Annotated in this window: 47 protein-coding genes (2 of these 47 cut by a window edge); 14 read left to right on the top strand and 33 right to left on the bottom strand. The window is 65.7% G+C overall.

The features are described from left to right. From V2S85_RS07890 to V2S85_RS07900, 3 genes are all read right to left on the bottom strand, one after another. Nucleotides 1-1733: the 5' portion of a DUF4153 domain-containing protein gene (locus V2S85_RS07890; protein ID WP_330702314.1), read on the bottom strand. Its footprint begins 1 nt before the window's first position; the window shows 1733 of its 1734 coding nt (coding positions 1-1733); the start codon lies at nt 1731-1733; its stop codon straddles the left edge of the window (only 2 of its three bases are visible, at nt 1-2). Nucleotides 1734-1832: 99 nt separating this feature from the next. Continuing rightward, the gene (locus V2S85_RS07895) at nt 1833-2651 is read right to left on the bottom strand and encodes a hypothetical protein (RefSeq protein WP_330702315.1); all 819 of its coding nucleotides are present in this window, start codon (nt 2649-2651) and stop codon (nt 1833-1835) included. Between the two features lie 11 nt (nt 2652-2662). Beyond that, the gene (locus V2S85_RS07900) at nt 2663-3268 is read right to left on the bottom strand and encodes a hypothetical protein (protein WP_330702316.1); all 606 of its coding nucleotides are present in this window, start codon (nt 3266-3268) and stop codon (nt 2663-2665) included. 152 nt (nt 3269-3420) lie between these two features. Between V2S85_RS07900 and V2S85_RS07905 the strand changes: the two genes are divergently transcribed. From V2S85_RS07905 to V2S85_RS07930, 6 genes are all read left to right on the top strand, one after another. After that, complete coding sequence (locus V2S85_RS07905) at nt 3421-3990, top strand: TetR/AcrR family transcriptional regulator (protein WP_330702317.1); 570 nt, start codon at nt 3421-3423, stop codon at nt 3988-3990. Nucleotides 3991-4105: 115 nt separating this feature from the next. Then, complete coding sequence (locus V2S85_RS07910; RefSeq protein WP_330702318.1) at nt 4106-4609, top strand: DUF6999 family protein; 504 nt, start codon at nt 4106-4108, stop codon at nt 4607-4609. Between the two features lie 94 nt (nt 4610-4703). Then, nucleotides 4704-5603: a hypothetical protein gene (locus tag V2S85_RS07915; protein WP_330702319.1), complete on the top strand. Its 900-nt coding sequence runs from the start codon at nt 4704-4706 to the stop codon at nt 5601-5603. Between the two features lie 248 nt (nt 5604-5851). After that, complete coding sequence (locus tag V2S85_RS07920) at nt 5852-8710, top strand: TonB-dependent receptor domain-containing protein (protein ID WP_330702320.1); 2859 nt, start codon at nt 5852-5854, stop codon at nt 8708-8710. Further along, complete coding sequence (locus V2S85_RS07925; RefSeq protein ID WP_330702321.1) at nt 8710-10095, top strand: hypothetical protein; 1386 nt, start codon at nt 8710-8712, stop codon at nt 10093-10095. The genes V2S85_RS07920 and V2S85_RS07925 overlap by 1 nt, the downstream gene beginning before the upstream one ends. Nucleotides 10096-10108: 13 nt before the next feature. Continuing rightward, nucleotides 10109-12325, top strand: coding sequence for a carboxylesterase family protein (locus tag V2S85_RS07930; protein ID WP_330702322.1), 2217 nt, complete (start codon nt 10109-10111; stop codon nt 12323-12325). A 233-nt stretch (nt 12326-12558) separates the two neighbouring features. Here the strand turns inward: V2S85_RS07930 and V2S85_RS07935 are convergent, their stop codons facing one another. The 12 genes from V2S85_RS07935 to cpaB all read right to left on the bottom strand — a co-directional run bounded on the left by V2S85_RS07935 (nt 12559) and on the right by cpaB (nt 23992). Continuing rightward, a complete protein-coding gene (locus tag V2S85_RS07935; protein ID WP_330702323.1) occupies nt 12559-13494 on the bottom strand; it encodes a response regulator in 936 nt (311 codons plus the stop codon). A gap of 135 nt (nt 13495-13629) precedes the next feature. Beyond that, on the bottom strand, nt 13630-14091 hold the full coding sequence (locus tag V2S85_RS07940) for a hypothetical protein (RefSeq protein WP_330702324.1): 462 nt from the start codon (nt 14089-14091) through the stop codon (nt 13630-13632). 1 nt (nt 14092) lies between these two features. Continuing rightward, nucleotides 14093-14533 (bottom strand): TadE/TadG family type IV pilus assembly protein, encoded by a 441-nt coding sequence (locus V2S85_RS07945; RefSeq protein ID WP_419198173.1) that lies wholly within the window; start codon nt 14531-14533, stop codon nt 14093-14095. Nucleotides 14534-14546: 13 nt separating this feature from the next. Next, entirely contained in the window at nt 14547-14738 is a 192-nt protein-coding gene (locus V2S85_RS07950; protein ID WP_330702326.1) for a Flp family type IVb pilin, read from the bottom strand. A gap of 201 nt (nt 14739-14939) precedes the next feature. Beyond that, complete coding sequence (locus V2S85_RS07955; RefSeq protein WP_330702327.1) at nt 14940-16769, bottom strand: pilus assembly protein TadG-related protein; 1830 nt, start codon at nt 16767-16769, stop codon at nt 14940-14942. Then, a complete protein-coding gene (locus tag V2S85_RS07960) occupies nt 16766-17491 on the bottom strand; it encodes a tetratricopeptide repeat protein (protein ID WP_330702328.1) in 726 nt (241 codons plus the stop codon). The genes V2S85_RS07955 and V2S85_RS07960 overlap by 4 nt, the downstream gene beginning before the upstream one ends. Further along, the gene (locus V2S85_RS07965) at nt 17488-18390 is read right to left on the bottom strand and encodes a type II secretion system F family protein (protein WP_330702329.1); all 903 of its coding nucleotides are present in this window, start codon (nt 18388-18390) and stop codon (nt 17488-17490) included. Before V2S85_RS07965 ends, V2S85_RS07960 begins: the two co-directional genes overlap by 4 nt. Next, nucleotides 18390-19292, bottom strand: coding sequence for a type II secretion system F family protein (locus tag V2S85_RS07970; RefSeq protein ID WP_330702330.1), 903 nt, complete (start codon nt 19290-19292; stop codon nt 18390-18392). The genes V2S85_RS07965 and V2S85_RS07970 overlap by 1 nt, the downstream gene beginning before the upstream one ends. Then, nucleotides 19286-20653 carry a CpaF family protein gene (locus V2S85_RS07975; RefSeq protein ID WP_330702331.1) on the bottom strand — a complete coding sequence of 456 codons (1368 nt, stop codon included), beginning with the start codon at nt 20651-20653 and terminating at the stop codon, nt 19286-19288. Before V2S85_RS07975 ends, V2S85_RS07970 begins: the two co-directional genes overlap by 7 nt. Next, nucleotides 20650-21816 (bottom strand): histidine kinase, encoded by a 1167-nt coding sequence (locus V2S85_RS07980; protein WP_330702332.1) that lies wholly within the window; start codon nt 21814-21816, stop codon nt 20650-20652. The genes V2S85_RS07975 and V2S85_RS07980 overlap by 4 nt, the downstream gene beginning before the upstream one ends. Nucleotides 21817-21818: 2 nt before the next feature. After that, complete coding sequence (locus V2S85_RS07985; RefSeq protein WP_330702333.1) at nt 21819-23060, bottom strand: type II and III secretion system protein family protein; 1242 nt, start codon at nt 23058-23060, stop codon at nt 21819-21821. After that, nucleotides 23057-23992: a Flp pilus assembly protein CpaB gene (gene cpaB / locus V2S85_RS07990; protein WP_330702334.1), complete on the bottom strand. Its 936-nt coding sequence runs from the start codon at nt 23990-23992 to the stop codon at nt 23057-23059. The genes V2S85_RS07985 and cpaB overlap by 4 nt, the downstream gene beginning before the upstream one ends. Nucleotides 23993-24323: 331 nt before the next feature. On the opposite strand from cpaB, the gene V2S85_RS07995 reads away from it, so the two are divergent. Further along, nucleotides 24324-24500: a hypothetical protein gene (locus V2S85_RS07995; RefSeq protein WP_330702335.1), complete on the top strand. Its 177-nt coding sequence runs from the start codon at nt 24324-24326 to the stop codon at nt 24498-24500. A gap of 163 nt (nt 24501-24663) precedes the next feature. After that, entirely contained in the window at nt 24664-25773 is a 1110-nt protein-coding gene (locus V2S85_RS08000; protein WP_330702336.1) for a hypothetical protein, read from the top strand. A 27-nt stretch (nt 25774-25800) separates the two neighbouring features. Here V2S85_RS08000 and V2S85_RS08005 read toward each other — a convergent pair whose 3' ends face one another. From V2S85_RS08005 to V2S85_RS08055, 11 genes are all read right to left on the bottom strand, one after another. Continuing rightward, the gene (locus V2S85_RS08005; protein ID WP_330702337.1) at nt 25801-26664 is read right to left on the bottom strand and encodes a sensor histidine kinase; all 864 of its coding nucleotides are present in this window, start codon (nt 26662-26664) and stop codon (nt 25801-25803) included. Further along, nucleotides 26661-27077, bottom strand: a complete 417-nt coding sequence (locus tag V2S85_RS08010; RefSeq protein WP_330702338.1) for a response regulator — start codon at nt 27075-27077, stop codon at nt 26661-26663. The genes V2S85_RS08005 and V2S85_RS08010 overlap by 4 nt, the downstream gene beginning before the upstream one ends. 122 nt (nt 27078-27199) lie before the next feature. After that, entirely contained in the window at nt 27200-27412 is a 213-nt protein-coding gene (locus tag V2S85_RS08015) for a hypothetical protein (protein WP_330702339.1), read from the bottom strand. Nucleotides 27413-27566: 154 nt separating this feature from the next. After that, nucleotides 27567-28973, bottom strand: coding sequence for a hypothetical protein (locus V2S85_RS08020; RefSeq protein WP_330702340.1), 1407 nt, complete (start codon nt 28971-28973; stop codon nt 27567-27569). A gap of 1000 nt (nt 28974-29973) precedes the next feature. Next, complete coding sequence (locus V2S85_RS08025) at nt 29974-30993, bottom strand: ParB/RepB/Spo0J family partition protein (RefSeq protein WP_330702341.1); 1020 nt, start codon at nt 30991-30993, stop codon at nt 29974-29976. A gap of 137 nt (nt 30994-31130) precedes the next feature. Next, a complete protein-coding gene (locus V2S85_RS08030; RefSeq protein ID WP_330702342.1) occupies nt 31131-32354 on the bottom strand; it encodes an autotransporter outer membrane beta-barrel domain-containing protein in 1224 nt (407 codons plus the stop codon). A 282-nt stretch (nt 32355-32636) separates the two neighbouring features. Continuing rightward, the gene (locus tag V2S85_RS08035; protein WP_330702343.1) at nt 32637-33197 is read right to left on the bottom strand and encodes a 2OG-Fe(II) oxygenase; all 561 of its coding nucleotides are present in this window, start codon (nt 33195-33197) and stop codon (nt 32637-32639) included. 62 nt (nt 33198-33259) lie between these two features. Continuing rightward, nucleotides 33260-34978, bottom strand: coding sequence for a ShlB/FhaC/HecB family hemolysin secretion/activation protein (locus V2S85_RS08040; RefSeq protein ID WP_330702344.1), 1719 nt, complete (start codon nt 34976-34978; stop codon nt 33260-33262). Between the two features lie 359 nt (nt 34979-35337). After that, complete coding sequence (gene fghA / locus V2S85_RS08045; RefSeq protein WP_330702345.1) at nt 35338-36177, bottom strand: S-formylglutathione hydrolase; 840 nt, start codon at nt 36175-36177, stop codon at nt 35338-35340. Nucleotides 36178-36181: 4 nt separating this feature from the next. After that, a complete protein-coding gene (locus V2S85_RS08050) occupies nt 36182-36556 on the bottom strand; it encodes a VOC family protein (protein WP_330702346.1) in 375 nt (124 codons plus the stop codon). A 32-nt stretch (nt 36557-36588) separates the two neighbouring features. Next, a complete protein-coding gene (locus V2S85_RS08055) occupies nt 36589-37701 on the bottom strand; it encodes an S-(hydroxymethyl)glutathione dehydrogenase/class III alcohol dehydrogenase (RefSeq protein ID WP_330702347.1) in 1113 nt (370 codons plus the stop codon). A 112-nt stretch (nt 37702-37813) separates the two neighbouring features. On the opposite strand from V2S85_RS08055, the gene V2S85_RS08060 reads away from it, so the two are divergent. Further along, nucleotides 37814-38701, top strand: coding sequence for a LysR family transcriptional regulator (locus tag V2S85_RS08060; protein ID WP_330702348.1), 888 nt, complete (start codon nt 37814-37816; stop codon nt 38699-38701). A gap of 6 nt (nt 38702-38707) precedes the next feature. On the opposite strand, the gene V2S85_RS08065 is transcribed toward V2S85_RS08060, so the two are convergent. The 4 genes from V2S85_RS08065 to V2S85_RS08080 form a co-directional block, all read right to left on the bottom strand. Next, entirely contained in the window at nt 38708-41077 is a 2370-nt protein-coding gene (locus V2S85_RS08065; RefSeq protein WP_330702349.1) for a TonB-dependent receptor, read from the bottom strand. 416 nt (nt 41078-41493) lie between these two features. Continuing rightward, nucleotides 41494-42933 carry an efflux transporter outer membrane subunit gene (locus V2S85_RS08070; protein WP_330702350.1) on the bottom strand — a complete coding sequence of 480 codons (1440 nt, stop codon included), beginning with the start codon at nt 42931-42933 and terminating at the stop codon, nt 41494-41496. Beyond that, nucleotides 42926-44098: an efflux RND transporter periplasmic adaptor subunit gene (locus V2S85_RS08075; protein ID WP_330702351.1), complete on the bottom strand. Its 1173-nt coding sequence runs from the start codon at nt 44096-44098 to the stop codon at nt 42926-42928. The genes V2S85_RS08070 and V2S85_RS08075 overlap by 8 nt, the downstream gene beginning before the upstream one ends. After that, complete coding sequence (locus V2S85_RS08080) at nt 44091-47291, bottom strand: efflux RND transporter permease subunit (RefSeq protein WP_330702352.1); 3201 nt, start codon at nt 47289-47291, stop codon at nt 44091-44093. Before V2S85_RS08080 ends, V2S85_RS08075 begins: the two co-directional genes overlap by 8 nt. A gap of 271 nt (nt 47292-47562) precedes the next feature. Between V2S85_RS08080 and V2S85_RS08085 the strand changes: the two genes are divergently transcribed. After that, nucleotides 47563-48471, top strand: coding sequence for a LysR family transcriptional regulator (locus V2S85_RS08085; protein WP_330702353.1), 909 nt, complete (start codon nt 47563-47565; stop codon nt 48469-48471). A gap of 57 nt (nt 48472-48528) precedes the next feature. Here the strand turns inward: V2S85_RS08085 and V2S85_RS08090 are convergent, their stop codons facing one another. Beyond that, nucleotides 48529-49824 (bottom strand): replication protein RepA, encoded by a 1296-nt coding sequence (locus V2S85_RS08090; RefSeq protein ID WP_330702354.1) that lies wholly within the window; start codon nt 49822-49824, stop codon nt 48529-48531. A 558-nt stretch (nt 49825-50382) separates the two neighbouring features. Here V2S85_RS08090 and V2S85_RS08095 point away from each other — a divergent pair. Further along, nucleotides 50383-51597, top strand: a complete 1215-nt coding sequence (locus V2S85_RS08095) for an AAA family ATPase (RefSeq protein ID WP_330702355.1) — start codon at nt 50383-50385, stop codon at nt 51595-51597. 172 nt (nt 51598-51769) lie between these two features. Continuing rightward, a complete protein-coding gene (locus V2S85_RS08100; protein WP_330702356.1) occupies nt 51770-52747 on the top strand; it encodes a ParB/RepB/Spo0J family partition protein in 978 nt (325 codons plus the stop codon). Nucleotides 52748-53061: 314 nt separating this feature from the next. Here V2S85_RS08100 and V2S85_RS08105 read toward each other — a convergent pair whose 3' ends face one another. Beyond that, entirely contained in the window at nt 53062-54201 is a 1140-nt protein-coding gene (locus V2S85_RS08105; RefSeq protein ID WP_330702357.1) for a hypothetical protein, read from the bottom strand. A gap of 88 nt (nt 54202-54289) precedes the next feature. Next, the gene (locus V2S85_RS08110) at nt 54290-55321 is read right to left on the bottom strand and encodes a LacI family DNA-binding transcriptional regulator (protein ID WP_330702358.1); all 1032 of its coding nucleotides are present in this window, start codon (nt 55319-55321) and stop codon (nt 54290-54292) included. Nucleotides 55322-55530: 209 nt separating this feature from the next. Between V2S85_RS08110 and hisD the strand changes: the two genes are divergently transcribed. Continuing rightward, the gene (hisD, locus tag V2S85_RS08115; RefSeq protein ID WP_330702359.1) at nt 55531-56862 is read left to right on the top strand and encodes a histidinol dehydrogenase; all 1332 of its coding nucleotides are present in this window, start codon (nt 55531-55533) and stop codon (nt 56860-56862) included. 89 nt (nt 56863-56951) lie between these two features. Beyond that, on the top strand, nt 56952-57671 hold the 5' portion of the coding sequence (locus tag V2S85_RS08120; RefSeq protein WP_419198178.1) for an SDR family NAD(P)-dependent oxidoreductase. The gene runs 45 nt beyond the window's last position; the window shows 720 of its 765 coding nt (coding positions 1-720); its start codon is at nt 56952-56954; the stop codon falls past the right edge of the window.

Consider the following 57671-nt stretch of genomic DNA (forward strand, 5'->3'; position numbering starts at 1 on the left):
CATTCGAAGGTCTCGCCGAGCGGCAGGCCATCCACATAGACCTGGCGGCGAGTGACGGTGCGCACTTCCACCTTGCCGGCGGCGACGCCTTCGCGGATGCGATCACCCTGCTTCTCGCTGCGCACCGGATTTCTGTCGTCAGCTTTCCAGGCATCGCCGTCCAGGCGATAGAGGCTCGTGCCGCTGCTGGTGACGATCACCGCCTCGCGGCTTCCCGGCTCATGCCGGACCACGCAGGCCTTGGCGGTGTAGCAGGCCGAATAGCCGCTCAATTCCTCGTAAAGCGCAGCCGGCAATTGCGAGCCGTGCGGCAGGACGATGAGATGATCGCGGTTGTAGGGCAGCGGCTTGCGCTCGGGCAGATTGCGCGGTTCGAGCGCATAGCGGTTCGTTTCCCTGAGCGCATGAGCGGCGGCGCTGCGGATGTCCTTGGTACGGCCTTCCTTCGCCAGCCGGGCCACGGCGTCCCTTCCGGCGCGGCCGAAGTCGAAACGCAGGGCAGCCCAGTCGAACTGCTTGAGCGGAACGCGGCCGCTTTCCAGCATCGCCACCTGATCGCGCGCGGACATCGCACCGAAGTTGAGCAGCGGTGTGGCCAGCACCAGCGCCAGCACCGCCAGGCCCATGGCAAGGCGCAGGTTGGCGGTGCGCAAGTACGCCGCCGCCTCCAGCCGCCGATGCGCAAGCGTGACGATGTAGGCGAGGCCGTAGGCGCAGGCGATCCCGGTGAAGATCACCGCCCAAAGCCGGTCGGGTGTCAGGCCGTACTGATGGATGCGCAGGCCGGTGGAGAGCGCCGCGATCAGCGCCAGCGGCAGCATGGACACGCCCAGCGCGCCGACGCTGGTGCGCAGCAGGGGGCTGCGCGCTTCGTGCGGCTGCTCCTCGCCGATCACCGCATTGGCAAGGCACAGCGCGCCGATGATGCAGCTCAGCAGGATCGGACTGGTCGAGCGCGTGGCGCCCCAAAGCGGGGCCAGGCCGGTGAACGGGATCGCCGCGAGGAACACCACCAGCCCGGCCGCCAGCAGCGGCGCGAGGACCGAGAGGATCGTCGTCACCACCCGCTGCATGAGCGCGAGGATACGGTCGCGGTCGCGCAGCATGGCGACGCCCGCGCCCAGCGCGGCACCGCTCAGCGTCAGCATCATCCAGGTCTCGCCCAGCAGTTCGGCGAGGACGACGATGCCGATCAGCTTGAACAGCTGCCCCAGCAGCGTCGCCATCGCCCAGACCACGCCGACGAAGGCCCATGCCGCCAGCCACAGCACCACGTCGGTCCAGGCGTGGCGGTATGCCTCGGGATAGGGGATCGCGCGGTTCAGCGCACCTTCGGCCGGCTGCGCCCCGCGCCAGGCCTGGAACAGCGGCGTCGCGATCGCCACCGCCAGCGCGGCGCTGGCCACCCGCCAGCCATCCTCGCCCTCGCCGAAGGGACCGTTGAAGTAGAGCGTCAGCCCCACCAGCGCGCCGCCGGCGAGCGCGAAGGCGAAGTTCCAGCCCAGCCGCCCGCGTTCGACCAGAAAACCGAACAGCAGCGCGGCCATCGCGATGAAGCTGGCCGCCGCCGCGCGCAAGTCTGCGTGATCGAGGTTCGGCAGGTACTTGTCGGGCCGCATGATCCAGTAGATCAGCAGCCCGGACAATCCGCCCAGCAGCGCAAGGCCCCAGGCGCGCAGCGGCCAGGTGGCGGTTTCGGTGTCCGTTTCATCCGGTGCGGTGAGAATGTTCATGGCCATTTCCTAGCCTCCGGTTGGCCGGTGATCCGCGATCGCCGCGCCGCTGCGGAACGTTTGCGTGGAAGCCGTTTCAGACACCAATGGGATGCTCCGTCACTGCGGGGAATCGGTTTCATAGGCACGGCTGGCGGCATTGAAGCGCCAGAGCGAGCCGTCGGCGGGCTTGGCGCGCCGGGCCTTGCCGTCAGATCCGGGCAGCGTGCCCGTCTGCGTGGACTGCAGTTCCGGCCAGCCGGCGACGGTCTTGCCGGTCAGCGCCAGCTTGCCCCAGGAGCGATAGCACCTCTCCGGCGCGGTCTCCTGGTCGCAGTCGTTCCAGTTGTCGGAGGCATCGACGATCTCGCCGCCGAAGGACCACATGCCGGGCTTTGCCGGGTCGGAGCGGAACAGCGCATGGCCATGCAGGTTCACGCCGCCGCCCACCATCGTCACGGTGGGATAGCCGACCAGCACGCCGCCGCCCGGCAGGGGCTGCTCCAGATAGGCGGCATCGCCGTCGTCGTCGGACATCGAGGGATTGCCGGTATTGTTGACGTAGACCGCGCCGAGATCGACCTGCCGCCCGATCAGCGTCCAGGCGTCGCCGCGCAGTTCGTACGTGACCTGCGCGATCGGCATCTTCGCGGTCGGGCCCAGCAGGTCGCCTGCGCCACCGCGCGGACGGCCGATCGCGATCGCGGTGTAGGTCTTCTTGCCGGTCACCTCGGTGTCGAAGCTGAACCAGTAGGACCATTCCCGGTCGCCGATCGTGCAGGACCGGTCCTGCGCATCGGAGCGGCACAGCGCGGTCATCGCCGCGTTGTAGCTTGGCGGGAACGGATCATGCGCGGCCTGCGCGAGGGCCGGAGACATGCCGAAGGAGAGCATGGAGGCGGCAAGCGCGAGCATGCCTATGATCGCGGTTCTAGTCATGACGGGGTGCCTCAGTTCACGGCGTTCAGGAAGGCGCGCCAGCTTGCCGCCCAGTGCGCGCGGCGCGCCGGGGTGGCGGACTGGACGCTGCACACGTTCAGGAAATTGTCCGCAGTGGCCGGATCTATCGGCTCGCAGGCCCAGATCTGCGCGTCGAGCTGGCGCGGCCAGGATGTGACGACGCTGACGACGGCGTGATCCTCGATGCCGATGAGCAAGTCGAAATCCTCCTCGTTGTCGTCCTTGGACCACATGCAGGCCCCGTCGAAATCGGGGTTCTGGGCCGCCGGCAGCGGGCACGGATCGTTCTGGCCCGGGAACAGCGAGGCGAGGAACGCCTTGCCGGGGCCCTTGGTCACATCGAGATCGGCCGGCGCAAGGGTGCCGAGCGCCATCACCGCCCGATCGGGCGGCGGTGTCGTCAATGCCGAGACGCTGCCGCCGGCTGCGAGCAAGGCGGCTGCGGCGATCACGGGCATGGCGCAGAGGGGTATCTTTCGCACGGCGGGTTCTCCCTTGTCCGACCTTGAGGCGGACCAAGCATGGACGGTGTGCGCGGCAAGCGCCGTCTCCGCGATGCGGCTGACCTGAGCAGGCAGGGCGGGAATCACGGACATGGCCTATCCAAGCTGTTGATTCTGATCGAAGGCCTATCCGACAATTGATCGCCGATCAATTAAATATTCAACGCTGTACATTTTTCCCGTGTTTGCTATGGTGAACGCCTATGGGTCGCAGATCAGATCACAGCCGCAAAGAGCTGGAGCACATGCTCATCATCGAGGGCCACAAACACATGGCGGACGTCGGCTTCGCGCGGTTTTCGGCAAGGGAAGTCGCCAAGCGGATCGGGTATTCGATCGGCACGCTGTACAATGTGTTCGGCACTTACGATCAGCTTATCATCGCCATCAACACGCGCACTTTCGTGCTGTGGACGGACTATATCCGTGACGCGCTGGGCAAGAGCGGGGGCAAGAGCGGGGACGACCGCATTCGCGCGCTGGTGGAAGGGTACTTCGGCTTTGCCCGTGCCAACCGCAATGCCTGGATGGCGATCTACGACCACCACCTGCCCCCCGACGTGACGATGCCGCCCGAGCATGACGCGCTGCGCGGCCAGTTGACCGACGTGGTGGTGGAGGAAGTGCGCGCCGTGCTTCCGCCCGCCTGCCAGGCCGAGGCACCGCGTCTGGCGCGCTCGCTGGTGGCGACGGTGCATGGCCATTGCATGTTCGATCTCAACGGCTCTTTCGCATTGATGGGGGAGAAGGAGCCGATGGCACTGGCGCTTGCCCGCGTTCGCGAAAGCCTCTTGGCCGCGCGCGCAAGCTGTTGAAAATGTTCTCTGGACGGCACAATTGATCGCCGTCCAGAATTATATTGAACACCGATCATAACTTTGCCATCACAGGCTTTCCGATGATTCGTCCAAGACTTCGGGAGCATTTTCAATGCGTGCCTATGTCACCGGTTCGGGGCAGTTCCTGCCCGGAGAACCGGTCTCCAACGCCGCGATGGCTGACTATATCGGCCGCCTCTCGCCGCAGGCGGAGCGCCTCGGCACGGACATCGACAAAGTCCATCGGATCGACTTCTCCGCCATCGCCGAGAATGTCGAGCTGGAGGAACTGCCGCGCGGCCGCTTCAATGTGATCAACCTGCAGACCGCCATCGAGCGCTACACGCCCGCTTACGCGATATTTCTGACGGACCGCGATTTCTGGCGCGCAACGAACTCGCTGCAGCTCGACGAGACCATCGGCCTTTATGCCGCGCGGCTGACGGGAGAGGAAAAGCACCTCGCGATGATCGTCAACGGCCATCCGCTGGTCCCGCACTCGACCTTGCGCGCGGGCTTCCGGCTGATGCTGCACGGCCTGTCCACCGAACTGCTGCACGGTTTCCTGCTGCACATGAAGCGCAGGCAGGCCGAAATGGAAGGAACCGGTCAATGATCGCCACACGAATCGCGGTCACGACGCTGATCTGCCTCGCACGTACTGCCGCGCTGGCCGCTCCCCCCAGATCGAACTGAAAGGCACACTCTCGATGAAGCAGCTATTCCTTCCGGCCGCGATGAGCGCACTGGCCCTGATGACGGCCTGTTCCGCCGGCGATCATGCTCCCGGCGGCGATGCGAGCGATCCTGCTTCCGAAGCCGCCACAGGCGTCATGTCCGAAGCGGCGATGGCCGAGGAAAATGCCGGTTTCACTTCCGAGGTCAGAGAACTGGCCTTCGATCCGGTGTCGCAGCTGCCCAAGGCGCCCGCCAGCGCCGCCAGCCGCTCGGAATGCGCCGGGCAGGTCATCGATGCGAAGTCCGCCGCCGCGCGCGTGGTCGCCGAGGCAGGCTGGGGCGTGACCGGAGAAGCGAAGGTCGGCGCATACCAGCTGGTCAGCTTCGCCGGTTCGTTCGAGCCGGGCACCAGCGGTTCGTGCTTCGTGAGCAAGGGCAACATCGGCGTGTTCGAGGGCACTCGCCTGCGCGCCATCGCCTATGCCCGCTCGGGCGGCAAGGAAACGATCGGCCGCATCCAGCCGTTCGGCAAGGACGGCGCGCGCATCTGGCATGGCGACATCGTGCCCGCGCCGATCGCGGACATTCGCCGGAGCGCGCGAGGGCTGGTGCTCGGCAAGCTCGCCGCCGAGGAGCAGACCTGCGGCGGCGCGGTGCCGGCGATCAACGACATGCCCATCACCCGCGCCCGCAAGGCGCTGATCGCGGCAGGCTGGACGCCGGTGAACCACGGCGGCCCCGATGACCGCATCGACGAGCGTGAACAGGCGCTGGCGCAGCTTGGCGTGACCGAAGTGGACAGCTGCTCGGGCACCGGGTTCGGCTATTGCCGCTTCGATTACCGCAAGGGCAAAGCGACGCTGGGCGTCACCACCGTGGGCGATGACGAGGCCCCGAATGTGTCCGACTACGGCGTAAGCTGCGACCGGTAGCAGACCTCGGCGATCGGCAAAGCTCCTGCTCTCCTCGGCACGCCGCGAGGCAAGCATTGGGCAAGCCCGGATGATCCGCCTTTGCCCTGCACAAACGAAATCACGTTATGCCCAGCGCAAATTTATTTCTCTGACTGCATAAGCAATACCCCACATGTAAGGCCTGCATGTCAGAACGTGCCTCGAATTCAGCCCGGAGTTGCAGCTTGTCTGGCTTGCCGGTGAATGAAAAAACGGGGTAGGATGTTATGAAGTCCAAGTATGTTGCGTGTTCGCTCTTGGCCAGTGTCAGCGCCGTAGGCCTGGCCCTTCCAGCGCTCGCGCAGTCGGCTGATCGAGGGCGAGGCGAGGCACCGAACGCCGCCGCTCCGGCGGAGCCCGAGGCCGCCTCCGCGCAGGACATCATCGTCACGGGTTCGCGCGTCATCCGGGACGGTTCCGCCAGCCCGACACCGCTGACCACCGTGGCGACCGACGCACTGCTCGCCGCCGCGCCCTCCGGCACGATTTCGGACGCGCTCAACACCCTTCCGGTGTTCTCGGGCTCGCGCAACTCGTTCAGCAACCCGGGTTCCAACGCCACTGGCGTACAGGGTGGCAACGGCAACGCCAACGTCCTTAACCTGCGCAACCTGGGCGCGACCCGCACGCTGGTCCTGTTCGATGGGCACCGCGTGCCGCCGACACTGTTCAACTCGACCGTCGATGTCGACATCATTCCGCAGGAGCTGATTCAGAGCGTCGACGTGGTGACCGGCGGCGTTTCGGCGGTCTATGGTTCAGATGCCGTCTCGGGCGTGGTGAACTACGTGCTCAATCGCAAGTTCAACGGCTTTCGCGCGCACGGTGAAATGGGCATCTCGCAATACGGCGATGCCGCGACCCGCAACATCGGTGGAGCGTTCGGCACGGACGTGGGCGATCGCGGCCATTTCGAGATGAGCCTGCAGCACCGCGAGGCGGACGGCATCCTGCACCGCGCGACCGCGCGCAGCTGGGATAACCTGGCCTCGCTGCAGGGCGCCGGCACCGCCACCAATCCCTACACCCTGCTCAGCAACGTGCGCCTGAGTGGCTACAGCTTTGGGGGCAAGATCACTTCGGGTGCGCTGAGCGGCATGACCTTCAATTCGAACGGCGTGCTGTCTCCGTTCAATACCGGTACCTCCACGGGCTCGTCCTGCTGCCAGATCGGCGGCGATGGCGCGTACCAGGATGCATCGATGATCGCACCCTCCACCGCGACCCAGGTTTTCGGCCGTTTCGACTATGATCTGACCGACGACGTCCATGTCTTCGTGCAGGGTGGCGGCAACTTCAAGAAGAACACGTCGTACACCGGCTGGAACCAGCTCGCGAGCCTGACTCTAAGTTCGACGAACGCCTTCCTGCCGACGGCTTACCAGGACCAGCTGCTCGCGGCCGGCCAATCGACTTTCACGATGAACGAAATCTGGTCGGGTGCGCCGCGTATCGCTGCCACTTCCCAGACTCGCCAGATCTATGTGAATGCGGGCATCGAGGGCTCGCTGGGCGCATGGAAGTGGAACGGCACTTACACCCATGGTTCGTCGCGCCTGAAGACGGTGGTCAAAAACCTGCCGAACGCAGAGCGTCTTTCGGCCGCGCTTGACGCGGTGGTCGATCCGGCCACCGGCAATATCGTCTGCAACGCCTCGCTCACCAACTCGGCCTATTCGAACTGCGTGCCGCTCAATCTGTTCGGGCCTACGGCAGCAAGCCAGGCGGCGATCGACTACGTGCTGGGCAGCGTGTCCTATCTTTCGCACACCACCATGGATGCGGCCGACGCCGCGATTTCCGGTACCCCGTTCTCCACCTGGGCCGGGCCGGTCAATGTCGCGCTATCGGCCGAGTGGCGCCGCCTGTCGTTCAATTCATCGGGATCGACCACGCCGACCGATTACGCCGACTGCACCAGCCTGCGCTACAATTGCACCGCCACCACCGCGCTCTACCCGACGACCTTCCCTGACAGCGACACGGTTTCGCAAAGCGTGAAGGAAGCGGCGATCGAGGCGGAAATCCCGCTGCTCAAGGACTTCGTTCTGGCCCGCTCGCTCAATCTCAACGTGGCGGCGCGGTATACCAGCTATTCGACCAGCGGCGACTACTGGACCTGGAAGCTGGGCGGGGTGTGGGAAATCACCGACGACCTCAAGCTGCGCGGCACGCTCTCGCGCGATATCCGCGCACCTACCCTCTACGACCTGTTCCAGCCGACCACCGTGGTCTGGGGCAACTATACCTACCTGCCGACGTCCACCACCTCCACCGCGGTCTACGCACCGTCGATCAACGAGGGTAACCCCAACCTCACCGCGGAAGTCGGTCATACCTACACCTTCGGCGCGGTGTACAAGCCGCACTTCGTCCCCGGTCTGACGCTGACGGTCGATTATTACCACACGATCATCGACAACGCGATCACCACCGTCCAGGGCTTCAACACCGCGACCCAGCAGTCGTGTTACAACTCGGGCACTTACTGCGACCTGATCCAGGCCAATTACTCGGGCACGACGCCGGCGTTCTACATCCGGCCCTACAACCTCTCGAAGATCCGCACCTATGGCATCGACGGCGAGGTATCCTACGCGACCCGCCTCGGCGGCCAGCCGCTGTCGATGCGTGTGCTGGTGAATTATCAGCCGCACATCTACTACGAGCAGCCCGGCGCGGTCACGGTGGACCAGGGCGGTGCCGGCTGGGGTGCCAACGGCCTGATGCCCAGCCCGAGCGTGCAGGTTTCCGCGTTCCTCGGTTATCAGCTGACCGACACCATCAAGATCGACCTGTTCGAAAAGTACCGCAACAAGTTCCGCCGTAGCGGCGTGGCCAGCCACGTCTTCGCCGACCCCTACGTGAGCAGCTATGCGACGACCAATCTGACGCTGACGTTCGACACCGGCTCGGCGTGGAAGGTTCAGGATAGTGCGTTCTACGTAAGCGTAACCAACTTGTTCAACGCCAAGCCGCCGCTTAGCGGATATTACAGCGGCCAGAGCGCGGCGGGACAGTCGTTCGAATTCTCGGACGATCCAACCGGCCGGGCGTTCCTCGTCGGCTTCCGCGTGAAGGGCTGATGCGCAAGCAGCGTCTGAAGATCGCCCTCTTGGCCGTCGCCGGGCTTATTGGCACGGGGGCGGTCGCGGGGCAGGCGGCCGCGCAGGACGCGGCGCCTGCCATCCGGACCACGTTCGTGCACCTGGGCAAGGGCGTGCCCGCAGTGCTCTACGAACCCGCCATTCCCGGGCCGCGTTCCGGCACGGCGGTGTTCGTGATGCACTCTGCGGCCGATTACCTCAGCTTTTCCGCCTGCACCGAGCTTTCCCAGCGCGGCTACCGCGTGCTGTGCGCCAATAACAGCACGTCCAAGTCGGGTGTGTCGAACGACGGGATGCTCGACCAGGTGCTGGTCGAGGCGGGCGGCGGGGTCGCCTGGCTGCGCAAGACGCCCGGCGTCGAGCATGTGGTGTTGCTCGGCCACAGTGGCGGCGGTACGGTGATGAGCGCCTATCAGTTCGTCGCCGAGGGCGGCCTCAAGGCCTGCCACGCGGCGCAACTGATCTGGAAGTGCCCGGATACGCTTGCGCATCTGCCGCCGGCGGACGGCGTCATGCTGATCGATTCCAACTGGGGCCTGGCGGCGATGACGCTGTTCAGCATAGACCCGGCGGTGAAGGACGAGGCAAGCGGCATGGATCTCGATCCGCGGCTCGACATGTATGCCCCGGCGAACGGTTTCAACGCCACGGGATCGCACTACCCCGCCAGCTTCACGCGGGAATTTCTCAAAGCCGAGGGCGCGCGCAGCAATGCGCTGATCGCCAGCGCCCGGCGCCAGTTCGCCGCAATCGAGGCGGGCAAGGGCCCCTATGAGGACGACGCACCGTTCGTGGTGCCCGGCGCCATCCTGCTCGGCAGCAACAACAAGTTGTTCTCGCAGGATGTCGGTCTGATGGCGCATACCCGTCAGGCCTGGCCGCTGCTCCACGCGAATGGCCGCCCGACGATAGAAGTCGTGCCCACCGTGCGCGTGCCGGAGAACGTGCGCAGTCAGACGCCTTCGTTGATGCGCGGCGCGCTCAAGACCACCGTGCGCAACTACCTCAACAACTACGCCATCCGTACCGGTCCCGATTTCGGCTATGACGCCACTTCGGTGCACGGGGTGGACTGGACCTCCACTTATGCCAGCCCACCGGGCAACGTGCAGGGCATCACCGCACCGCTGCTGGTCATGGGCATGACCGGTCACTGGGAGTATCTGGCCGCCGAGACAATTTACGACCTGGCCCGGTCGCAGGACAAGACGCTGACCTTCGTCGAGGGCGCAACGCACATGTACGACACCTGCAAGGCCTGTGAACGGCATCCCGGCGAGTTTGGCGACACGACGAAGACCACTTACGACCATATCGCCGACTGGCTCGCCAAGCCGGGCCGCTTCGCGCCCGCGAACGACTGAACAAGGACTGATGATGCGCTTCCCGTTCGCCGCCCCCGGGCTTGCAGCACTCGCGCTTGCCGCTGCCGCCTCCTCGCAGCCCATGCCGACCTCGATCGGCCACGACGCCGCGCTCCTGATCGACGCGCAGCCGGCGAAGGGGAACGCGCGGCTTACCGTCACCAGTCCCGGCTTCGGTGCCGGCGGCGAAATCCCGCTCTCCGCCACGCAATACGGTGAGAACCGCTTTCCCGGTCTATCGTGGTCGCCCGGCCCCCGGGGCACACGCTCCTACCTCGTCGTCGTGCAAGGCATGCTGGGCAAGGACGGTTCGACTGCGGCAGGCACCAGCGTCCATCTGACGCTGTTCAACCTGCCCGTCGGGACGACCATGCTTCCCCCCGGTCTTGGCAGCCTTCCCAGGGGAGCGAGCTATGGTCCCAACGTCCATGGTCCCGCCGCCGCCTATGCCGGGCCGCATACTCATGACGCGAGCCGGCATCCCTATCATCTCCAGGTCTTCGCGCTCGACACCCTTGTCAGCGAGGCGGCGGCCTCAGACTACGGTGCGCTCAAGGCGGCATTGAAGGGCCATGTGCTGGCTTCGGGCGAGGTCGTGGGCTTCGCCTCGCAACCCGCTTTCGCAGCGGAGGCGGGCACCCTTGCCGCGAGCACGCCCGTGCGTGTCGATACCGGACTGCTGGCGGGAAGCGCAGGGCGTGATCCAACAGTGGCGGTCTACAAGGGCATCCCCTATGCGGCGGCGCCGGTCGGCCCGCTGCGCTGGCGCCCCCCTGCGGCGCCGGCCGCCTGGGAAGGCGTACGCAAGGCCGACGCCTTCGGCAACGCCTGCCCGCAGCCGGGCGGCGAGATGGCGCGCGGGATGCCGCAGAGCGAGGACTGTCTCACCCTCAACGTCTGGACCGGCGCCAAGCCGGGTAGCGGCGAGAAGCGTCCGGTCTATGTGTGGATATATGGCGGCGGTTTCATCGGCGGCACCGGCGCCAGCCCCGAGTTCGACGGCGAAGGCCTCGCAAGGAAGGGCGTGGTCGTCGTCACGTTCAACTACCGCGTCGGCGTACTCGGCTTCCTCTCGACCCCAGAGCTCAGCACGGAATCAGGACACAACGCTTCCGGCAACTACGGCCTGCTGGACGATATCGCGGCGTTGCAGTGGGTCCAGCGCAACATCGCGGCGTTCGGCGGCGATCCGGCCAAAGTGACGATCGGCGGCCAGTCCGCCGGGGCGGGCTCGGTGGGCTTTTTGGCCATGTCGCCACTGGCCAGGGGACTGTTCCGGGCCGGCATCGCCGAAAGCCATGCCCGCTACCCGCGGGACACGGAGCTACGCTACCTCTCGGTATCGTGGCGACCGCTGGCTACGGCCGAAAAGGCCGGTACGCGCTATGCTGCAGAGCACGGCGCCAAGACGCTGGCCGATCTGCGCGCCATGCCGTGGCAGGAACTGATCGAGGGCAGCGCCGCAATCGACGCCTCGGTGGAAACCGGCAGCGACGGCAAGCCACCGCTGTTCCGTCCGGTCGTCGACGGCTGGGTCATCCCGAAATCCTATTGGGATACGTACCGGTCGGGCGGTCAGAATCACATCGCCTACGTTGCGGGTAACAACAAGGACGAGACCGGCGCGGTCCCCGAGACCGCGTTCGCCGCGCTACGTGCCAACACCGCACCACCACGCGGCGGGATGCCGCAGAGCGCGGTGACGCTCGCGCAGTTCGAGGCCGGCGCCCGGCGCAAGTTCGGCAAGCTGGCCGGCGAGTTCCTGAAGCTTTATCCCGCAACCAATGATGACGAGGCGGCGCTGCAGAACAACGCATCGGCGCGGGACAACTCGCGCATCTCGACCTGGCTGTGGGGAACGCTGTGGCGCAAGGGCGATGACCTGCCGTTGCACACCTACTTCTGGACTCACGCGATGCCGGGATCGACACACGACATGCGCGGCGCCTTCCACGGGTCGGAAATCCCTTATGCCTTCGACAGCCTCGACGCTCTCGACAAGCCCTGGACCAAGGACGATCGCCGGATCGCTGACACCATGTCTTCGTACTGGGCCAATATCGTCAAGACGGGCAACCCCAACGGTCCCGGCTTGCCGCAATGGCCCGCCTGGAGTGCCGATGCCCCCCAAGTTATGGAATTGGGTGACCGCTTCGGTCCCATGCCGCTAGCCAGTCCGGCGAAGATCGACTTCTGGAAGCGCTTCTACGCCACGCAGAAACCTTGGTAGGCCGCCATTTTCGTCGTCAGATGATGGGCACGCCCCCATCATCTGACGGCGATCCGCCCATCGCCCTCTGCCGGGATTTGCCCAGCCAGACCCGAGTGCGACCTCAATAGGCCGCAACAGATGATCCACCGGGCAAGGCCAGCGCGATGCTCGCATCCGGTTTCGAAGGCAGGAAGATAGACGCGCTCGTGCTTCAGGAATGGGCGGGGCCATCTCTGAGATCGTACTGACGCCTAAGCCGTCTGCTGGCGCAGTTGGTCGGAAAGGTAATCGACCAGCGGCTGCTCGAACTTGGGGTCGATCGCCAGGAAATGCCGGCGCCGGTCCTGTTCGTCGGGCAACCGGCGCAGCACGCCTTCGTCGACCAGACGGCGCACCAGCCGCAAGGCGGTGCTCATCGGCGCGCCCGAGGCGATGCAGGCGCTCGATACCGAAACCCGCCGCGCCTCGATCTTCGCCAGCAGCAGGTCGAGCAGCATCGCCCAGGTCGGATCGCCGAACAGTTCGCCGCCGCCGATCTCGCGCCGCTTCATCTCCTTGCGCAGCAGGTCGCGGATGAAGCCGGTGAGCTGCCCCGGACCGATCGGCTCGGCGGTACCGGCACTCGCCGCCGGAGCCGCAGGCGCGGGCTGTATCGCCGCAGGGCCGGAGGCCGGACGAACCGGCTCGTCCATCAGGTACGACAGCCGCTGCAGTTCGGTGCTCAGCGTCGACATCCGGTCGAGCAGCATCTTGCGCGGCGCGTTCGCCTCGGGAAGGCCCTGGATGCGCTGGAGCGCGCGGCGCAGGTCCGCCTGGCTGATCGGCTTTTCGAGGAAATCGACCGCCGAGGCGCGCATCGCGTCGATCGCGACGTCCTTCGTCGCGTGGCCGGTGGCCATGATGAAGCGCAACTGGCGGCCCTGCTCGTCGGCATGCTGGGCCAGTTGGCCGATCAGCGTGATGCCATCCAGCCCGGGCAGGTTGTAGTCGACGATCGCGATCGAGATATCGTGCTCGCGAAACAGCACGAGCGCCTCTTCGGCGCTCGATGCCACGAACGGCTCGTAGCCCATCTGGCGCAGCGCGAAGGCGCACTCCTGCCCCCAGTCGGTATCGTCATCGACGATGAGAACCGGAGCGACCTGCCGGAAGACTCCGGCTTCGATGGCCTTGGGTATTTCCGCCATTGATGATCGCTCCTCCGCGCTATCCGCACTGAAGTCCTCGAATTCAGCAGTTTGTGGGCCAAGAAGAGACCCAAGGCGAGTCCGCCAACTCTTAGGCATCGCATCTTCCCATTCGTATTTCTGCGAATGCCCTTATCACATTCCCGGCAGATGTTGCTGCACCGCGACCGAAAATATTGCCACCGCCAGGATCGCCGAGGCGTCCGGACGGCGCCGTACGGCTCCGGCCCGCTGGAATGCGGCCAGCAGCACCAATGCCAGCGCGGCTAGCGCGACCATCGCGAAAGTTCCGTTAATTCCCAACCACGTAGCGCCCGCAGCCAATAGCTTTATCTGCCCGCCCGTGAGGATGCGCGCGCGCGTACGGGCGCGCAGCAAGGTGACTGCAAGGCTTGCCGCGCCAAGGCAACCCAGCCCGGCCGCGACCGCCCACAGCAGTCCCGGCGTTCCGCCCAGCGCCGCCGCTCCCGCAAGCCCGCAGGCCCCGAACAGCGCGTAGAGCCAATCCGGCGTCGTGCGCCCTTCCCAGGGCAGGATGACGACCGGAACAAGAACCAGAACGAGAAGTGCAAGATAGAAATATCCTGCTGCTTCCATCTCAATATCCCCCGTTGGTGACCGTCACGCTCGCCACGACGTCCTTGTCGGGAAGCGGTACGAACCCGGCATAGCGCATGATCGGGCTTGCGCTCATGTCATAAGTGACTTTCACCGTGAATGTCCCGGCTGTCGTGCCCGGCCCGGCGTCGATATCGGGTTCGGCCTTGCCGCCCAGCATCGATCCGTAGGTGTCGATGACTTCCTTCGCACGCGTCGTTGCCAGCGTCACCCGCTCGCCGGACGAAAGCCCTGCCACGGCGGCCCGCGCGCCTTCGGCCGCAGCCTGCCGCACGCCGATCAGGGCAGTGAAGTAGATCGAATAGATGATGATCGAGAACACGAGGGTCAGCAGCGCCGGAGCCAGCAGGGCGAACTCCAGCGCCGCGATCCCCTTGTCGCATTTCAGCAGGCGGACAGGCGTCCTTGCCGACATGCGCATCGTCTTTGCTCCCTTAGCTTCCGGTCGCTTCGGTGGTCTTGTCGAACAGCGAGTCGAACGCGCCGGTGAGGTTGGTCTGGAAGGTGGTGCCGACCGCGATCAGCGCAGCCACGACGATGCCGCCCAGCACGGCATATTCCACCGCCGTCAGACCACGCTCGTCCTTGCCGACGCGACCCAGGAACTTACGAACAGACTTAGCCATATCAAATACTCCCCATATTTCTCCTGGAATACTATCCCGCCGTCAGGAGAACACGGCTCAGTAAAAAGTCGATCAGTATAAATACTGAAAGTCCTACAGATCTTGTTTTCTGCGAATCACAACATACGTGTTATTAGGTATATTCTTTCTTAATTATCGAGAGATTTATCCATAACTCTCTCCAATAACGTTATGATTTTCCTATATCAGCACCGGAACGCCGCAACGGGCACCGGTAACCCATACCGTCGCGTCACCCAGCTGGACGCCAAGGGCCGCCAGCAGGTTGTCGAGCAGCGGATCGACGGTGGAGCCCACGGTGGTCCCGACCAGCCCGCCCAGCGGCGTGGTGATGCCGCCGACGATACTGCCCAGCAGGCCCTTGCCGAGGCCGAGGTCGAGCACTCCAAGCACCTTGACGTTGACGTCCACGCCAGAAGGCACCTGCGTAATCAGGCTGCCCAGCGTGGCGCCGACCTGCGACTGATTGCGCAAGCCCAGCGAGCGGCCGGGCGTATCCGGCGTGCCGATCTTCCCGGCATCGTTGGGCCCGAAATAGAGCGGCCCCGAAGCACCCGTCACATCACCGGCGACGACCTTGACGTTCGCCTTGACGCTCAGCACGTTGATGCCCAGCACGTTGGTCAGGTCCAGATTGATGAGATTGGCCGCCGTCGGCGTCGGCAGCGCCGGCATCTGCTTGGACATCACCGAATCGGGAACTTCCGCGATATAGGCCCGGACCAGGCCGCTGGTCGTGTTGACCGTCACGCGGGTATCGTTGATCTGCTCGGTACTGCCGCTGCAGGCGATGTCGCTGACCACGGCGGTCGCTGGCGCGATGTCGATCAGCACCGGTACCGACTTGATCCCGATGACATTGCCCAGCAGCGAAATATCGGGCAATCCGACATTCAGCTTGAGCCGCACCTGAGAGGTCGAGACCCCCGCCTCCCCCCGCGCGCCGAAGGAGAAACGCGGCTGCGCCATCGGTCCGTTCGCCACGGCGGCCAGCCGCACGGTGCTGTTCGGAATGGCGAGGCCGACCAGGTTGGAAAGATCGATCGCGCCCGGCCCGGCCTGAACCGCGAAGGCGATCAGCTGGTAGGCGTTGAGGCCTGCACGCAGCGCCGGCTTCACGTCGGCCTCGCCCACCGGCATGTTCTTCCACACGCCGAGGCCGAACAGCGGCACCCCGCCCGCCGAGAACGGCACCTGGTAGGTGTTGTTCACCATGCCGCCGAAATTGCGCAGCGCCGTCGCGGTCGCCGGCGCATAGGCGGCGTCGGCGGCGGCCAGCGCGATGTCCTTGATGCCGTAGCTTTTGGTCATCATCTCGGCATAAGTGCCGGTCTGCCCGGCCCTCTTCGCCAGCGCGTCGAAGAACCTGCCCGCATCGACGTTGCCCGACATCAGCCCGCGAATGTCCGGATCGGTCAGCGTCAGCTTGAGATTGAGCAGCGCACCCAGCAGGGTGTTGACCAGGTCGATCAGCGATCCGGTCAATCCGCTGAGCTTCAGGATGTCCGAGCTTACCGCCACGCCCGCCTCGTCGATCCGCGAGGCGCTGGCCGTCGCGGCAAGCGCCGGGATCGGGCTGGCGCGGCCCAGCAGGCCGAGCAGGAACTGGCGGCTTTTCTGCTGCGTGGTCAGCCGCACCGCGTTCTGTCCGCGCAGGCTCCCCGCGCAGCCATCCGCCGTCAGCGAGAAGCGCGAGCCCGAGGCCTTGTCCCGGTCCGCGCAGTAGTAGCCCAGCTCGACCTTCTTGAGGATCGAGGTATCCGAATAGCCGTTGCGCTTGAGGTAGTCGCGCGCGCGCACGTCGGCCCGTCCCGGCTCCATCGCCGCCGCCAGCGCCGCGGCTTCGGTGGCGATGCGCAGTTCGCGGTTGCCGCTGTAATAGAGCGCCACGTCGAGCGCGAGCCCGGCGCACAGCATCAGGGGCACCGCCAGCACCGCCACGGCCGGCCCCACGGCGCCGCGCTCGTCGCGCCGCAGCCGCTCGCCCAGACGCCGGATGCGCGCGATCATGATCCCGCCCTCCCTGCTCCGGCACCACCGCTGATCCCGGCGCCGGCCCCGGCCGAGGCGAGCTTCGCCACCTCGCCCGCAACCTGCTGGCGCAGCTGTGCCTTGGCCTTGGCGTCGCCGGCGGTGGCGAGCAGGCCGTCCGCCTCGGCAAGGCGCCCGGTCATCGTCAGCGCCAGAATCAGGTTGTTGCGCACGACTTCGTCGTCCGGTGCCAGATCGTGCGCCGAGCGCAGCGTCTCGACCGCTTCGGCCGCCTGGCCTGAGCGCAGCCGGGCGTAGCCCAGAGCATTGGTGATGAAGGCATCCGCCGGGCTCGCCTGCAGCGCCGCCGCATATTGCACCGCCGCCTGCGGCCATTGCCCCTCGGCCGCGAGAACATGGCCGCGCACCGCCAGCGCCGGACCGCTGCGATCGCCCGACGGGATGCGGCCCAGCGCCGCGCGCGCCGCCTCCACCTGGTTGAGATCGAGCAGGCAGTTCACACGCAGCACGCGCGCCTCGGCGTCGCCCGCGTGGGTGCGATCGAAATCGTCGAGATAGGCCAGCGCCGCGCGCGCCCGGCCGCTCGCCCGCGCCTCGCGGATGAGCGTGAGATAGAGCGCGCCGGTCGATGCGGTGTCCTGGTCCGCCTCGGCATCCTTGCGCTCGGACGACCGCGCGGCGGCCGGTTGGGCAGCCAGAACCAGCATCGCGCTTACGGGCAGCAGCAGGTGACGTCTCATCGTCCGGTACTCCGCAAGGTGTCGAAGATCGTCGCGACGGGGGGGCCGGCGAGCACGATGAACAGCGCCGGCATGAAGAAGACCAGCATCAGCACGACCATCCGCACCGTGATCTTGCCGATCTGCTCGCGGGCGCGCGCGACGCGGCGCTGCGAGAATTCACGGATGAACTCGCGCAGCGCGGGCACCAGCTCCATGCCCTGGAACAGCGACTGCCGGAACAGCGCCGCCAACTCGCGCGAACCCTGGACGGCGACGCGCGCGGCCCAGCGGTCGAACGCGACCTGATAGTCCTGCCCACGATCGAGGTCGTCCACCAGCATCGCCACCAGCTTCGCATGGTTGGGTACCGCGACCCGCTCGTCGCGCGCGATGCCGCGAAAGCACTGGTCGAGCGAGACACCGCTCTCCAGCATCATCAGCATGAGGTCGAGGAGGAACGGGAACTCGGCGGTCAGCGTCCGCTCGCGCGAAGTGGCGCGCATCTGCAGCGCGTACTTGGCGCCGATGTACGTCAGGCCGGTAAGCGCGAAAGTCGGGAAGATCGGGCGAAGCGGATTGCCGGTCGCCACGAAGCAGGCCGTCATCGACGCCAGCATGACCGCCAGCGCCGCGCCCAGCCGCAGCGCCACGAACATGTCGAGTGCGCCGGGCTCGAAATAGCCGGCGGCGCGCAGGCGCTTCTCGATCTCGTCGCGGTCGCGGCCCTGCGCCAGCAGCGCGCGCGGCGCGCGCATGCTGCGCCACCCGCGCGAAGGCGCGCCGCCCGCCGCCAGCGCCCGCCCGTCGACCCGCGCGCGCAGCTGCGCATCGACCTGCAGCCAGCGCAGCCCGAGCAGCGCCGCGCCCACTCCGGCAACCGCCATCACGAGCGAGAGCATGGCCAGGAACCCGGCCATCAGAACGCCAGCCTCAGCATGCGCCGGATGATGACGATGCCGACCACTTCCAGCCCGATCGCCACCATCGACATGGTGCGCCCGCGCGGATCATCAATGAAGAACTCGATGTAGGCGCGGTTCATGCCGACCAGCAGCGCCATCGCCAGCAGCGGCATCGCGATCAGCACCCGCGCGCTGACCTTGGCCTCGGACGTCGCCGCCTGCAGGTCACGCCGGATGCGCACGCGTTCGCGCAGGATGTTGGCGAGGTTGCCGAACACCGTCGCGATCGAGCCGCCGTAGCGCAAGTTGGTGCGGATGGCGGCAGCGATCATCGAGATTTCGGGCACCTGCAGCCGGTCGGCCAGTTGCTGCATCGTCTCGGCCACCGGCGCACCCATCGCCAGGCGGCGTCCGACCGGCGCGAAGTAGCTGCGCACGCTGTCAGGTGCATCGGCCAGCGCGCGGGACAGCGCCTGCGACAGCGAATTGCCGACCGCCTGCAACTGGCGCACGCCGTCGAGGTAGAGCGGCAGCGCCTCGGCCAGCGCATCGATCCGCTTGCGGGCGCGGCCCTGCAGCCACGACAGCGCCGCCATCGGCACGCCAACGACCAGCACCACCGCCGCGGCCGGGCCGAACAGCAGCAGCACGATCAGCGTGGCGATCAGCATAGCCCCGGTCAGCATCTGCAGCGTCGAGATCGTCAGCTCGACTTGCGCCTGCGCCAGTAGCGGGGCGATCCGCTCGGGCACCGTCACCGCGATGATCGGGCGCGTGGTCACCGCGTCAGGGGTGGCGATCGCCTCCAGCCGGCGGTCGAGCACCACCCGGTCGCGCGTGCGCTCGGACAGCCATTGCCACAGGATCGCGCCGACGATTAGCAGCGCCAGCAGGAGATAGGCGGCGCCCTTCACCATGCCGTGCTCTCCCGCCCGGCGACCTTGTCCATGACCGGGCTGACGTAATCCTTGAGGCGGGCCGCGTGGAAGGGCCGGGGCGACATCGTGCGATGCAGCCCCTCACCCGACATCGGCGGGTTCTCCTCGAAGTGGAACAGTTCGTTGAGGGTATAGGCCTCGCCCTCTACACCGGTGACCTCGGCGACCGAGGTGATCCGGCGCGCGCCGTTGGCGAGACGCTGGATGTTGACGATGACGTGGACCGAATTGGCAACGAAGCGGCGCACCGCGCGCACGTCGTTCTGCTGGCCGGCGAAGCCCAGCAGCATCTCGATGCGCGAGAGCGCGTCGCGCGGGGTGTTGGCGTGCAGCGTCGCCATCGAGCCGTCGTGGCCGGTGGACATCGCCTGCAGCATCTCCACCGCCTCGACGCCGCGCACCTCCCCCAGGATGATGCGGTCGGGGCGCATGCGCAGCGCGTTGCGCACGAGATCGCGCGCGCTCACCTCGCGGCTGCCGTCGACGTTGGGGGGGCGGGTTTCGAGGCGGACGACGTGTTCCTGGCGCAGCTGGAGTTCGGCCGCGTCCTCGATGGTCACGAGGCGCTCCTTGTTGCTGATGCAGCTCGACAGCACGTTGAGCAGCGTGGACTTGCCCGCGCCGGTGCCGCCGCAGACCAGGATGTTGAGCCGCGAGCGGACCGCGCTGGTCAGGTAGGCCGCCATCGCCTGGCTCATCACCCCGCCGGTGACGCAGTCGTCGACGCTGAGCGCCTGCAGCCGGAACTTGCGGATCGAGACCAGCGGACCGTCTAGCGCGATCGGCGGAATGACGATGTTGACGCGCGAACCGTCGGCAAGGCGGGCATCGACGAAGGGGGTGGCCTCGTCCACGCGACGGCCGATCGGTCCGACGATGCGCTGGATGATGTTCATCAGGTGCGCATCGTCGCGAAACCGCGTCTCGACCCGCTCCAGGATGCCGGCACGCTCGGCGTAGATGGTGTTGGCGCCGTTGACGATGATGTCGTCGATCGAGCTGTCGCGCAGCAGCGGCGCAAGCGGGCCGAGCCCGACCACTTCGTCCTCGACGTCCTCGATCAGCAACAGCCGCTCGGCGCTGTTGAGCGCCAGCTGCCCGCGCCGGCTGCGGCTGTTGATGACTTGCTCGATCTCGCCGCGCAGCGTGCGCCGGTCGAGCGCCTCGGCGGTAACACCCTGCGTCTCCAGCCCCTCGATGACCTGGGTGCAGGTGAGCGCCTTGACCGCCTGGTAGCTGTCGCTCATGCGCTGCGCGGCGGGCTGGGTGATCGCCGCCTTGCGCTTGGGCTCCAGTTCGCCGCCCTCGCCGGACGCGAAGTCGTTGGTCAGCAGGCTCATGCGCTGCGCTCCACCGAGCGCAGGATCGCGCGGCGCATGCGGTCGATCCCGAAGCCGGTGCTCTTGACTTGCGCCGAGATCCCGCAGGCGCGGCGGATGGCATGGGCATAGGCTCCGCCGTCGCGCTCGGTCATCATCGGTCGCCCGGCGTTGAGCGCATTGCGCTGAACCACGCGATCGACCGGCACGCCCAGCACGGTGTCGATATCCAGCGCATCGGCCATGCGGCGACCGTCGAGCAGGATGCGCGGATCGTGCTCCCAAACCAGCAGCCGCAGGCGCTGGGCACTTGCGGTATCGATGGCGACACGGTCCAGCAAGCGGCGGGTCGCGTCCAGCTCGCGGATCGACTGGCTGCACACCACTTCGACGCTCTGCGCCTGCGAGGCCAGTTCGCGCAGCAATCCGCCGTTGCGCAGCGAACCGCCGCACAGCACGACATGGCCGCAGCTGGCGCGCAGCAGCTGGATCAGGCCGACGATATCGGCAGGGCCGATCCCCACCGGCTCGGCACCGGTACCGCCGTCGAGCGTCAGCAGCGAGAGGCCGCTGCGCTCGTGATGCGCCAGCGCGTCTCCCAGCAGGCTCGCGTCCATCCGGTCGATGTCGGAGATGGCGGAGGCGAGGCCGTAGTCCACCTTGAGGTCGAGATAGGCCTCTGCGGTGCTGCTCGGCAGCGTGCAGTCGATCAGCAGGGTCGAGGTGCCGTCCAGGCTGTGCGCCAGCGCCATGTCGGTGGCGAGCACTGCGGTCGCGTCGCGATCGGTACCCAGCACCAGCGTGAAGCGGCCCAGCCGCCCCTGGCTCGCCAGCGAGGTGTTGAGCACGCGCGAGAGGATCTCGCTGACTTCGGCGGCGACGGCGCCGCGCGGCAGCACGTCGGTAGCGCCCGCCCGGATCGCCTGCAGGACATGGCCGGCATACATGTCCTCGGTCGCCAGCACCACCGCGCGGCCGGGCGCGACCTGGGAAACTTCGGCGATGACCGAGTTCATCGCACGTTCGGCGGGGATCGAGGCATGGTCGATGACGACGATGCCGGGACCGTCGAACTCGGCCTCGTCGAGCGACTGCGCCAGCTCGACCGAGACATGCGCGCCCATGGCGTCGGAGATGCGCTGAGCCAGCGCGCGGTCGATCGAAAGGAGATGGATGCGTGCCATGTTCAGCGCCTCACCACGCCGAAGGACTTGACCGATTTCTCGACCCCGTCGTTGCCGATGATCATCTGGCCGATGCCCGGATCGACCGCGTCGCCCGCCGCCGTCAGGTCGGGCTTGACCGCAGTGGGCTCGACCAGTCGCGGCGTCGCCACGATGATGAGTTCCTGCCGTTCCTTCTGGTTCTGCTGCCGCTTGAAGAAGGCGCCCAGGATCGGCAGATCGCCCAGGAACGGCACCTTGTCCTTGGTGACGGTGCTGTTCGAATAGTTGAGGCCGGCGATCACGAAGCTCTGCCCGCTGCCCAGTTCCACGGTGGTCTCGGTGGAGCGGCGGCGGATGCCGGGAACCGTATAGCCCTGCAACTGCACGCCGTTGTTATAGTCCAGCTCGCTGACTTCAGGCGCCAGCTTGAGCACGATGTTGTTCTCGGACAGGACATAGGGCGTTACGTTCAGCCGCACGCCGAATTCCTTGTACTGGATCGAGATCGTGTTGCCGTTGCCGCCGCTCGACTGCGGGACCGGGACCGGGAACTCGCCGCCCGCCAGGAAGCTCGCCTGCTCGCCCGAGCGGACCAGCAGCGTGGGCTGCGCCAGCAGCTGGGACAGGCCGTTGGAGGACAGCGCGCTCAGCACCGCGCCGACGCCCAGCTTGCGCGCCGAAAGGAACAGGTTGAAGGCGCTCTGGATCGGCGACGAATTGGTCGTCGTGAAACTGCTGCCCCGGTTGGTCACGTCCGTCGAGTTGGTGGGATTGAACGAATAGGAACTGAGCGCGGAAGGCGTGACGATCGCGCCCTGCAGGTCGCCCGAAAGCTTGGCGAAGCTGAAGCCCAAGGCCTTGAGCGTCGAGGAGGATACGGCGGCGAACTGCACGTCGACCGCGACGATCTTCTCGCCCGCCCGCAGTGGTCCCGCCGCAGTGGCATAGGCCGGCGGCGGCGGGGTGACGTGGAACAGCGTCTGGCCGATCATCGTGCCGTCGCCGGCGTAGACGCTCAGCGCCGCGTCGCCTGCGCCGCGCCCGGTCACCCGCAGCGACTGCGCGGTAGGAGAGGATACCGCGATGACGTTGTCCCGGTTGACCTCTACCCGCCCGATCGAGCGGGTGAAGGTCAGCGTGCGGGCCTCGTCCACGTCCAGCGTGCGCTGGTCCTGCGCAGCGGCGAACTGCGGCGCGCTTACGGCGACGGCGGCGCAGGCGAGCAGCCCGGCCGCACGCATCCTGTTGATCCCGCCGCTCATTGCCCCGTGCTCCCCGAATAGATCGTCTTCCGTTCACCGCCGACCACCAGTTCGATCGCGTGGGGGGCAGGCGCACTACGCCGGGGTTGAACCGGTGGCGCCGCCGCCGCGCGAGAGGGGAGCGCGGCGGCGAGCGCAGGCGCCGGTCTTGCCGCCGCCGAAGGTGCTTCGAGAATGGAGGCGACTTGCGCGGTCGCGACTTCCTGCTTGTCCTCGGGATTGCGCAGCGAGAGGTAGAGCGCACCGGTGCTCTTCGCCAGCGACAGCTCCGACACTTGCTGCGGGCTGAGCGCCAGCGTCACGTTGCGCGCGGGCGGCGGCGGCGCGGAGACCTCGCCGGTGACACCGTCCTTGACCGGTGCACCGACCACGACCTCGCCAACGGCCAGTACCGGCACCAGTTGCAGCAGCGTGGTGGAACGGCTGCGGCCATTGCCGCGCGCACCGGAGATGGAATCCTCACCGGGATAGACGACCTGCACGTCGACGCGGTCACCCGGGCGAACCAGCCCGGCCACGGCGATCTCGGCGGTGGTGTCGATGCTGATGGCGCGCATGCCGACCGGCACGCGGATCGCCAGCTTGCCTTCCTGCTGCAACGCCTCGCGCGGGATGAGCGTATTGGCTCCGATGTCGCGCGTGGCGACCCGGCCGATCACTTCCGCCGGCGTTGCGGCGCCTGGAAAGCGAGCAGGATCATAAGCGGCGTTGCGGATCATGTCGGCGGTGATCGTCTCTCCGATCCGCACGTCCCGTGTCGTCGTGGCCAGGACGATGCCCGACGGCTGCGACGTCACCGCGATCTGGCCCGGTGCGGGCACAACGCGCGGTTTGGCGGATCTGCCAAGCTCGCGAACGCCGAGAAAGCCGAACGTCACGGCTGCTACCAGCCCGACGGCAATCGTCAGTTTCGCCTTCGAACCCAGGCGCATGCAATTCCCCTCTTGCCATTGCGCTTACGCAAACGGGGCAATGCCCCGGGCGCCCCGAAAAAGAGCGAACCGTTCCTTGCCGGGACAGGTTCGTCTCCATTCGTGAATGATAGCGCGTCGTGGATTCGAGCGTTCATGGAGAAGAAGCCAATGCGAGGGGATCACCGAGACCGCAGAATTCCGCGCATTGGCGCAGCTCCAGCTCGATCGGGGGGCCTATGGCGCAATCGCCCCGGAATACGGGACACTGCCCAGTTCTAGGGGCTTTCAAGTAACCTTCGCTTCGGTTCTTTTCGTGACTTGTGCCAAAGGCCAAGGCAATAAGAAGACCATGTTCGAGAACGCCGTTGCCCAGCATCGATCTTCCGGCGACTTTAAGCCATATCCCACGGATATGCAGGATAATTTCGCAAGGTCAGGCAAGTTTTGCGCATTGGCGCCGGGAGCCATGGGGCCGCTCGGCGCTTTTGCCATCATCGGTATCTCGAAGGTGGGGAGACAAGTTTGACGCGCGTGGGAAAGATGGGTCGGTGCCTTGTCGAGGTGGTTCGACAGTGCCGCACCCTGGCAGGGAGGGCCTGCCCATAACCTGGTGGCCGAAACGGTCCCGCAAGGGCCGCGGCGGGGAGGACAGCACGTCGCTGTACCCTGCGGCGACGGCTCTGTGCGCATTGCTCCTGGGCCTCTCCGCGCCGCACGCGCCGGGGGCCGGGGTCATCGCCGCGGCCTCGGCTGGGGCGCTGTTCATCCTGCATCGCTCGATGCTGACCCTGGGGACCGCTCTCCTGCTCGGAGCGGGGTCGCTGGTGGAGCCCGAAGTCCTCCAGTCCCCGTTCTACTGGATGGACCTCGCACTGCTCACCAGCGCGCTCCTCGTCCCGAGACGACTGGCGCCAGCCTTGCTGCAGGCTCCACGCTGGTCATGGCCGGCCGCGATGGTGCTCGGCGCCTTGTGCCTCAGTCTCTATTCCTTTCTGGGAGACACGATCGGCATCGCCTTGGCCCTCGGCGCCACCCTTTCCGCCGCCTTCATCGGCGCCGGGATCGCCCGCCACCTCGCCGTCGTGGACGCCCGGTTACTGGCCTGGGGCGACGGCGGCATGGTGGAAGTGACCCGGGATCTGCTGCTGGGCCGCATCACCAGCGGCATGCTGCACGACCTTGCCCAGCCGCTGAACGTCATCTCGATGGCCAATGCCAACATGGAGTACATCCTCAGCCACCTCGACATCGACGAGGAGAGCCGGCAGCAGGTCCAGGAGCGGGTCCGCCGGATCGCGACGCATACCGAAGGCGCCGCGCACATCCTCAGCCTGTTCCGCTGGTTCGGACGGGACGGCCGCGACGGCGATGGAGCGCTGACCGTGCGCAGCGCTCTGGAATGCGCGATCGCGACCACCAAGTCGAACGTGCGCCACCATGGTGTCGCCGTCCATCTGCGCGGCAATGCGCTCGATCATCTGGTACCGGCCCAGTACGGTGCCCTGCAGATGATGGCCGTGGCCGCGCTGCTGAGCGCCTTCGGCAGCTTCCTGGGACGCGACGGCAGCAAGCTTCGCGGCGAAGTACAACTCCACGCGAGCATCACGCCCGCGCATGTTGTCATCACCGTGGAATGCATCGACGAACAGCGCCGCCCGATGCCCGGCCGACGCATCGACGAGGCAACTCTCTGGCTGGTCGAGCAGGTCGCATTGGACGCCGACGGCGAGTTCCGCTGCCTTGTGCGGGGCCGTCAACCGGTCCGCTTCGTCATCCGCCTCGGCCGCGACGATATCTGAAGGACGAGCACCGTCAGGCCGACGCGCTCAGTCGCTTTCGACCAAAGGCAGCACGATTTCCACCCTTGCCCCGTCGGTATCGCCTGGAACGAGTTCCACGGCGCCGCCGATCCGGCCCAGAACCTGGCGGCAGATATGCAGGCCAAGCCCCGTGCCGACCCGCGGCTTGGTGGTGAAGAACGGCTGGAACGCCGACTGCCCGAGATCCTTCGAAAGCCCGGCGCCATTGTCGGCCACCGTGCAATGGACCTTGCCGCTCTCGACGGCGATGTGCAGCGCGATGCGACCAGTCCCCTGCCATCCCGCCTCGCGCCGGGCCTCGATGCTCTCGGCGGCGTTGCGCAGGATGTTGACGAAGACCTGCTCGACCTCGATCTGGCACAGCCCCACTTCGGCGCGGACATGCGCATTCCGTTCGTCGATTTCGATGCCGCTCGCATCGAACAGCGGCTGCAGGAACCGCAGCGCGTTGCGCGCGGCGAGGCCCAGGTCGGCGCTCACCATCCCGCCGGTCTTGCCGGCGGCATAAGCCAGCGTGTGATCTATGATCGTCTGCGCTCGCTGCACCTGCTCCGCGATCCGCTCGACCGCCTTGGTCAGCTGCGGCTGCATCATGTTGCCGAGCGCCAGCATCATGCGCAGGTTCTCGTTGGCAATGGCGATCGAGAACAGGGGCTGACGCAACTCGTGCGCCAGCGCCGAACTTTGCTGCCCGAGATCCGCGAGCCGCGCCCTGGCCGCCATCGTATCGAAAAGCTGAAGAGCCTCGCTCTGGTCGATCCCGCCGCATCCCTGCGACATGGCGGCATCCGCCGGCCGACAGAGCTGGCTGCTCGGCGAACACCGGGTCCACTTGTCGATGTCACGCTGGGTAATCTCGTTGGGCTTCATTGCACGCCCCCTGCATGATCCGAGGTTTCGGCGAAGCGACCGAGCATCTGCTGGAGAGTACCTATCAGCAGTTGCGGCTGCACCGGCTTGGTCAGAACGAGGTGCTCCGGCATCACCAGCGCCGGATCGGGCTGGATCTGATCGCCGGTGATGAACAAATAGCCGAACTCACGCTCGCTAAGCTGCGCGTGTTCGCGAATCCGGCCGACGATCGAAAGTCCGGATTCGCGCCCCAGCCGCACGTCGCAGGCAAGGACGCGAATACTCGCATTCGTCTCGAGCGCGGATACCGCCTGATCCAGATCGGAAACGCCGATGGCAGGAATTCCGTGAAGCTCCATGAACGTGAGCAACTCCTCGACGATCGCACTGACATCGTCGATCAACAACACCAAGGCGTGACTGTCGCTCATGCGGTTCTCATTTCCCGTCCCCCAGTCCAGAATTCGTCGATCTGGTCCTAGTTACTACCACCTAGGTTGTTTTCCGTTTCCAAATCAATAACGATGAAAAATAATCCACACGGATCGCCTAATCATGCGCAGCTGCGGCAGTCGTTGGCGGCCGTGCGGGTTCGCATGAGCCGTCCGGAACGGGTTCCGGATAGAGTCGCGGCGGGCTCGGCCGCTCCGTCCAACACGTTGATCGCGCCCGATATCATCGCGGCGGCAACCAGTGCGCCCTCGTTGTCCAGCAGTTCGAGCGCAATACGAAGCAGTTCGCGAGCGCGGATGGTGTCATTGGTCACGATTCGATCCCTTTCAGTTCGAATATTCGGGAAATGGAGGGGGTGGCCCACGGTAAGGGCCACCCCCTCCCCCTGACCTCGCTTCCGAGGCCAGGCTGCGGCGTGTCCGGCCAGGGGGAGGGCAACAAAGAGACGGACACGCCAGTCTCAGCCCTCAGTTGGCCGAACCACCCCCGAGCAGTCCGCCCAGTAGCCCCGTGACAGGAGCGAGCACCTGGCCGGTGCTTCCGCCCGTGCCAGCGCCGGTCCCCGTGCCGCTCAGCAGGCCACTGACGACACCCGTTACCGGAGCGAGGAGGTTGCCGGCGCCGGCGCCGCCACCGCTGCTCCCCAGGAGCCCGCTGACCACGCCAGTCACGGGCGCCAGTACGCTTCCCGCTCCGGTATCCCCGCCGGTCGTACCGCCGAGGAGTCCTCCGACGACACCGGTGACCGGAGCGAGCACGTCGCCCGTACCGCCAGTACCGCCCAGCAGGCCCCCGACCACGCCGGTGACAGGAGCCAGCACATCACCCGTACCGCCGGTGCCGCCAAGCAAGCCGCCAACCAGGCCGGTCACCGGAGCCAGGACATCGCCCGTACCTCCGGTGCCGCCCAGCAGGCCGCCAACCACACCGGTCACCGGGGCGAGCACGTCGCCCGTGCCGCCAGTGCCGCCGAGCAAGCCGCCGACCAGGCCGGTAACCGGAGCCAGGACATCACCAGTTCCTCCGGTGCCGCCCGACCCGATACCGCCGACCACCTGGCCGAGCGTACCGTTGAGCGTATCGAGAACCGGCGAGGTCACGGCATCGACCACGCTGGTGACGGGCGCCACCACGGGAGCCAGTCCATCGGTCAGCTGGGTGACCCCGGCACCGACCTGCGCTCCGAGCAGGGAACCGGCGAGGTTCCCCACCGGGGCAAGCCCTTGCGCCACGCCTGCCGCCGTAGTCGGCAGCGTCACGTCGAGGACATTGCCGTTGGCCAGCACATCGGCTGTCACCAGTTGACCGGAGACCAGCCCTGGATTGTCCGACAGGACGTTGACGCCCGCCAGCGTGCCGCTCGTGCTCGGCCCGGTCAGGACATTGTTGCCCAGATCGAGGCCGACGAGCGGTCCGGTGTAGGACGGGGCCGAACCGGAGCCGCCGCCGGGAAGGCTCCCGGTGAGGCCGTCGATCAGCCCGCCGAGTTGTCCGGTCACCGGACCGAGCAGGCCATTCGAACCGACCACCGGCGCCAGTACCGCATCCACGGTATTGAGCAGCGGCGTGGTAACCTGGCTAACGGTCGAGGTCACGCCAGCCACGGTCGGCGCCAGTCCGTCAGTCAGTTGCGTCACCGTCGAGCCGACCTGATCGCCCAGCAGGGCACCGGCGAGCGAGCCGACCGGAGCGAGCGCCTGCTGCGTCTGCGCAGTCGTCGTCGGCAGCGCGACATTGACCACATGACCGTCACCGGTGAGGACATCCACGGCAATCGTGCCGCCGTTGGACGTGGCGGTATCAGGCGCCACATTGACGTCGATCAGCGTGCCGGAGCCGCTGGGGCCCAGGATCGGCGTGCCACCGATGCCCACACCCGCCACCGGACCGGTGTAGCTGCCGGTCGGACCGGTCGGGCCGGTCGGACCACCAGGGCCAGTCGGGCCCCCAGGACCGGTCGGGCCCGTCGGACCCGTTGGGCCATCGGGACCAGTCGGCCCAGTGGGGCCGCTCGGGCCTCCGGGTCCAGTCGGACCAGTGGGGCCGCTCGGGCCGTCGGGACCAGCAGGACCAGTGGGACCGCTCGGGCCTCCGGGACCAGTCGGGCCAGTGGGGCCGCTCGGACCGTCGGGACCAGCAGGACCAGTGGGACCGCTTGGACCGTCGGGACCAGCAGGGCCAGTGGGACCGTTCGGGCCTCCGGGACCAGTCGGGCCAGTGGGACCGCTCGGACCGTCGGGACCAGCAGGGCCGGAAGGACCGCTCGGGCCTCCGGGGCCAGTCGGGCCGGCGGGGCCGCTTGGGCCGTCAGGACCAGTCGGACCCGAAGGGCCGGTCGGCCCAGCGGGACCAGTCGGGCCCGTGGGGCCAGAGGGGTTCGAGGGACCGGAAGGGCCAGACGGCGTTCCGCCGCCGCCAGCGCCTACCCGGAAGCCCACGCCATCGGCGCAGGCGCCGAGCAGCAGAAGCGGAATGGCCGTCGCGCATAGCAGCATGTGCCTTGTCGATCGGCGCGCCTTTTTGTGAAGCATTGCGTTGTCCTCCATGAAATGCCCAGTACCGAGAGGCTTAGGCACATGTCGGAGAGGACATCTCACGCAGAAGAAGTCGGGCCGGAGCAACGCACCGGACCATGCCCGTCGTCCCGATCAGGGATTTCGGAAACCCCATCCGGCTCCAAGCAAAAGCCACGGGACGAACGCGATTGGAAGGCAGGTGGCCGATATCCGCAGGAAAGAAACCCGCAAACGCTGCGGCCCGCGTGCAAACCGTAAGGTACACGCGGGCCGCGGGATAGAACCGGAGTGAGAGTGATTTATCGCCGGACCTGGGCTTAAAGCGATCAGACCCGGGGTTGAGCGCCGCGATGCGCTGTCAGTCGGTATCCGACTCGGATTCCTCGGCGATGCGTTCGCGGCCGAGCAAGATCGCCGCCCGAACCGACCTCAGCACCTGGTCGATGTCCGCGTCCTCTCCGATAGTGACCTCCACCGAAAGACCGTCACGCGAAGGTCGAACACGGCCCACGCGCTGGTCATCGACCATGACCGAGGTTTCGTTGCCTTTGGCGCTGCCGCCTTCGGCGGCGGCCTGCTTCAGGCGCGTCAGTACGCTTGCCGCCGGGATCATCCGCTCGCCCGATGCAGCCAGCCGCTGCTGTTCCTGGCCGATGGCCCGCGCGGCAATGAGCAGGCGGTCACGCTGCTCCGCGCGGCGCAGCAGCGGGGTCAGCACTTCGGAATGGCGTACACGCAATTCCTCTTTCGTGGCGAAGGCATCGACCACTTCGTCGGGCATCTGCGCCAGTGCAAGAAGCCGGCTGAGCTGGCTGTTCGACAGGTTCAGAGCCTCGGCCATGCGGGACTGGACGCCGCCATAGAAGCGATCCACCGCGCTCTGGTAACTGCGCGCGCGGTCGAGTTCGGTAATGTCCTGCCGCTCGCGATTTTCGATATCGGCGAGCCTGAACGCCTCTTCGTCGCTCAGATCGACGATCATCGCGTTCAGCCGGATCTCCGGCCTGCCGTTATGGTTCAGCCAATCGATCGCGAAACGCCGCCGGCTGCCCACGAGAAGTTCGTAGGGAAGTTCGGAACCCGGGGGGTTGTGCCGCACCAGAACCGGTATTCTGTTACCGTCCTCCTGCGCGATGGATTCGATCAGCGATCGACAACTTTCGGCCGAGAGACCGGGAACGTCGCGCGGATTGCCGTCCCACACCGAACAGTCGGCCGGGCGGATCGAAATCGCCGTGCGCCCCCGCGCGTTTCCTTGCGCAAATCCGGCCAGCCGCTGATCCAGCCGCGAAAGTGCTTCTCCCTCAGCCTGAGAGGCTTCGGCGGGATCGGGCTCGTAGGACAGCGTCGTGAGAATATCCCGAACAAAGCTTCCCATCGCATGCCCCCATCTTCGCTATGACCCGATAGCCGTTCATAGCGGAAGGCAATGCGCGGCACTGCGCCGATTATGTTCGGATCGGCGGTAATTAGCCACTTGAACAACGCGGATACGTCCGATCCGGATGTCCAGCCTCAGAACCGATGATTGGCAGTGATCGCGAAACCGTGGATGCGGCGGTCGTTTCCGAATTCACCGGAATAGGACAACCGCAGCGCCGTGCGCTCGCCATGCATCGCGCTGATGCCGGCGCCGACGACGGCGCCATCGCGGTCATAGCGGGTCGAAGGCAGCGTGAAGATCGGCGTGCCGCCGGCAAGGAAGATCGCCTCTATCCGGCTTTCCGGGCGCGAGCGCAATTCACGCTGCCATTGCGCCTCGACACTGGGCCGCAGAGTCCAAGCGCCCTTGCGCAGATTTGCCGAGACGCGCGCGCCCAAGCTGGTCCGCACCGATTCCGTCTTGAACTTGGCAACCGCGAGAGCGGCGGAACCGCCGGTTTCCACGAAACCGCCGAGATCGGCATAGCGATAGAGCAGCCCGGCGAAAGGTTGCGCCCGAAGGACGCCGAGCTTGAAGATGCCTCCGGCTTCGACCGTAGCCGCGGCGTTATCGCCGTTCGGCCCGGACTGCAGTCGGTCGCTGAAACCGGTGAAATCGATTTGTCGCCGCAGTTGGTACCAGCTGCGCGTGTATCCCGCCGTCGCATCGACGTAATAGCGGCCATTGGTATAGCTCGCGTATGGCGTGATGTTGGCGTTGAACAGCGTGCTGCGCGGCTGCTGGCTGCGATCGAGGTTGGCATCGATGCCGTCGATCCCGATCGACGTACCTACGATCAATCCCGGCACCGGCGATATATCGAACCCGGCACGGATCGAGCGACTGTCGAAATTGGCCTTGGGGCGATCGGCACGCGCCTTGTAGTCGCCTTGCTTCAGGCCGAAGCTGACCATGACGTTGATCGTACGGTCACCGCTGATCGGAACCCCCGGTGATGCATCCAGCGCCGCCTCGCGCCGCTGCGCCAGGTAGCCGCGGATCTCGCGATCGGTGGCATCCATCGACTGGATCGAAAGGCGTGGCATGAGTCTGTAAGGTGCGGCACCGAGTTGGCCCAGCGCATTGGCACGCGCCGCTGCATCGGGCAGGCTGTCTATAGCGCCGACGATGCTGGCGTAAGGGCTTGCCGCCGGGCTCTCGATCGCATCGAGGGCGCCCCCGACTGCAGCTTGACCTGGCGTCGTCGCATCGTCCTCGTAGCTCTGCGCGAAAGCGGGCGCCGTGTTGGCCAGCGCTGCACAGGCGACGAGACCAAGGCCCAGACGGACCATCGAATTCGGGATTGCCTGTCGCAAGATTTCTTCCTCCGCTGTTCTGCAAGGCGCCGTGCGCCCATGAGATATTTGTAATTTCGCTTAGCCTGCCGCCGCCGCCGCTTCCTCGCCAGTCGAACTGGCATCGAAACGACCGCATCAATACTTCCGGCCTGGCCGTGAATATTTCCAGTTCCTCGCCATCATTTGCGACGGGACTGACCTAAAGACCTCGATTATCCGCGACGTGCCTCTGAATTTGCCCGTGCTTTCCCTGCTTCACCGCGCCCGCGAACAGCAAAGAACCGAACCGCTTGCGATCCTCTATCGCCAATTCGGCCCTTCCACCCAGCTGACAAGGCTTCGACGGAGCCCTTCAGTGACAGGCAAAACCCGGTGCTGGAGAAAGGAAGGAAAGACCAGAAGACTGCCGCGCCCGGAGAACTGTGCGCCTGGACTTTGGAGGCCGAAAAACTCGAACTCTCCGCCTTTATAGTCGGTCGGCGCCGAGAGTTGCACGACTACCGACAGCTTGCGGGCGAATGGCCGTGGCGATTCCAACCATACGTCCTGATGCCAGTCGTAATGCCCCTTGTTGGTCGCGCGATACTCGGTGAACTGGACTTCGTATGGCGCGTCGATCTCCACGCCGAAATTGGTGCGGTTCGAGGATCGAACGAAGTCCATGATCCGCCCAACGATGTCCTTTTCACGACCCACATCGAGCCAGCGAATTGTAGAGGTGCGATAGGAATGATCGCTGCGCAGCGAATCCGAGAACCCAACGGTCGCTTCAGCTTCCGCGTAACTTCCGGCGCGTGCGATAATGGCGTCGCATTCCGCATCCGTCAGCGCGCCAGACCAAACTTCCCAAACATTCTGCATAAATTTACTCCGCGACCCTCAGATCGTCAGGCATCGCTTTTTGCGTACACGCAAAAGCGCAATCACAGAGCCCGAGAGACACCAAAGAAAAATCTTGCCTTTCGACTCGACTCATCGAAAGGTCTCTTGACTGGAACCGCAACTTGTGCACTTGCAGTCCATCCCTTCAGTGGCGTGATTCGCACCCCACCCCCAGCCGAAGCGAGGGAATAATCCCTCTCGACCAAAGCATAAGCCGGCCGAGCCCGGGTCTGTGCGAGTGCTCCGTCGGCATACGCGAATACCGTAAGTCCTCGGGCGGAGGTCTTGCCGCCCAAGACACGCCACGACAGTTCGGCGCCGCCTGCGACTGCCTTGTCTGCCGTCAGGAAGCCGTCGCGATAGGCTAGTCCGGCGCCCTCGCCGCCAAGCACGAAGCGCTCGGTCGTCGGCAACCGATCAGGACTGTACTGTCCGCGCACGGTCACTTTCGCCGCAAGCCGCTTGCCGAGTTCCTTGACGACCGTGGCCTGCAGGTTGGCCTTGCGGAAGCCTGCCTTCGAATAGCCCACGATCGGCTCGGCGCCGAGCCCGTCGAGGCCCTGGCTCAGGGAAAGCGACAGCCCGTAGCCACCGGTCTTGCCGATCGCCGACCAGTTCGCACCCAGTCGCGCGGCACGGGTACGAAACCCTCCGAAGGCGGTGTCGAGGTAGTAGTTGTCGCTATTGGTCCCATCGAGCGAAGCCGTGAGCGTGAGGTTGCGCCGATAGCTGCGGATGAGCGGATGGGCGACGACTATGCCCGCCTGCTTCGCTTCCCCCAGGATACCGAGATCGCGCGTGCGAGTACGGACATAAGCGCCGGTCACACCGATGGTGGTGCCGCTCGAACCGATCGGAGTCTGGTGGCTGGCGGTGTAGAACTGGTACCGGCTGGGCTGGAACGGCAGATAGCCGGACAGGCGCGTGCTGTCGCCTTCGCGCAGCAACCCGTTCAGGGCGACGGCGACCTGGGCCTGGGCCCCGGTGGTGACGTTGAAGACACCCCGGTTGTTGACGTTGAGCGTGACTTCCACCTGCTTGCGGTGGACGTCCAGATCGAGTGCCAGTTCGCCCGGCTTGGTGGTGCCGCGCAGCTTGGCCTCGACCGTCTGCCCGGGCACGTCCCGCAGCAGCGACAAAGTGCGCTCGATCGTCGACTTATGCGTCGGCGTGTCGCGCATGAGCCGGCGGACATGGGCATCGATCAGGCGCTTGGGGGTGCTGCGGGTTTCACCGGAAAGTGCATATTCGACGATCCGCCCCTCAGTGACCTTGACCACCAGCACGCCGCCCGCGCCCGTCTGCGCCGGGATGCTGACCGCGTAGAAGGCTATGTCGCTGCTGGCATAAGCGGCGCTGACGGCGTTGGCGAGCTTCTGCAGCGTCTCGCGATCGAGCGGGGAGCCGACGAAGGGCGCGGTCGCGGCATCGAGCGTCGCGCGGTCGAGCGTTGCACCATCGTAGCGCACCGAGGTCAGCCTGACCTGCACCGGAGTTGCGGCCTCGACGCTGACCGGCGCAGAAGGCAGCAGCACCGGAGCCGCGGCGCGGGGGATGCCCGGATCCTGTCGATCGAGCCTGTCGCGGTCGATCGTAGGGGACTGGCTCACGGACAGGGTCGGCCCCTGCCCGCTCCCTTGCGCAAGCGCCGGCATCGCCGCCAGTGCGGCCAGCGCGCCTGCTCCGTAGAGCCCTAATCCATGTAGACGGTGCCGGATCCGGGAACGGATCGGGCGGTTCGCCTGGCATTGCCGTGCCATGCGCTCCTCCTGTTGCTGGTGCATGCCCTCTTCACTCGCGAGGCATCCCGCATAACGCGGATTGCCTTCGGTATGGGAGAGTACGGCGGACGCAGCCGCGTTCACGCGCAATCGAAACCGCTCCGACACCATCGCCGGATCATGGACCGGAAAGCGGGGCTCGGACGCGGGGTAATGAGGGCTTGCGGCACGCAAAGCCCGTCGCAAGGCGCGAAATCGCGCGAATTCCCGTCAGAACGAAGGGGCTGTCCGGCCGCCACTCCGGGGAGAGGGGCGCAGCCGACTCGGCCGGATCGGCTGCAATAATCCGCGTCAGGACAGCGACGAAGCGGTCAGGCGGCGTGGCGGGTCTTTCGTCTTCAGGCCCTCAGGCGCTCGGCATGCCAGGCGACATGTTCGGGCAGGAAGGTCGAGATGAAATAGTAGGAATGATCGTAGCCGTCCTGCATGCGGATCGTCGCAGGCTGGCCCGCCGCTTCGCAGGCTTCGACGAGCAGCGCGGTCTTGAGCTGGTCGTCGAGAAAGCCGTCGGCCGTTCCCTGGTCGACCAGCAGGTCGGATAGCCTCGCCCCGTCCGCGATCAGCGCGCAGGCATCGTATTCGCGCCAGGCTGCACGGTCGGGGCCGAGATAACCGGTCAGCGCCTTGTCGCCCCACGAGCAGGCAAGCGGCGAGACGATCGGCGCAAAGGCGCTCACCGAACGGAACCGCCCGGGATTGCGCAGCGCGACCGTAAGCGCGCCGTGCCCGCCCATCGAATGACCGGTGATCCCCTGCCGCGCCATATCGACCGGGAATTCGCGCGTCACCAGATCGGGCAGTTCGCGCTCTATATAAGAGCGCATGCGGAAGTTGACCGCCCACGGCTGTTCGGTCGCATCGACGTAGAAGCCCGCGCCCTTGCCGAAGTCATAGGCTTCGTCGTCCGGTACATCGTCGCCGCGCGGCGAGGTATCGGGAGCGATGAAGACCACTCCGTGGCGGGCGCAGGCCTCGCGGAATTCACCCTTCTCGGTGACATTGGCGTGCGTGCAGGTGAGCCCGGAGAGATACCATAGCACCGGCAGCTTCGCGCCCGGCGCATGATCCGGCACGAAGACCGAGAACGTCATCGGCGTTCCCGTTTCGGCGCTTGCGTGGCGATAGACGCCCTGCGTGCCGCCGTGACTGCGATTGGTCGAGACCGTCTCCAGGCTCATGGCGTCATCCCGCCTGCCAGAGGCAGATCTTGTTGCCGGTCGGATCGCGCAAGTAGGCACCGTAGGCGCCGGGGAACATCTCGCGCGGGCCGGGCGCGCCTTCGCAGCTGCCGCCGGCGGCAAGGCCCGCCGCATGAGCCGCGTCGATCGCTTCGGGCCCGGGTGCGGCAAAGCCGATGGTACCGCCGTTGGCGAAAGTGGGGGCGTTGCCATCACGCGGGGTCACCGCCGCGAACAGGCCGCCTTCGGTGCGATAGCCAACGCCGCGCCCCTCGCCGAACATCCCGCCTTCGGCATGACCGAGCGCGCCCAGCACGGCGTCGTAGAAGGTCTTGGCTGCCGGCACGTCGCTGGCGCCGACCATGATATGTGTGAACATCGAGATTTCCCTGTCTGTCAAAAGACCATCTGTCAAAAGACCACCACCGAGCGGATCGACTTGCCTTCGTGCATGAGGTCGAACGCGGTGTTGATCTCCTCCAAGCCCATGACATGGGTAATCATCGGGTCAATCTCGATCTTGCCGGTCATGTACATATCGACGATCTTGGGCACGTCGGTGCGGCCCTTGGCCCCCCCAAACGCGGTGCCGCGCCAGTTGCGGCCGGTGACGAGCTGGAACGGACGGGTCTCGATGGTCTTGCCCGCCTCGGCCACGCCGATGATGATGCTGGTGCCCCAGCCGCGATGGCAGGCTTCAAGCGCGGTGCGCATGACTTCGGTGTTGCCCGTCGCATCGAAGGTATAATCGGCGCCGCCGTCGGTCATCAGCACGATCTTCGCAACGATGTCCTCGCGGCTCATGCCCCGGGTGTTAAGGAAGTCGGTCATGCCGAACTTGCGGCCCCAGTCCTCGCGGTCGGGGTTGATATCCACGCCGATGATCCTGTTCGCGCCGGCCAGACGCGCGCCCTGGATCACGTTGAGGCCGATGCCGCCGAGGCCGAACACCACGACGTTGTCGCCGACCTGCACTTTGGCGGTGTTGATGACCGCGCCGACGCCGGTGGTGACGCCGCAGCCGATGTAGCACGAGGACTGGAACGGCGCGTCCTGGCGGATCTTGGCGACGGCGATCTCGGGCAGGACCGTGAAATTGGAGAAGGTCGAACAGCCCATGTAGTGAAAGATCTGCTGGCCCTTGTAGCTGAACCGGCTGGTGCCGTCCGGCATCAGGCCCTGCCCCTGGGTAGCCCGGATCGCGGTGCACAGGTTGGTCTTGCCCGAAAGGCACGATTTACACTGGCGGCATTCGGGCGTGTAGAGCGGAATGACGTGATCGTCCGGCTTCACGCTGGTGACGCCCGGACCGACTTCGCGCACGATCCCTGCGCCTTCGTGGCCGAGGATCGAGGGGAAGATGCCCTCGCTGTCGAAACCGTCGAGCGTGTAGGCGTCGGTGTGGCAGATACCGGTCGCCATGATCTCGACCAGGACTTCGCCTTCCCTGGGGCCTTCGAGATCGACCTCGACGATCTCGAGCGGCTTCTTCGCTTCGAAGGCAACGGCGGCGCGGGTCTTCATGGCGGGTATCTCACTTGCTGAAACGGGTATGTCCGAAGGGGGTTCTAGCGCCTTGCCGGATTGTCGTTAATGGGCTTCTTGGGAAAAGCATTATAACCAGGTGGAAAAAGTCGTGATCGGAGCGTGGGACGGCATCGAGGAATTCGTCACGGTGGCGCGGGCCGGCAGTTTCACGTCCGCTGCACGCAGTTTCGGAGCATCGGTGACGCACATGAGCCGGGCGGTCAGCCGGCTGGAGGCACGCCTGGGAACCCAGTTGTTCCATCGCACCACGCGGTCGCTGGGCCTGACCGAGGCAGGGCGCATCTTCTACGAAACCGGCAGCCGCCTGATCTCGGAGCGCGAGGAGGCCGTCGCCGCCATTGCCTCGCAGGGGTCTCCACGCGGCAACCTGCGCATCACCTGCTCCTACACGCTGGGAGAGCGCTTCATCGGTCCGGTGCTGCGCGAATATGCGCGGGAGCACCCTGCCCTGTCGATCGCCTGCGATCTCGACAACGACGTCGTCGACCTGATCCGCGACGGTTACGACATCGCCATTCGCACCGGGCATCTGGAGGACTCGCGCCTCGTCGCCACGCGGGTCGCCTCGCGGGCGATGGTGACGGTGGCGGCGCCGGACTATCTGGCACGGCGCGGGCGGCCACAGCGGATCGCCGACCTCAAGGGGCACGACTGCCTCGTCGGCTCGGCCCCGTTCTGGCACTTCCAGCGCGGCGAAAGCTTTCGCCCCGAAGGGCGCTGGCGCTGCAACAACGGCACGATGGTGCTCGAGGCCGCGCTGGAGGGAATGGGCGTATGCCAGTTGCCGGCGTTCTATGCGGCATTGGCGATCGCCGAGGGAAAGCTGGAGGAAGTGCTCGCCGCCGAGTGCCCGGACGACGAGCCGATCTGGGCGGTCTATCCGCGCCTCAAGCACCTCTCCCCCAAGGTGAGCCTGTTCGTGGCGCTGCTGCGCCGCCGACTGCCCGGACTGTTGTCCGGGCAGTCGGCGCAATGAGACCGCTCAGCGCGATCCGAACGCGTAGCGCACGTTGATGCCGAACTCACGCGGGGCCGTGGTGGTCACCCCGGTATAAGTGCTGGTGAAGGTCGTCGCCGCGCCGCCCGCCGCGACATTGCGGTAGGAGGTGAACAGCGGGTCGGTACGGGTCAGTGTCTTGGTCGTGTCGAACAGGTTCTTGGCGAACAAGGAGACTTCCCAGGCTCCCTTGGCATCGCGAACGCCGGTGAAGGCATTGACGAGACCATAGGAACCCAGGTTGTCGTAGATATTGACCGGGTCCACGCGCGAATTGCCGAAGAAGTTGAACAGCCCGCGTACGTAGGCGTTGACGTGGTCGCTCACCGCGAAGCTGTATTCGCTGGTCAACGTCGCGCTGAACGGCGCCTGGAAACCGGAACGCTGATTGACCTGGCAGGCGGAGATATTGTCGCTGCCGACAGCAGCCTGCAGATCCGGCAGCGAAGGCGCAGACGTGATCGTGTCGGGCACGCCGTCACCGTTCAGATCGTTGCAGGGAATGACACCGCTCTTGATCTTGCCGATCGAATAGCTGGCCACGAGACCAAGGTTCCAGCCGTCCATCACGTCGATCGAGACGTCGCCCTCGATACCGTTGACCTCGACCGGAACGGCACCGACGAAGTTGAACTGCGTCACCACAGGATTGGCAAGGTTCGTATAATCGACGAAGTAGACGCCGCGTCCGCCGGTACGGTACGGATAGTTCTTGAACTTCTGGTGATACGCGGTGGCATTCAGGCGCATGCGCCCGCCCAGCAGCGTGCTCTTGAAGCCGAGTTCGTACGACTTCGAAGTTTCCGCCGGCAGGTTGACGAAGCTTTCCTCCAGTTCCGACATGGCTTGGCTGAAGTCGCCAACGACATTGATGCCGGGGCGCCAGGAACTGCCGGTGCTGGCGTAGATCATGAAGTCCGGTGAGAAATTGTGCTTCACCGAAGCCGAATAGATCCACTTCTTCGCGTCCTGACCGGTGCTTGCGGTCGAGGCGCCGTTGATGAACAGGCCGTTCTGCGAGGTGTAGGAAATATGGCGCAGGCCACCGGAAACCTCGGTCCCCTCACCCAGATGCGCAGTCAGGTTTCCGAAGAACGACTGTTCGTGGCTGGTATTGGTGCGCTGGATCGCGGTATTGACGATGCCGTAGATGGCACCGGTCGTCGCACTCGTCGGATAGCCGAGGATGGTCGGACGATTGAGTGTCGTCGGATTGTCGTTCTTGTAGTCGAAGAACCCTACGACATAGTCGAAGATGTCGGCGATGCGCGCGTCGTTCTGCAGGCGCACTTCATGCGAGGTAGCCTTTGGCGCCGAATAGGTATCCTGAACGACCGATCCGGGGAAGAAGTTGGCTTCGTCCATCACCTCGACGCCGGTGATCTTCTGCGTGTAATGCTGGCCCTGGTAGATCAGCACCTGCCCGAAGCCCGATACTTCCGCGCGCCAGTTGTAGATGTCGTAGACCTGATGGATCGGACGCGCCGATTCCATGATCGAGCGGCGATCCGAACTGTCGATGGTGACCGGGCTCGCGGCGGCGTCCGGGTTGGCTTCGCTGAACGATGCCACCTGGTCGTAGAGGCGGGCGTTGCGATCCATCTTCTGGTACATGCCCTCCAGCTTGAGCCAGTCGGTGGGCTGGACGAGCGCGGAAATGCGGCCACTCTTGGTGCGCTGGAACGGATCACGGGCCGAAGTGATCGGGCGGACACGGTCAGCCTCGTTCTCGTCCCAGACACCGGCGACGCGGATCGCGGCGATGCCTTCGATGATCGGCAGGTTGAAGCCGCCCTTGACGTTGATCGTGCCAATGTCGTTGGCGGTCATGTCAGTGAAGCCGCCGATCGAGTAGAGATCGGGCTTCTTGGCGCCGATGGTGATCGAGCCCGAGGGCGCCGCGCGGCCGCGCAGCGTGCCTTGCGGTCCGCGCTGCACCTCGATCTGGCCGATGTCGTACATCTGCTGCAGGATCACGCCTGCAGTGATCGGCGCATCGTTGAAGTAGAATTCGACCGTGGGATTGGTGCCGCTGGCCGAGACGTCGAAGTTCACGCCGCGCAGACGGCCGCCGCCACCGACGCCATTGGCCTCGGTCGTGAGTTGCAGTCCGGGAACGAGGGTGGAGACTTCCTTGAAGTCACGAAGGTTCAGTTTGGCCATGTCGTCCGCCGTGACGGTGTCGATCACCGCCGGGACGTCCTGCACCGCCTCGTCGCGGCGGCGGGCCTGGACGATGATGACGTTGCCGGGCAGCGCCTCTTCGGCGGAGGTATCAGCGTCCTGCGCCAGCGCGGGAGTCGAAAGCCCGGCCAGGCTCGCGGAACACAGAAGTACAGACGACAGCAGCCTCATCACATCATCCCCAAACATTGCTCTTGCCGCTTTGGTCGGTCCGGTTGCGGAGCCGACCAAGACGCCCCCGCTTGATGCGAGGCCTTATCAGCGAATCCCGGTTTGCTATTCTTCCGGAAATCGGTCTGTCCAATCACACCCGGTATCCGGACCCGATCGATAGGCGGAGCATACGGAGCAAGGCGCCCGGATTGAACCGGGCTGCGTCAACATCTTCGGGGCGATGATGGGGAGCTCGGCGTTCGCCGAGGCGATTTGTAGGGGATCGCCGGTCCCGCAAGCCGCGCATGGCAACGGCCTTGGCGGTAAGGGGCAGCCGGTCCGAGCAATCAGGGATTGGTCAGACCGGCCGATATGATTCTAGTTCGTAACAGCGCCGCGCGCGAATTGGCCCGGCCGATTCTGCCGATCGGGGCTCAGGGCCGCGCCTCGGCCATTGCCTGGGCCGGAGCCCCGCCCCCAAGCGCCCGCACGAACGAGACGCTTGCCTGCATGCGCTGGGTCTGCACCGAGATATAGGCGCGCTGCGCATCCAGCGCATCGGTCTGCGCCGTGACGACGTCGAGATAGCCCGCCGCGCCGTCACGATAGCGCGACATGGCGATGTCGCTGGTACGCTGCGCCGCGTCGGCAGCAAAACGCTGATCCACCGCCGCCGAAGACAAGTGATGCATCGCCGCGATCGCATCCTCGACCTGCCGGAAGGCGGTAAGCACCGTCTCGCGGTAGCCGGATGCGGCTTCCTCGTATTCGGCCCGGGAGATCTTGACCTGCGCGGAGCGGCGGCCGCCATCGAACACCGTGAGCAACGCCGACAGCGGGCCGAGCGACCAGAAGGTGTTGGGCGTGGTCAGCAGCTTGCCGTTGGTGGTCTCCCAGCCGCCCGTCGCGCCCAGCGTCAGCGAGGGGAAGAACGCCGCGCGAGCCGCCCCGATGCGCGCGTTGGCCGCGAACACGCGCCGTTCGGCCGCGGCGATGTCCGGGCGGCGCTGCAGGAGGTCGGAAGGCGTCGCGGCCGGCAAAGCTGGCGGTTCGAAGGTCTCGTCGCGAGCCGGCAGCGAGAACCCGGAGGCGACTTCGCCGACCAGCGCCGCGATCTCGTGCTCGGTCGCCGCACGCTGGTTGGCGATTCCCGCGACTTGCGCCCGCGCGTTGCCCAGAACGGTGCGTGCGCGATTGACGTCGATCCCGGATGAAACGCCGCCATCATGTCGCTTGGACGTCAGGTCATAAGCGCGCGCAAAGGCGCCCACCGACTGATCGAGCACTTTCGCCTGAGCATCGAGGCCACGCAGCCGGAAATAGGCATCGGCAACCGCCGCCTGCAGGCTGAGCTGCGCGGAGGCGAGATCGCTGGCGCTGGCATCCGCCTCCGCTCCGGCGGCCTTAACCTGGTTGCGGATGCGCCCCCACAAGTCGAGTTCGTAATCGATCGAACCGCCAGCCGCATAGTCATCGTACTTGCGCGCCGAGCCCGTGCTCAACGGCCGGTTCTTCGACACCCTCTCGCGCGAGGCCGCGCCGCTGACACCGACTTCGGGATAGAGGTCCGCCTCGTTGACGCGCGCGGTCGCCCGCGCGGCATCGTAACGCGCGAGCGCCGCCGCCAGCGTCGGGCTGGCCTTGGCGGCGCGCTGCTCGAGATCGGCCAGGACCGGGTCGCCATAGGCGTTCCACCACGGCCCCCTGCCCTCTCCGTCACGCGGCGTGGCAGTCGTCCAACCGGCGAGTTCCTTGAACTGCTCGGGCGCGGCCGTCTGCGGCGGGTGATAGTCCGGCGCCATCGAACAGGCACCAAGCCCGAGCACCACCGGCAAGGCCAGCGCCCAGGCGGGGCAAGACCTGCGCTCAGCCATGGCCGCCGGCTCCCTTGGCGACACGGACGCGGTCGCCGCTGCGGATCGAATCTGGCGGCGAATCGATGACCTTGTCACCGGACTTGAGGCCAACCGAGACCAGCACCGTCTTGCCTTCGTCGCGCAGGATGGTGACGCGCTTGATCGTCACCTTGCCGTCGCTGCCGACAAGCGCGACGCTCGGGCCGTCCTCGGCGGAAAGGATGGCACTGCCGGGCAGGCGCATGCCGCCCCCTGCCCCGTCGATCGAGAAGCGGACGTGCGCGAAGGCTCCCGGCTTGAGCGCGCCGTCGGAATTGTCCGCCTGCAGTTCCACCAGCATCGCCCCCGACTGGGCATCGACCGAGTTCGCGCTGCGCGTCAGCGTGGCGTCGAAATCGCGGCCCTGGAATTCGGGCAGGCTCAGGCTCGCCTTCATGCCGGCATGGATCTGCGAGGAATAGACCTGCGGCACGCGCACGTAGATCCGCATGCGGTGGACGTCGGATACGGTGAAAAGCGGCTGCGACGCCGCGTTGCCCGCCACCACCAGCGCGCCGATCTGCGCCGAGCGGCTCGTCACCACCCCGTCGAACGGCGCCGCGAGCTGGGTGAAGCCATGCTTCGCATTGAGTTCGCGCACGCTCGCCAGGGCGGCGTTGGCGAGCGCGGTCTTGGCGGCAAGGTCACCGGCCTTCTCGTCGGCTTCCTGCTGCGAGACGGCATCCTGCGCCAGCATCGACTGCCAGCGCTTTGAAGTGGTCACGGCGAGACGCTGGTTGGCCAGCGCCGTCTGGTAATCCGCCCTCGCCTGCGCGAGCTGCTGGTCGATCTCGGGTGCGTCAAGCACTGCCAGCGTCTCGCCCGCGCGGACATGGTCGCCGATGTCGGCCAGCCAGCGGCGCACGTAACCGTTTGTCCGCGCGTTGATCGCGGCGCTGTTGTAGGCCTGTATGGTACCCGGCAATACGAGGCCGTCGCCGCCGGTCGCCGCCGTGGGCGAAACGAGCGTCACGGTCGGCACCGAGGCCTGCTCGGCGACCGCCTCGAGGTCGTTGGTGGCGCTGATCCGGCTGGCGACGCCGAAGGCGACCACGGCAAGCGCGATGACGGCGGCGCCGATGCCGACTTTCTTCAACGTGCCGCTGTCGGGACCGGCGTTCTGGGTGATCTCGGGTTCAAGCATGGCTGGGCTGCATTTCCATCGAAGGGGTCTGCTCGTCGCCATGGGCACGGCGGCGGTGGACGAAGCTGAACACGGTAGGGACGAAGAACAAGGTGGCGATCGTGGCACAGATCAGGCCGCCGATGACGGCGCGGCCGAGCGGCGCGTTCTGCTCGCCGCCCTCGCCCAGGCCAAAGGCCATCGGCGCCATGCCGATGATCATGGCCAACGCGGTCATCAGGACGGGGCGGAAGCGCACGAGGCCCGCCTCGATCGCCGCCTTCGTCGCGTCGCCGAATTCGGCGAGCTTTTCGCGGGCGAAGCTGACGACGAGGATCGAGTTGGCGGTGGCCACGCCCATGCACATGATCGCGCCGGTCAGGGCCGGAACCGAAAGCGTGGTCCCGGTCGCGAACAGCATCCAGACGATGCCGGCGAGCGCGGCGGGCAGCGCGGTGATGATGACGAAGGGGTCGATCCAGCTCTGGAAGTTCACGACGATCAGCAGGTAGATCAGGAAGATCGCACCCAGCAGGCCGAAGCCGAGACCGGAGAATGCGGTATTCATGGTCTGGTACTGGCCGCGGATGGTCACTGTCGCGCCCTTGGGCTGCTCCTTCTCCAGCGACTTGATCGCCTTCTCGACATCACCGGCGACGGCGCCGAGATCCCGGCCCTGGGTGGTGCCGTAGACGTCGATGACAGGCTGGATGTTGTAGTGCGAGACGATCGGCGTGGTGCTCGAACGGGTCAGCTGCGCCAGCGCGCCGAGCGGCTGCGTGGCGATGCCCGCGGTGCCCGAGACGGGAAGATCGGACAGCGCGTTCATCGAGCCCACCTGGTACTCGGGCGCCTGCGCGACGACCGGATAGGAGACGCCGTTCTCCGGATTGACGAAGAACAGCGGCGCCGTCTGCGAAGTGCCGGCCAGCGAGCTGCCGAGGCTGGTGGTGACGTCCTTTTCGCTCAGGCCATACTGGCCAATCCGGGCGCGATCCACGTCGACGTCGAGCTGTGGCGAGCGTTCCGGCTGCTGCAGGCGCAAGTCGGCAAGACCGGGGATCTTCGCCAGCCTGGCCATCAGCTTGTGGGCATAGGCACGCGAGGCGGCAGCGTTCTTGCTCGCAATCTGAACGTCGATGGGGGATGGCGAGCCGAAGTTCAGGATCTGGCTGGTGATGTCGGCGGGCAGGAACGCGAAGGTGACGCCGGGGAACTGGCGCGGCAGTTCCGCACGCAGCTTGTCGACGTAGCCCGCGGTGGGATCGTGCCCTTCCTTGAGAGTGACGAGAACGTCTCCATCCTGCGGCCCGATGGTGCCACTGTTGGCATAGATCGTGTTGAGCGCGCTGACCGGCAGACCGATGTTGTCGGTGACGGAGCCAAGCTGTTCGGGCGGAACGATCTTGCGCACCGCCTGCGTCACCCGCTCGAAACCGGCGGCCGTGCTCTCGATGCGGGTGCCCGAAGGGAAGCGCACATGCATCGCGATCTGACCGGAATCGACGGCCGGGAAGAAGTTGCTGCCCAGGAACGGCAGCAAAAGGAACGAGAGCAAAACGACCGCCAGGAAGCCCAGCATGAAGCCCCTGGGGACGCCCAGCGCCCTTTGCAGCAAGCCGATATAGGCGGCGCGGACCTTCTCGAAGCGTGCCTCGAAGCCACGCTGGAAACGGACGAGAGGGTTGGTCGAAGTCGCGGTGCCGGCAGCATGCGCATCCTCGCCGTGGGCGTGTGGCTTCAGCAGGTACATCGCCATGGTCGGCACCAGCGTGCGCGAGAGCACGAACGAGGCGATCATCGCGAAGACCACTGAAAGCGCCATCGGCACGAACAGGTAGCCGGCGACGCCGGGCAGGAAGAACATCGGCACGAACACGATGCAGATGCACAGCAGCGACACGAAGGCCGGGGTCACGATCTGGGCGGCGCCGTCGAGGATCGCCTCGACCACGCCCTTGCCTTGCTCGAGATGCCAGTTGATGTTCTCGATCGTCACCGTGGCGTCATCGACGAGGATGCCGACCGCGAGCGCGAGGCCGCCCAGCGTCATCACGTTGAGCGTCTGCCCGAACATCGCCAGCGCGACGACGGCAGCGAGCACCGCCAGCGGGATCGACAGCGCGATGATGACCGTGGAGCGCCAGGAGCCGAGGAACAGCAGGATCATCAGCGAAGTCAGCGCCGCCGCGATCGCGCCTTCGTGAATGACGCCGCTGACGGCCGCCTTCACGAACAACGACTGGTCGCCGACCGGCAATACCTTCAGCGTATCGGGAAGCGTCTCCTGGATGCGCGGAAGATTGTCCTTCACCCCTTGCACGATCGACAGCGTCGAGGCCGCGCCGTTCTTGAGCACGGTCAGCAGCGCCGAGCGGTTGCCATCGACGTGGACGACGTTCTGCTGCTGCGCGCTGCCGTCGCGCACGAAGGCAACGTCGCGCATGTAGATCGTGGCGCCGTTCACGACCTTGACGGGAATGTCGTTCAGCGCGTCGATCGTGCTGGGTGAGTTGTTCAGGCGCACGCTGTACTGCGTTGCGCCGATCTTCACGAACCCGGCGGGGTTAATCTGGTTCTGCGCGGCGATGGCGTTGCCGACGTCCTGCGCCGAAAGCCCGCGCGCCTGCAGCGCCTCGGGGTTGAGGTCGATCTGCACCTGCCGCTGCTTGCCCCCCGAAGGATAAGGCATCGCAAGACCGGGAACAGTGACCAGGTTCGGGCGGATCTGGTTCTGCCCGATGTCGAACAGCTGCTGCTCGTTCAAACCCTTGCCGGACAGCGCCAGCTGCAGGATCGGCACCGTGGAGGCCGAATAGTTGACGATCAGCGGCGGCGTCGCACCCGGCGGCAACTGCTTGAGGATGGTCTGCGAAACCGAAGTCACCTGCGCGGTCGCGGTGCGGATATCGACACCCGGCTGGAAGTAGACCTTGACCACGCCGATGCCCTGGTAGGACTGGCTCTCGATATGCTCGATGTCGTTGACGGTGGTGGACAGGACGCGCTCGTAGGGCGTCACCATCCGGTCGGTCATGTCCTGCGGCGGCAGGCCGGCATATTGCCAGGCGATCGCGATCACCGGAACCTTGATCTCGGGGAAGATATCGACGGGAGTGCGGATCGCCGCGAGAATGCCGCCGACCGCTATCAGGATGGCCATGACGATGAACGTCAGGGGGCGGGACAGGGCAACTTTGACGATACCGATCATCGACTTCTCCATGCGCCGCGAAGACACGGTCTATCCGCGCCACGCGACCCTCTCATGGTCATCCTCTGCGTTGAGCCGGTGCGACGACCGGCCTTGGCGCGCGCAAGGCACGTCGTGAGCCGGGCCATCGCGCCCGGTAGCGGCCAGTCACCCGTGAGCTTTTCGGGAACGGTGTTGGCCGGCCGCACCGCGAGAGGAACCCCTCGCTCGATCGCCGATGCGCGCTTGGATCTTTTCTGTCCAATATATATAGACGCATGATTGATACATAGTGCCTATCGATAGGAGCCCTCCCCTGGAGCTGAGACACCTTCGCTATTTCGTCTGCGTCGCCGAGGAGTTGCACTTCGGCAATGCCGCGCAGCGCCTGGGAATCTCGCAGCCGCCGCTCAGCCAGCAAATCCGCGCGCTGGAAGACGTGCTGGGGGTACGGCTGTTCGAGCGCACGAGCCGCAGCGTCAAACTGACCGAAGCCGGTTTGCAGTTCCTGCCGCAGGCGCGCGAGACGCTGGCGCAGGCCGATCGCGCCGCGCGCATCGCACGACTGGCGCACAGCGGCGAAGTCGGGCGCCTGAGCCTGGGCTTTTCCCCGTCGGTGCCCTTCACTCCTTACGTCGTCGATGCCCTTGCCCGCTTCCGGGCCTCATATCCCGACGTCAGCATCGAACTGAACGAGCTTCCCCGCGAGGAGCAGATCAGCGGGGTCGAGCGCGGGACGCTCGACATCGGCATCCTACGCGCGTTCTCGCCGCTGATGCTGCCGCCACAGCTCGATACCCTGCCCTTGCAGTGCGAAGGCATGATGGTGGCGATGCGCCGCGATCACCCTCTGGCGCAGTTGCCGCGCGAACTTGGCCTGTCCGACCTTGCCGGCGAGCAGTTGATCCTGTTCGGCTCGATGAACGGCGCCGGATTCAACGAACTGCTTGCAGAGCATTGTGCGGCACTGGGCTTTCAGCCCACCGTCGCATTGGAAGCGCAAAGCTTTGGAACGCTCGTGGGACTGACCGCCGCAGGCCTGGGCATTACGATCCTGTCGCGCTCATTGGCGCGCTTCAATCTCGATACCCTGGCTTTCAGGTCCATCGCGATGCCGTTTTCCAGCCATCTGGTGATGTTCCATATCCGGCATGCGTCACCGGCGACGCGTAATTTTCGCAAGCTGATAGAAGCAGGATAGCGGGTACGCACGCCAGGATCGCTCTTCCTTGCGGAAGAACGGCTCGGACATCATCGGTCATTCGCCTTCGGAATTGCTCCGACGCTTGGCGTAACTGACCACGAACGCTTCCCACACCCTCAACCACTCGGTCTCGGGGCGACGCCGGGCAATCCCGGGGAATCCCGCGCGAAAAGCCTCCGCCATCTGATCCACCGCCCAGGGATGCCCCTTGTCGAGCCCGATCCGCTGGAATGCCACTTCCCGCTCGCCGAAACCCAGGCTTCCGTTCGGGAAGGACAGCAGGGGAGCGTCCGACTCGGCGGGTTTCGGGGCCTTCGCCGGGACCGATGATCTCGGTGCCGTTTCTGCGGCAGGCGCTCCCAGCAGCCGCAGATGCGCGCCGACAAGCTTGCGCTCGAGCGGCGCGGGCGACGGCTGGAGCACGACCTTGCGGCCGGACAGATCGACGTTGGCGTTGGGATAGACCGCCGAGACGAGCTGCATCGTCTCGCGCACGGTCTGGCGGAAACGCTTGCTGTCGGCCTCGTTGCCCAGGTGCCGTGCCAACTGGTCCCACGAGATGGTCTGGCCCTTGTCGCTGGCGATGCGCGGCAGGCGATAGGCAAGGTATGTATAAAGGTCGAGCGCGGTCGGCGTGCCCTTGAGCTCGCGAATCGCCACCTCGTTCAGAGGCACGGCATGGTCGATCAGATGGGCGTAGAAGCCCTCCGACATACGGATTTCGCGGGCGAAGGCGCCATTCTTCTCGAGCGAGCCGGCATATTCGTTGGAGATCTTCACGTCGCGCACGGCAAAGGCATTGTCGCCCGCGTCCGTCCCATCCCAGCGGATCTGCCACTCGCAAGCGAGCAGGCGATCGACCTGCTCGCGCATGCGATTGGCGGTTCCGCGCGGTCCATAGGATACCGTCTGGTAGCCGAGCCGCCGCATCCATTCGGTGAAGTTGCGCCCGAGATAGACGTCGCGCGATCGTTTGCTCACCGCCTGCGACAACAGATAGATCAGCGCCACGCGGGGGTATGCGCCATAGGGCACCCCCAGGCTCCTGAGCACCGGCTTGCCATCGACGTTCTGCAGCACGGGCCGCGGATTGATCGCCAGGGCATACTTGCCGTCCTCGCGCAGGATCGGCTGCGTCTCGTCCTTGGGACGTTTCGTCGGCAAGGACATGGCGCAAAGTGCCGAATGCAGGAACGCGGGAACGGGCTCCTCGTCATGAACGCGCAGAAACGCGTCCATGGTAATCTGCGTCCCGGCTGAACGGGCGAGCGAGCGAACGCGTTCCTCTCCGCCATCGAGCATGGCGAGAGCGTACTGGTGTCCGATCGGCTTGGTGGAATCCCCGTTCATCTCGTCCTGACTTGCCCCGACTCAGGGCCTTTGCACACCGGCTAGACAACAGGTTTCGCCCATCTTGGCAAGCCGGTTGGCAGTTTCACCGCGTTTGAGCGGTTGAAACCTACAATCCCACCGATGATCTCGGTGCCTTTGCCGGAGAGCCCCTCTTTCAAATCCATTTTTCAAACGGCGATTCGCGAATCGGATTTGATTAGGGATTCTTGTAATAGGTTTGCGCTCCGAGATCATCGGTCCGAACGGCTCCGAGATCATCGGCCAAGCGCACGTTAATCATCGGCCTGCACCGAGATCATCGGTAATGGCGGAAAACCGCGAATCGGGGCATGGGGATAACTCCGCGAAGCGTGGCGAATATGCTTCGGACCGCGCAAACGGCACCGAGATCATCGGTGCGATTCGTTGCAGCGGAGCGAATCGGTTCAGGCCCAGCCTCGCGTTCGGACCAAATGGCTCGGAGATCATCGGCCTGTTTGTAACGCTGATGGACGATCGTTGCTCGAAACTTCCAACGCGGGTAATGTGTGGGCTCAAACCCACAAGACGGTAGATATGGCCACTCATCCTCGCGAAGCCTCCGCAGACGTCACTGGTGACGAACTGCTCGAAGACAGCCTCGGTCTGCTCCATCGCAAGGCCCTCACCATCCTCAAGCGCATTCGCGATGGGGCACTCGATCCGGAAACGGGCCACAAGGTCGGTCCGTCCTTCGCCATTTCCAAGGCGGCCTCGCTCGTTGGCCGGACCGCCTCGGCGATCCGCGAGGCCGAACGCGATGGGCGTCTCCCCGAACGCGATCGCACCGCATCGGGGCACCGCGTGCAATACTCCCTGCAGGAGCTCGACCACATGCGCGCGGTGTTCGGCACGCGTCCCTGGAGAGCACCGGACGACACCCCGGCGATCCTGTCCGTGTCGAACTTCAAGGGCGGCGTCGGCAAGTCCACGCTCGCACTGCACCTTGCCCAGCACTTCGCGATCAGGGGCTACCGGGTATTGTTCATCGACTGCGACAGCCAGGCCAGTTCGACGATGATGTTCGGTTATCGGCCCGACGTCGATCTCGGCGAGGATGACACTCTGTATGGGCACTTCCACAATCCCGAACTTCTCGGGGTACGGTCGATCATTCGCAAGACGCACTTCCACGGGCTCGACCTGATTCCGGCCAACCTCAAGCTCTATAACCTCGAGTACGAGATCGCCGGCTACCTTGCCCAGAACCAGAGCTTCGACATCATCGACATCATCGCCCAGGCCATCGACGAAGTGGTGGACGACTACGACATCGTCGTCATGGATCCGCCGCCGGCCCTGGGAATGGTATCGATGGCGGTGCTCCAGGCTGCCAATGCGATGGTCATCCCCGCACCGCCCAGCGTGATCGATTTCGCCTCGACCGTGTCCTTCATCGATATGGCGCGCACCACGATGAAGCAGCTCGAACAGCTCGGCGGCCGGATCAAGCCAGCCTACAATTTCATCCGCCTCGTCGCCAGCAGGGTCGATGACAGCAAGTCGATGCATCGCGAGATCCTGTCGATGATGCGGCAGGTCTTCGGCGGCTCTATGATCGGTTCGGTACTCAAGGTCAGCGCCGAGATCGACAATGCCAGCTCGCGCATGAAGACGGTGTTCGAGCTAGACCGCCCGGTCACCTCGCATGAGGTGCACAACCGCTGCGTACGCTTCCTCAACGACGTTTGCCATGACATCGAGCAGGACATCCTGCGCACCTGGGCGAGCCGGGCCAAGGATGTCGATTGAGAGCGGTTGCCACGTGGCAACACGTTAAAAAATCGCGTTATTTCATAAGCTTGAATTTATGTTTGCCGAGTTTCCGGTGGTTGCGGAATAGGCATGAGAGGTGGGCTTTCGGACTTGTTGCCACGTGGCAACTCGTCGCCGCAAGTGCCGCCGCCAGAAGGAAGATGGAACTATGAGCAAGGGCAATCGCGGCTTCGGAAGCAGCCTCACCGAAGGGCTGGAAGATGCGGAACTGGACAGCTCGGCGCCGTCCGAAAGCATCATGGCGAGCCGGAGCCAGACCCTTGCCCGGCTGGCATCCGGCAAGGTCGTCACCGATCGTACCGAGTGGGTGGACCCTGCCCGCTGTCGCCCCTGGCGGCTCCACAACCGCGATCTGGACCACCTCGACGAAGAGACCTGCCGTGACCTGATCGACGCTTTTCTATCAGCGAAGAAGCAGCGCATCCCGGCGATCGTCCGCAAGCTGCACAACGATCCCGACCATGACTACGAGATCATCGCGGGCGTCCGGCGCTGGTGGACGGTCCAGTGGCTGCGCGCGCATCACCATCCTGAATATGAGTACCTGGTCACCATTCAGCATGTCTCCGATGAGGAGGCGTTCCGTGTCTCGGACATCGAGAACCGCTCGCGCAAGGACATCTCGGACTGGGAGCGCGCCAACGAGTACATGCGCGCACTCGACGAATTCTACGACGGCTCGCAGAGTGAGATGGCCGAGCATCTCAAGATTTCCCGCTCCTGGCTCAGCCGCCTTCTCGACGTGGCGCGCCTGCCGGCCGACCTCATCGACGTCTTCGCCGACACGCACGATATCACCGTGCGCGTGGCGCGTGACCTCAAGCCGCTGTCGGGCGATCCGCGCGCACTGGGGCTGATGCTGGAGGAGGGGCGCAGCATCCGCACCGAACGCGACGGCCTCGGCCTGCGTCTGAGCGGACCGGAAGTCGCCAAGCGCCTCGTGGGGGCGACGGTCGCCAAGACCCGGGCGGCGGGCGGCGAAGTGGTGGTTGCGGCGAAGAACGGCAAGCCCATGCTCCGTTACACTCGCTCGCCGCGCAATGGCCTGAGCCTGCGGATCCTTCCCAAGTCCGGTGCGGGGCTCGATGAAGTGCTGGCGGAAATCCGCAAGCTGCTCGCCGATTAGTTCACGCTGCCGCCGTCTTCGGCCGATGGAACATGCATTGCGGTCCTGCCGCATTCCATCGGCCAGGCCGCACGCCGGAATCTTTCTGCACCCCTTTAGGGATAGGGCCAATTCATGCGCCGCCAACCCCCAAAATCGGGGTGAGTGCTTGATTTCCCCCTGCGAGGCCCGTGGAGCGCCTCTGGCTCTGAAAGGGCCTTCGGGTCGTTCGATGATCGATTTGCCGCTGTAAGGGGTGTTTGCGGCGAACCAAAAATCGCCATCCGGCATCGAAAATCGGAGTTTTGTTGCCGCAGAGGCCAGCAGTCCCGGGGCTAGGCGCTGTCTTCGATACCCAGAAGGCGGTCGAGCGCCGACAACGATGCCGCGTATTCATCGAGCGCCGCAGATGAAAACGCAGGCTGCTCCTCGTCGCGATGGACCGGACCAGCTTCGGTGGAGATATGTGGGGCGTCGAACATGTAGGCGCCGGATATCTTCAGCCGTACGACCAACCCGCTGTCCTGCAACGAGGCAAGCATGCCACGCACGCCCAGACGTGATGCGCCCAGCATCGTCTCGATCTGTGACGATCGCATCGCTCCGAAGCCGGCAAGCAGTTCGAACGCCGCCGGTGCGCGCGATGTGCTGCGGTGTTCCAGAATGCTGCGGCACTGTGACTCGCTGCGTGCGCTTTCGCCAAGGCAGGTCAGCAGATCACGCAAGGCGCTTTCGAGCGCAGCGGCGCGAAGCGCGCGGGCGGCATCGGGCGCGTTGGTTCCCAGAGTGTCGAGGCGGACAATATCGGGGAGCGGCAGCGCGCAGGGAAGGACGTCCTGCGCTCTCAGCCATTCGCCGAAAAGCATCTCGAGCGCCCAGCGCGGGGAGCAAGCGGAAGGGCGCTCGAGGTTCACTTGCCGCTGCCCGACCTTGAGCAGCGCGGGTGCTTGTGCGGAGGGAGCGAACAGCGGGCTTGACGCGATCTCCCCGTGCAACGTCCTCAGGGCGTCCAAGGGGGAGGCGATCCCTGAATTCATGCATCGCTCGATGATCGAGCGGGCCTGCGCCGTCACGTCGAGCGCATCCTGACGCGCGCGATCGGCATCGAGGTCCAGGGGAGCCCGCAGCGCGGGTCTGATGCGCGCGGCAATGTCGGCGAGCAGGGGCCAGGTACCGTGCGACATTTCCGCCAGGATGGCCTCGCAGACCGCGCGTGGCGACCGGGCATGCCGTGCGGGGGGATCGGAGAGCGTCGAAAGTCCGGCGAACCAGGTCTGGAAGCGCGCGTCCGTGAACGCGTGTCCTTCTTGTCGCAGCGCGGCGATCATGGCCCGGCGCAGCATCCGCCCCGCAAAAATGCGCTGCACGGGCTGCGGGCAGTAGCGCAGCGCTCCGTCAAGCCGGCCGAGCAGAAACATGGTGACCGCCTCAACCTGCCGGGAGGCGCCATCGACAGGAAACTCGTCGTCATTCATGCGTGAAAGGCCACGAAACAGATGGGTTTTCGCCAGAAAGTATATCTAACTGTGATTAGCCATACAACTGCTTGTACACTGCGATGTCTTACGGTCTGACGGCCAGTCCGACCGGACGCGTGCTGCCTCTGACGATGAGTGCGCCGGGGCAGATCACCTGTTCGTGGCGCCCCGGCTCGGCGCGAAGGGCGAGGATCAGGCGCAGTGTTTCCTCCACCATCCGCAGGGCGGGCTGGGAATAACTGGTCAGGGCGAAGCCGGGCCAACCCGCCATGGGCACGTCGTCGTACCCGGCGATCGAAATCTCGCGGCCGACGTCGAGGCCGAATTCGTGACGAGCGACGGTGATCGCGGCGAGTGCCATGGTGTCGTTCGCGCAGAAGATCGCATCGGGCCGATCCTTGCGCAGCAGCAGGCGCCGGGTTGCCGCCATGCTGGGCTCGAACGCATATTCGCCGCACTCTTGGAGGGCAGGGGGGGCGCCTTGCTCCGCGAGGTATTGCGCGAAGCCGGCTTCGCGTTCGGCATTGGTCGAGGAATCGGGCGTGCCGGCCAGGAAGGCCAGTCTCCGGTGGTCTCCGGCGAGAAGGTGCGCTGCGATCGCACGGGCGCCGCTCTCGTTGTCGCCGACGACGCTGGAGGCATCGTGCGCCGGGGTCGTGCGATTGAAGTGGATGACGGGCACCTGGGCACGGCGGCATTGCTCCGTCAGGTCCGAGGTCGGGCTGACCGACAGCAGCACGAGCGCGTCGATCCGGTAATGCAGGATCTCGTGGATCGAGGGCTCGGGGCCACTGCCCGATCCCGCATGAGCGGGAAACAGCATCAACCGCAGCCCGGCCCGGTCGAGTGCGTCGGCCAGCAGCTGCAGCGTCTGGACGAAGAAGGGGTTGGCGAGATCGCCCACGCCCACCCCGACGATGTTGGACCTTCCGCGCATCAGGGATCGGGCTAGGGGGTTTGGGCGGTAGCCGAGCTTCTCTGCGGCAGCGATGATCCGTTCGCGCTTGTCGGCGGCAATGCTGGCGCCGGGCGTGAATGCGCGTGAGACGGCCGATTGCGAGACACCCGCTTCGCGCGCGACGTCCAGCGAGGTGACCGGTTCGTTATCGATTTCCATGCTCTGCGCATACCCGTCGGCGGGGCGGGGGGCAATGCGAGAGGCTCGGGTTCGGCACGCCATTTGCATATGTACTCATAACGTTATCAGCTTAGTATGCGGGACATATGCGTCTTATATTTGCATATTGAACGATCATGTTTGAATATGTATGCAATGAGTCGAACGGGCCGAGTCTGATCGGGCTCGTGCGAGCAGGAGCAGGACAAATGGCAATCTATCTGAAGCGCGGCGCTACGGCCGAGGCGAAGGCCGATGCGGATCGCAAGGTGCGTGATATCGTGGAGGCTGCGCTGGCGGACATCGAGGCGCGCGGCGACGTCGCCGTGCGCGAGATGAGCAACCGGTTCGACGGCTGGGACCGCGAGGACTATCGCCTCAGCCAGGCCGAAATCGATGCATGCGTCGAAAGCCTCTCGCCCCAGGAGCGCAAGGATATCGAATTTGCGCAAACGCAAGTTCGCAATTTCGCGCAGATCCAGCGCGACAGCATGAAGGACGTGGAGGTGGAGACGCTGCCGGGCGTCGTGCTCGGGCATCGGAACCTGCCGCTCAACTCGGCCGGGTGCTACGTGCCGGGCGGCAAGTATCCGCTGCTGGCGTCCGCCCACATGAGCGTCATCACCGCCAAGGTCGCGGGCGTGAAGCGGGTCATCACTTGCGCGCCGCCGTTCCAGGGACAGCCGGCGCGGGCGATCGTGGCGGCGCAGGCAATGGCCGGTGCCGATGCGATCTACGCGCTCGGCGGCATCCAGGCGGTCGGGGCAATGGCGCTGGGGACCGAGACGATCGATCCGGTCGACATTCTCGTCGGTCCGGGCAACGCCTTCGTGGCCGAAGCCAAGCGCCAGCTCTACGGCCGCGTCGGCATCGACCTGTTCGCCGGGCCGACCGAGACGCTCATCATCGCCGACGAGATCGGCTGCGACGGTGAACTGGCGGCGACCGACCTGCTTGGCCAGGCCGAGCATGGCCCGGACAGCCCGGCGGTGCTCATCACCAATTCCGAGGCGCTGGCGCGCGAAACCATGCGGTGGGTGGACAGGCTCCTGGAGATCCTGCCAACCGCCGATTACGCGCGCAAGGCATGGGAGACCTTCGGCGAGGTCATCGTCTGCGAAAGCTACGAGGAGATGGTCCGGGTGGCCGACGAGATCGCCTCCGAGCACGTACAGGTGATGACCGCCGACCCCGATTATTTCCTGAACAACATGACCAACTACGGCGCGCTGTTCCTGGGCAACCGCACCAATGTCAGCTTCGGCGACAAGGTGATCGGCACCAATCACACGCTGCCGACCAAGAAGGCGGCGCGCTATACCGGCGGCCTGTGGGTCGGCAAGTTCATCAAGACCTGCACGTACCAGCGCGTCACCACCGACGAGGCCTCCGCCCTGATCGGCGAGTACTGCAGCCGCCTTTGCGCGCTGGAGGGCTTTGCCGGCCATGGCGAGCAGGCCAACATCCGCGTGCGCCGGTTTGGCGGCCGCAATGTTCCTTATGCCGGTCAGGCCGAGCCGACCGAACTGACCCTGGCCTGAGCCGGCAAGCCGGAGCAGAATGGACACCTGGAGGGCGGTTCCTGCTATGGGAACCGTCCTATCCGCCGATGAGGACGTGATCGATGACCCTGATGTTGCCCAAGACACCCAGCCTGCGCCTCGATGGGCGACGCGCCCTGGTGACCGGGGCGGGAAGGGGGATCGGCCTCGCCGCCGCCGCGGCTCTGGCGGAGGCGGGTGCGGCCGTGACCCTGGTGGCGCGCACCGCCGGTGAGATCGAGGCCGCCGCCGCCGAGATCGTCGCGCAAGGAGGACGGGCGGAAGCGGCGACGCTCGACGTTTCCGATCTCGATGCGGTCGACGCCTTCTTCGCGGGGCGCGATGCCTTTCATGTGCTGGTCAACAATGCCGGGACCAATCGACCCAAGCCGATGTGGGACGTGACGGTCGAGGATTACGATGCCGTGCTCGACCTCAACGTCAAGAGCGCGTTCTTCGTGGCCCGGGCCTGCGCGAAGGCGATGATGGCGGCCAGCGAACGCGGCAGCCTGATCCACATGGGCTCGCAGATGGGCCACGTCGGCGGGCCCAATCGCTCGCTCTACTGCGCGTCGAAATGGGCGCTGGAGGGCATGAGCAAGGCCATGGCGCTGGATCTTGCACCGCATGGCATCCGTTCGAACACGATCGCCCCGACCTTCATCGAGACGCCGTTGACGCGGCCCTATTTCGAGGACGAGACGTTTCGCGCCAGCGTGCTGGCCAAGATCAAGCTGGGCCGCCTGGGCACCGTCGAGGATCTGATGGGAACGGTACTGTTCCTGGCCGGCGACGCCTCGGCCCTGATG

The organism is Novosphingobium resinovorum (genome assembly GCF_036352595.1).
GTDB classification, from domain to species: domain Bacteria; phylum Pseudomonadota; class Alphaproteobacteria; order Sphingomonadales; family Sphingomonadaceae; genus Novosphingobium; species Novosphingobium resinovorum_B.

Bases quoted from the DNA above. Each gene is read 5' to 3' on its own strand.
- V2S85_RS07950 (WP_330702326.1), bottom strand. From the start codon at position 14,738: ATGGCTAAGTCTGTTCGTAAGTTCCTGGGTCGCGTCGGCAAGGACGAG.
- fghA (WP_330702345.1), bottom strand. From the start codon at position 36,177: ATGAGCCTGGAGACGGTCTCGACCAATCGCAGTCACGGCGGCACGCAG.
- V2S85_RS08055 (WP_330702347.1), bottom strand. From the start codon at position 37,701: ATGAAGACCCGCGCCGCCGTTGCCTTCGAAGCGAAGAAGCCGCTCGAG.
- V2S85_RS08050 (WP_330702346.1), bottom strand. From the start codon at position 36,556: ATGTTCACACATATCATGGTCGGCGCCAGCGACGTGCCGGCAGCCAAG.
- V2S85_RS08080 (WP_330702352.1), bottom strand. From the start codon at position 47,291: ATGATCGGTATCGTCAAAGTTGCCCTGTCCCGCCCCCTGACGTTCATC.
- V2S85_RS08095 (WP_330702355.1), top strand. From the start codon at position 50,383: ATGGCCACTCATCCTCGCGAAGCCTCCGCAGACGTCACTGGTGACGAA.
- V2S85_RS07995 (WP_330702335.1), top strand. From the start codon at position 24,324: ATGTTCGAGAACGCCGTTGCCCAGCATCGATCTTCCGGCGACTTTAAG.
- V2S85_RS08075 (WP_330702351.1), bottom strand. From the start codon at position 44,098: ATGCTTGAACCCGAGATCACCCAGAACGCCGGTCCCGACAGCGGCACG.
- V2S85_RS08025 (WP_330702341.1), bottom strand. From the start codon at position 30,993: ATGGGAAGCTTTGTTCGGGATATTCTCACGACGCTGTCCTACGAGCCC.
- V2S85_RS07935 (WP_330702323.1), bottom strand. From the start codon at position 13,494: ATGGCGGAAATACCCAAGGCCATCGAAGCCGGAGTCTTCCGGCAGGTC.
- V2S85_RS07970 (WP_330702330.1), bottom strand. From the start codon at position 19,292: ATGGTGAAGGGCGCCGCCTATCTCCTGCTGGCGCTGCTAATCGTCGGC.
- V2S85_RS07930 (WP_330702322.1), top strand. From the start codon at position 10,109: ATGCGCTTCCCGTTCGCCGCCCCCGGGCTTGCAGCACTCGCGCTTGCC.
- V2S85_RS08105 (WP_330702357.1), bottom strand. From the start codon at position 54,201: ATGAATGACGACGAGTTTCCTGTCGATGGCGCCTCCCGGCAGGTTGAG.
- V2S85_RS07915 (WP_330702319.1), top strand. From the start codon at position 4,704: ATGAAGCAGCTATTCCTTCCGGCCGCGATGAGCGCACTGGCCCTGATG.
- V2S85_RS07895 (WP_330702315.1), bottom strand. From the start codon at position 2,651: ATGACTAGAACCGCGATCATAGGCATGCTCGCGCTTGCCGCCTCCATG.
- V2S85_RS07940 (WP_330702324.1), bottom strand. From the start codon at position 14,091: ATGGAAGCAGCAGGATATTTCTATCTTGCACTTCTCGTTCTGGTTCTT.
- V2S85_RS07985 (WP_330702333.1), bottom strand. From the start codon at position 23,060: ATGAGCGGCGGGATCAACAGGATGCGTGCGGCCGGGCTGCTCGCCTGC.
- V2S85_RS07900 (WP_330702316.1), bottom strand. From the start codon at position 3,268: ATGTCCGTGATTCCCGCCCTGCCTGCTCAGGTCAGCCGCATCGCGGAG.
- V2S85_RS07920 (WP_330702320.1), top strand. From the start codon at position 5,852: ATGAAGTCCAAGTATGTTGCGTGTTCGCTCTTGGCCAGTGTCAGCGCC.
- V2S85_RS08010 (WP_330702338.1), bottom strand. From the start codon at position 27,077: ATGAGCGACAGTCACGCCTTGGTGTTGTTGATCGACGATGTCAGTGCG.
- V2S85_RS07975 (WP_330702331.1), bottom strand. From the start codon at position 20,653: ATGAGCCTGCTGACCAACGACTTCGCGTCCGGCGAGGGCGGCGAACTG.
- V2S85_RS08035 (WP_330702343.1), bottom strand. From the start codon at position 33,197: ATGCAGAATGTTTGGGAAGTTTGGTCTGGCGCGCTGACGGATGCGGAA.
- V2S85_RS08005 (WP_330702337.1), bottom strand. From the start codon at position 26,664: ATGAAGCCCAACGAGATTACCCAGCGTGACATCGACAAGTGGACCCGG.
- V2S85_RS07955 (WP_330702327.1), bottom strand. From the start codon at position 16,769: ATGATCGCGCGCATCCGGCGTCTGGGCGAGCGGCTGCGGCGCGACGAG.
- V2S85_RS07965 (WP_330702329.1), bottom strand. From the start codon at position 18,390: ATGGCCGGGTTCCTGGCCATGCTCTCGCTCGTGATGGCGGTTGCCGGA.
- V2S85_RS07910 (WP_330702318.1), top strand. From the start codon at position 4,106: ATGCGTGCCTATGTCACCGGTTCGGGGCAGTTCCTGCCCGGAGAACCG.
- V2S85_RS08100 (WP_330702356.1), top strand. From the start codon at position 51,770: ATGAGCAAGGGCAATCGCGGCTTCGGAAGCAGCCTCACCGAAGGGCTG.
- V2S85_RS08040 (WP_330702344.1), bottom strand. From the start codon at position 34,978: ATGGCACGGCAATGCCAGGCGAACCGCCCGATCCGTTCCCGGATCCGG.
- V2S85_RS08110 (WP_330702358.1), bottom strand. From the start codon at position 55,321: ATGGAAATCGATAACGAACCGGTCACCTCGCTGGACGTCGCGCGCGAA.
- V2S85_RS08090 (WP_330702354.1), bottom strand. From the start codon at position 49,824: ATGAACGGGGATTCCACCAAGCCGATCGGACACCAGTACGCTCTCGCC.
- V2S85_RS07960 (WP_330702328.1), bottom strand. From the start codon at position 17,491: ATGAGACGTCACCTGCTGCTGCCCGTAAGCGCGATGCTGGTTCTGGCT.
- V2S85_RS07925 (WP_330702321.1), top strand. From the start codon at position 8,710: ATGCGCAAGCAGCGTCTGAAGATCGCCCTCTTGGCCGTCGCCGGGCTT.
- hisD (WP_330702359.1), top strand. From the start codon at position 55,531: ATGGCAATCTATCTGAAGCGCGGCGCTACGGCCGAGGCGAAGGCCGAT.
- V2S85_RS08065 (WP_330702349.1), bottom strand. From the start codon at position 41,077: ATGAGGCTGCTGTCGTCTGTACTTCTGTGTTCCGCGAGCCTGGCCGGG.
- V2S85_RS07945 (WP_419198173.1), bottom strand. From the start codon at position 14,533: ATGCGCATGTCGGCAAGGACGCCTGTCCGCCTGCTGAAATGCGACAAG.
- cpaB (WP_330702334.1), bottom strand. From the start codon at position 23,992: ATGCGCCTGGGTTCGAAGGCGAAACTGACGATTGCCGTCGGGCTGGTA.
- V2S85_RS07905 (WP_330702317.1), top strand. From the start codon at position 3,421: ATGCTCATCATCGAGGGCCACAAACACATGGCGGACGTCGGCTTCGCG.
- V2S85_RS07980 (WP_330702332.1), bottom strand. From the start codon at position 21,816: ATGGCACGCATCCATCTCCTTTCGATCGACCGCGCGCTGGCTCAGCGC.
- V2S85_RS08070 (WP_330702350.1), bottom strand. From the start codon at position 42,933: ATGGCTGAGCGCAGGTCTTGCCCCGCCTGGGCGCTGGCCTTGCCGGTG.